At 71.6% G+C, this 55,739-nt stretch carries 53 protein-coding genes and 3 pseudogenes (2 of these 56 running past the window's edge); 35 read left to right on the forward strand and 21 right to left on the reverse strand.

Annotation, left to right across the window (positions count from 1 at the left end; all coding sequences use genetic code 11):
- Positions 1–534, forward strand: the 3' portion of a protein-coding gene (locus ACQ86L_RS09955) for a PspA/IM30 family protein (protein ID WP_434318739.1). Its footprint begins 222 nt before the window's first position; only the last 534 of its 756 coding nucleotides appear in the window; its start codon lies off the left edge, out of view; its stop codon occupies positions 532–534.
- Here the strand turns inward: ACQ86L_RS09955 and ACQ86L_RS09960 are convergent.
- Positions 531–1,145: a hypothetical protein gene (locus ACQ86L_RS09960; RefSeq protein WP_434318740.1), complete on the reverse strand. Its 615-nt coding sequence runs from the start codon at positions 1,143–1,145 to the stop codon at positions 531–533. The genes ACQ86L_RS09955 and ACQ86L_RS09960 overlap by 4 nt on opposite strands.
- A gap of 5 nt (positions 1,146–1,150) precedes the next feature.
- Complete coding sequence (locus tag ACQ86L_RS09965) at positions 1,151–1,729, reverse strand: helix-turn-helix domain-containing protein (RefSeq protein ID WP_434318741.1); 579 nt, start codon at positions 1,727–1,729, stop codon at positions 1,151–1,153.
- Positions 1,730–1,877: 148 nt separating this feature from the next.
- Here ACQ86L_RS09965 and speB point away from each other — a divergent pair.
- From speB to ACQ86L_RS09985, 4 genes and pseudogenes are all read left to right on the forward strand, one after another.
- A pseudogene (gene speB / locus ACQ86L_RS09970) lies at positions 1,878–2,813 on the forward strand (agmatinase); the annotation flags it as partial.
- Between the two features lie 198 nt (positions 2,814–3,011).
- Positions 3,012–4,520 (forward strand): annotated as a pseudogene (locus ACQ86L_RS09975) (purine-cytosine permease family protein); the annotation flags it as partial.
- Positions 4,517–4,903 (forward strand): nuclear transport factor 2 family protein, encoded by a 387-nt coding sequence (locus ACQ86L_RS09980; protein WP_434318742.1) that lies wholly within the window; start codon positions 4,517–4,519, stop codon positions 4,901–4,903. The pseudogene ACQ86L_RS09975 and the gene ACQ86L_RS09980, both read left to right, overlap by 4 nt.
- The gene (locus ACQ86L_RS09985; RefSeq protein ID WP_434318743.1) at positions 4,904–5,554 is read left to right on the forward strand and encodes a cyclase family protein; all 651 of its coding nucleotides are present in this window, start codon (positions 4,904–4,906) and stop codon (positions 5,552–5,554) included.
- A 68-nt stretch (positions 5,555–5,622) separates the two neighbouring features.
- On the opposite strand, the gene ACQ86L_RS09990 is transcribed toward ACQ86L_RS09985, so the two are convergent.
- From ACQ86L_RS09990 to ACQ86L_RS10010, 5 genes are all read right to left on the reverse strand, one after another.
- Complete coding sequence (locus tag ACQ86L_RS09990; protein WP_434318744.1) at positions 5,623–6,291, reverse strand: phosphatase PAP2 family protein; 669 nt, start codon at positions 6,289–6,291, stop codon at positions 5,623–5,625.
- Between the two features lie 91 nt (positions 6,292–6,382).
- On the reverse strand, positions 6,383–6,871 hold the full coding sequence (locus ACQ86L_RS09995) for a hypothetical protein (RefSeq protein ID WP_434318745.1): 489 nt from the start codon (positions 6,869–6,871) through the stop codon (positions 6,383–6,385).
- Positions 6,872–6,973: 102 nt separating this feature from the next.
- Entirely contained in the window at positions 6,974–7,390 is a 417-nt protein-coding gene (locus ACQ86L_RS10000) for a hypothetical protein (protein ID WP_434318746.1), read from the reverse strand.
- 219 nt (positions 7,391–7,609) lie between these two features.
- Positions 7,610–8,077: a zinc-binding dehydrogenase gene (locus ACQ86L_RS10005; RefSeq protein WP_434318747.1), complete on the reverse strand. Its 468-nt coding sequence runs from the start codon at positions 8,075–8,077 to the stop codon at positions 7,610–7,612.
- Entirely contained in the window at positions 8,017–8,586 is a 570-nt protein-coding gene (locus ACQ86L_RS10010; RefSeq protein ID WP_434318748.1) for an alcohol dehydrogenase catalytic domain-containing protein, read from the reverse strand. Before ACQ86L_RS10010 ends, ACQ86L_RS10005 begins: the two co-directional genes overlap by 61 nt.
- 115 nt (positions 8,587–8,701) lie before the next feature.
- Here ACQ86L_RS10010 and ACQ86L_RS10015 point away from each other — a divergent pair, with 115 nt between their 5' ends.
- On the forward strand, positions 8,702–9,442 hold the full coding sequence (locus tag ACQ86L_RS10015) for an MgtC/SapB family protein (protein WP_434318749.1): 741 nt from the start codon (positions 8,702–8,704) through the stop codon (positions 9,440–9,442).
- A gap of 7 nt (positions 9,443–9,449) precedes the next feature.
- On the opposite strand, the gene ACQ86L_RS10020 is transcribed toward ACQ86L_RS10015, so the two are convergent.
- Both ACQ86L_RS10020 and ACQ86L_RS10025 read right to left on the reverse strand, forming a co-directional pair.
- On the reverse strand, positions 9,450–10,457 hold the full coding sequence (locus tag ACQ86L_RS10020) for a LacI family DNA-binding transcriptional regulator (protein WP_434318750.1): 1,008 nt from the start codon (positions 10,455–10,457) through the stop codon (positions 9,450–9,452).
- 43 nt (positions 10,458–10,500) lie between these two features.
- Positions 10,501–11,577: a glycerophosphodiester phosphodiesterase family protein gene (locus ACQ86L_RS10025; RefSeq protein WP_434318751.1), complete on the reverse strand. Its 1,077-nt coding sequence runs from the start codon at positions 11,575–11,577 to the stop codon at positions 10,501–10,503.
- Positions 11,578–11,770: 193 nt separating this feature from the next.
- On the opposite strand from ACQ86L_RS10025, the gene ACQ86L_RS10030 reads away from it, so the two are divergent.
- The 6 genes from ACQ86L_RS10030 (at position 11,771) to ACQ86L_RS10055 (ending at position 17,432) form a co-directional block, all read left to right on the forward strand.
- Positions 11,771–12,679, forward strand: coding sequence for a carbohydrate ABC transporter permease (locus ACQ86L_RS10030; RefSeq protein ID WP_434318752.1), 909 nt, complete (start codon positions 11,771–11,773; stop codon positions 12,677–12,679).
- Positions 12,676–13,569, forward strand: a complete 894-nt coding sequence (locus tag ACQ86L_RS10035; protein WP_434318753.1) for a carbohydrate ABC transporter permease — start codon at positions 12,676–12,678, stop codon at positions 13,567–13,569. The genes ACQ86L_RS10030 and ACQ86L_RS10035 overlap by 4 nt, the downstream gene beginning before the upstream one ends.
- Before the next feature lie 34 nt (positions 13,570–13,603).
- On the forward strand, positions 13,604–14,020 hold the full coding sequence (locus tag ACQ86L_RS10040; protein WP_434318754.1) for a hypothetical protein: 417 nt from the start codon (positions 13,604–13,606) through the stop codon (positions 14,018–14,020).
- Positions 13,993–14,982, forward strand: a complete 990-nt coding sequence (locus ACQ86L_RS10045) for an extracellular solute-binding protein (RefSeq protein WP_434318755.1) — start codon at positions 13,993–13,995, stop codon at positions 14,980–14,982. Before ACQ86L_RS10040 ends, ACQ86L_RS10045 begins: the two co-directional genes overlap by 28 nt.
- A 154-nt stretch (positions 14,983–15,136) precedes the next feature.
- Positions 15,137–17,071: a hypothetical protein gene (locus tag ACQ86L_RS10050; RefSeq protein ID WP_434318756.1), complete on the forward strand. Its 1,935-nt coding sequence runs from the start codon at positions 15,137–15,139 to the stop codon at positions 17,069–17,071.
- Between the two features lie 4 nt (positions 17,072–17,075).
- A complete protein-coding gene (locus ACQ86L_RS10055; protein ID WP_434318757.1) occupies positions 17,076–17,432 on the forward strand; it encodes a hypothetical protein in 357 nt (118 codons plus the stop codon).
- A 167-nt stretch (positions 17,433–17,599) separates the two neighbouring features.
- On the opposite strand, the gene ACQ86L_RS10060 is transcribed toward ACQ86L_RS10055, so the two are convergent.
- Positions 17,600–17,989, reverse strand: coding sequence for a MarR family winged helix-turn-helix transcriptional regulator (locus ACQ86L_RS10060; protein ID WP_434318758.1), 390 nt, complete (start codon positions 17,987–17,989; stop codon positions 17,600–17,602).
- A gap of 89 nt (positions 17,990–18,078) precedes the next feature.
- Between ACQ86L_RS10060 and ACQ86L_RS10065 the strand changes: the two genes are divergently transcribed.
- Positions 18,079–19,539, forward strand: a complete 1,461-nt coding sequence (locus ACQ86L_RS10065) for an MFS transporter (RefSeq protein WP_434318759.1) — start codon at positions 18,079–18,081, stop codon at positions 19,537–19,539.
- Between the two features lie 98 nt (positions 19,540–19,637).
- Here the strand turns inward: ACQ86L_RS10065 and ACQ86L_RS10070 are convergent, their stop codons facing one another.
- Together ACQ86L_RS10070 and ACQ86L_RS10075 are read right to left on the reverse strand one after the other, a co-directional pair.
- A complete protein-coding gene (locus ACQ86L_RS10070) occupies positions 19,638–21,029 on the reverse strand; it encodes an APC family permease (protein WP_434318760.1) in 1,392 nt (463 codons plus the stop codon).
- Positions 21,030–21,082: 53 nt separating this feature from the next.
- Entirely contained in the window at positions 21,083–22,771 is a 1,689-nt protein-coding gene (locus ACQ86L_RS10075) for an amidohydrolase (RefSeq protein ID WP_434318761.1), read from the reverse strand.
- A gap of 123 nt (positions 22,772–22,894) precedes the next feature.
- Here ACQ86L_RS10075 and ACQ86L_RS10080 point away from each other — a divergent pair, with 123 nt between their 5' ends.
- The gene (locus ACQ86L_RS10080) at positions 22,895–23,515 is read left to right on the forward strand and encodes a TetR/AcrR family transcriptional regulator (RefSeq protein WP_434318762.1); all 621 of its coding nucleotides are present in this window, start codon (positions 22,895–22,897) and stop codon (positions 23,513–23,515) included.
- A gap of 60 nt (positions 23,516–23,575) precedes the next feature.
- On the opposite strand, the gene ACQ86L_RS10085 is transcribed toward ACQ86L_RS10080, so the two are convergent.
- Positions 23,576–24,574 (reverse strand): LacI family DNA-binding transcriptional regulator, encoded by a 999-nt coding sequence (locus tag ACQ86L_RS10085; protein ID WP_434318763.1) that lies wholly within the window; start codon positions 24,572–24,574, stop codon positions 23,576–23,578.
- A 235-nt stretch (positions 24,575–24,809) separates the two neighbouring features.
- Here ACQ86L_RS10085 and ACQ86L_RS10090 point away from each other — a divergent pair, with 235 nt between their 5' ends.
- The 8 genes from ACQ86L_RS10090 to ACQ86L_RS10125 all read left to right on the forward strand — a co-directional run bounded on the left by ACQ86L_RS10090 (position 24,810) and on the right by ACQ86L_RS10125 (position 33,789).
- Positions 24,810–26,102 carry an ABC transporter substrate-binding protein gene (locus tag ACQ86L_RS10090; protein ID WP_434318764.1) on the forward strand — a complete coding sequence of 431 codons (1,293 nt, stop codon included), beginning with the start codon at positions 24,810–24,812 and terminating at the stop codon, positions 26,100–26,102.
- A gap of 11 nt (positions 26,103–26,113) precedes the next feature.
- On the forward strand, positions 26,114–27,184 hold the full coding sequence (locus ACQ86L_RS10095) for a carbohydrate ABC transporter permease (RefSeq protein ID WP_434318765.1): 1,071 nt from the start codon (positions 26,114–26,116) through the stop codon (positions 27,182–27,184).
- The gene (locus tag ACQ86L_RS10100) at positions 27,184–28,053 is read left to right on the forward strand and encodes a carbohydrate ABC transporter permease (protein WP_434318766.1); all 870 of its coding nucleotides are present in this window, start codon (positions 27,184–27,186) and stop codon (positions 28,051–28,053) included. The genes ACQ86L_RS10095 and ACQ86L_RS10100 overlap by 1 nt, the downstream gene beginning before the upstream one ends.
- Before the next feature lie 60 nt (positions 28,054–28,113).
- Entirely contained in the window at positions 28,114–30,429 is a 2,316-nt protein-coding gene (locus ACQ86L_RS10105) for a beta-glucosidase (RefSeq protein WP_434318767.1), read from the forward strand.
- 119 nt (positions 30,430–30,548) lie between these two features.
- Complete coding sequence (locus tag ACQ86L_RS10110) at positions 30,549–30,986, forward strand: VOC family protein (protein ID WP_434318768.1); 438 nt, start codon at positions 30,549–30,551, stop codon at positions 30,984–30,986.
- An 87-nt stretch (positions 30,987–31,073) separates the two neighbouring features.
- On the forward strand, positions 31,074–31,820 hold the full coding sequence (locus ACQ86L_RS10115; RefSeq protein WP_434318769.1) for a 3-hydroxybutyrate dehydrogenase: 747 nt from the start codon (positions 31,074–31,076) through the stop codon (positions 31,818–31,820).
- Positions 31,817–32,728: an alpha/beta hydrolase gene (locus tag ACQ86L_RS10120; protein WP_434318770.1), complete on the forward strand. Its 912-nt coding sequence runs from the start codon at positions 31,817–31,819 to the stop codon at positions 32,726–32,728. Before ACQ86L_RS10115 ends, ACQ86L_RS10120 begins: the two co-directional genes overlap by 4 nt.
- On the forward strand, positions 32,725–33,789 hold the full coding sequence (locus ACQ86L_RS10125; RefSeq protein ID WP_434318771.1) for an alpha/beta fold hydrolase: 1,065 nt from the start codon (positions 32,725–32,727) through the stop codon (positions 33,787–33,789). Before ACQ86L_RS10120 ends, ACQ86L_RS10125 begins: the two co-directional genes overlap by 4 nt.
- Positions 33,790–33,798: 9 nt before the next feature.
- Here ACQ86L_RS10125 and ACQ86L_RS10130 read toward each other — a convergent pair whose 3' ends face one another.
- From ACQ86L_RS10130 to ACQ86L_RS10140, 3 genes are read right to left on the reverse strand one after another with little or no spacing between them, the layout of a single operon-like run.
- The gene (locus ACQ86L_RS10130) at positions 33,799–34,311 is read right to left on the reverse strand and encodes a GNAT family N-acetyltransferase (protein ID WP_434318772.1); all 513 of its coding nucleotides are present in this window, start codon (positions 34,309–34,311) and stop codon (positions 33,799–33,801) included.
- A 6-nt stretch (positions 34,312–34,317) separates the two neighbouring features.
- Positions 34,318–34,587, reverse strand: a complete 270-nt coding sequence (locus ACQ86L_RS10135; protein WP_345833659.1) for a DUF1778 domain-containing protein — start codon at positions 34,585–34,587, stop codon at positions 34,318–34,320.
- Between the two features lie 37 nt (positions 34,588–34,624).
- Positions 34,625–35,233 (reverse strand): TetR/AcrR family transcriptional regulator, encoded by a 609-nt coding sequence (locus ACQ86L_RS10140; protein ID WP_434318773.1) that lies wholly within the window; start codon positions 35,231–35,233, stop codon positions 34,625–34,627.
- 58 nt (positions 35,234–35,291) lie between these two features.
- Here ACQ86L_RS10140 and ACQ86L_RS10145 point away from each other — a divergent pair, with 58 nt between their 5' ends.
- Positions 35,292–36,341, forward strand: coding sequence for an agmatine deiminase family protein (locus ACQ86L_RS10145; protein WP_434318774.1), 1,050 nt, complete (start codon positions 35,292–35,294; stop codon positions 36,339–36,341).
- Positions 36,338–38,041 (forward strand): amidase, encoded by a 1,704-nt coding sequence (locus tag ACQ86L_RS10150; protein WP_434318775.1) that lies wholly within the window; start codon positions 36,338–36,340, stop codon positions 38,039–38,041. Before ACQ86L_RS10145 ends, ACQ86L_RS10150 begins: the two co-directional genes overlap by 4 nt.
- 77 nt (positions 38,042–38,118) lie before the next feature.
- Here the strand turns inward: ACQ86L_RS10150 and ACQ86L_RS10155 are convergent, their stop codons facing one another.
- Positions 38,119–38,736, reverse strand: coding sequence for an NAD(P)-dependent oxidoreductase (locus tag ACQ86L_RS10155; protein WP_434318776.1), 618 nt, complete (start codon positions 38,734–38,736; stop codon positions 38,119–38,121).
- A 59-nt stretch (positions 38,737–38,795) separates the two neighbouring features.
- On the opposite strand from ACQ86L_RS10155, the gene ACQ86L_RS10160 reads away from it, so the two are divergent.
- The 3 genes and pseudogenes from ACQ86L_RS10160 (at position 38,796) to ACQ86L_RS10170 (ending at position 41,255) form a co-directional block, all read left to right on the forward strand.
- Positions 38,796–39,284 carry a MarR family winged helix-turn-helix transcriptional regulator gene (locus ACQ86L_RS10160; protein WP_434318777.1) on the forward strand — a complete coding sequence of 163 codons (489 nt, stop codon included), beginning with the start codon at positions 38,796–38,798 and terminating at the stop codon, positions 39,282–39,284.
- 42 nt (positions 39,285–39,326) lie between these two features.
- A pseudogene (argG, locus tag ACQ86L_RS10165) lies at positions 39,327–40,762 on the forward strand (argininosuccinate synthase).
- Between the two features lie 7 nt (positions 40,763–40,769).
- On the forward strand, positions 40,770–41,255 hold the full coding sequence (locus tag ACQ86L_RS10170; protein ID WP_434318778.1) for a MarR family winged helix-turn-helix transcriptional regulator: 486 nt from the start codon (positions 40,770–40,772) through the stop codon (positions 41,253–41,255).
- 16 nt (positions 41,256–41,271) lie between these two features.
- Here ACQ86L_RS10170 and ACQ86L_RS10175 read toward each other — a convergent pair whose 3' ends face one another.
- Entirely contained in the window at positions 41,272–43,929 is a 2,658-nt protein-coding gene (locus ACQ86L_RS10175) for a LuxR C-terminal-related transcriptional regulator (protein ID WP_434318779.1), read from the reverse strand.
- A gap of 589 nt (positions 43,930–44,518) precedes the next feature.
- On the opposite strand from ACQ86L_RS10175, the gene ACQ86L_RS10180 reads away from it, so the two are divergent.
- On the forward strand, positions 44,519–45,832 hold the full coding sequence (locus ACQ86L_RS10180; RefSeq protein WP_434318780.1) for a UDP-glucose dehydrogenase family protein: 1,314 nt from the start codon (positions 44,519–44,521) through the stop codon (positions 45,830–45,832).
- A 10-nt stretch (positions 45,833–45,842) separates the two neighbouring features.
- Here the strand turns inward: ACQ86L_RS10180 and ACQ86L_RS10185 are convergent, their stop codons facing one another.
- Complete coding sequence (locus ACQ86L_RS10185; RefSeq protein ID WP_434318781.1) at positions 45,843–47,129, reverse strand: serine/threonine-protein kinase; 1,287 nt, start codon at positions 47,127–47,129, stop codon at positions 45,843–45,845.
- Positions 47,130–47,226: 97 nt separating this feature from the next.
- Here ACQ86L_RS10185 and ACQ86L_RS10190 point away from each other — a divergent pair, with 97 nt between their 5' ends.
- From ACQ86L_RS10190 to ACQ86L_RS10200, 3 genes are all read left to right on the forward strand, one after another.
- Positions 47,227–47,718 (forward strand): MarR family winged helix-turn-helix transcriptional regulator, encoded by a 492-nt coding sequence (locus tag ACQ86L_RS10190; protein WP_434318782.1) that lies wholly within the window; start codon positions 47,227–47,229, stop codon positions 47,716–47,718.
- A gap of 70 nt (positions 47,719–47,788) precedes the next feature.
- Entirely contained in the window at positions 47,789–47,953 is a 165-nt protein-coding gene (locus ACQ86L_RS10195; RefSeq protein WP_285115337.1) for a hypothetical protein, read from the forward strand.
- An 11-nt stretch (positions 47,954–47,964) separates the two neighbouring features.
- Complete coding sequence (locus ACQ86L_RS10200) at positions 47,965–48,216, forward strand: DUF6458 family protein (protein WP_345833647.1); 252 nt, start codon at positions 47,965–47,967, stop codon at positions 48,214–48,216.
- A 66-nt stretch (positions 48,217–48,282) separates the two neighbouring features.
- Here the strand turns inward: ACQ86L_RS10200 and ACQ86L_RS10205 are convergent, their stop codons facing one another.
- Positions 48,283–49,671 (reverse strand): pyridoxal phosphate-dependent decarboxylase family protein, encoded by a 1,389-nt coding sequence (locus ACQ86L_RS10205; protein ID WP_434318783.1) that lies wholly within the window; start codon positions 49,669–49,671, stop codon positions 48,283–48,285.
- 144 nt (positions 49,672–49,815) lie between these two features.
- On the opposite strand from ACQ86L_RS10205, the gene ACQ86L_RS10210 reads away from it, so the two are divergent.
- Entirely contained in the window at positions 49,816–50,598 is a 783-nt protein-coding gene (locus tag ACQ86L_RS10210) for a class I SAM-dependent methyltransferase (RefSeq protein ID WP_434318873.1), read from the forward strand.
- A gap of 9 nt (positions 50,599–50,607) precedes the next feature.
- Positions 50,608–51,492, forward strand: a complete 885-nt coding sequence (locus ACQ86L_RS10215; protein WP_434318784.1) for an aminoglycoside phosphotransferase family protein — start codon at positions 50,608–50,610, stop codon at positions 51,490–51,492.
- Between the two features lie 114 nt (positions 51,493–51,606).
- On the opposite strand, the gene ACQ86L_RS10220 is transcribed toward ACQ86L_RS10215, so the two are convergent.
- The gene (locus ACQ86L_RS10220; RefSeq protein WP_434318785.1) at positions 51,607–53,712 is read right to left on the reverse strand and encodes a DEAD/DEAH box helicase; all 2,106 of its coding nucleotides are present in this window, start codon (positions 53,710–53,712) and stop codon (positions 51,607–51,609) included.
- A gap of 275 nt (positions 53,713–53,987) precedes the next feature.
- Here ACQ86L_RS10220 and ACQ86L_RS10225 point away from each other — a divergent pair, with 275 nt between their 5' ends.
- Positions 53,988–55,514 carry a phytoene desaturase family protein gene (locus tag ACQ86L_RS10225; RefSeq protein ID WP_434318786.1) on the forward strand — a complete coding sequence of 509 codons (1,527 nt, stop codon included), beginning with the start codon at positions 53,988–53,990 and terminating at the stop codon, positions 55,512–55,514.
- On the forward strand, positions 55,514–55,739 hold the start of the coding sequence (locus ACQ86L_RS10230) for an SRPBCC family protein (RefSeq protein ID WP_434318787.1). Its footprint extends 233 nt past the window's final position; 226 of the gene's 459 nt are visible here — the first part of the coding sequence; it begins with the start codon at positions 55,514–55,516; its stop codon lies beyond the right edge, outside the window. Before ACQ86L_RS10225 ends, ACQ86L_RS10230 begins: the two co-directional genes overlap by 1 nt.

The following is a 55,739-nucleotide window of genomic DNA, read 5'->3' on the forward strand; positions in this document are numbered from 1 at the left end:
CACGCTCAGGAGGCCCTGAACCAGGGGCGCGAAGACCTCGCCCGCACCGCGCTGGAGCGCCGCGCGCTGCTGGAGAACCGGGTGACGACGCTCCGCGACCAGCACGCCGCCCTGCAGAAGCAGCAATCGCAGCTGGAGGACAACGAGCGGCGCCTCGCGGAACGGATCGAGAGCTTCCGCGTCGAGAAGGAGACGATGAAGGCCACCTACACCGCCTCGCGGGCGCAGGCGCGCGCCAACGAGGTCGCGGCGGGCATCAGCACGCAGCTGAACGACGCCGGGGCAAGCCTCAACCGGGCGAAGGACAAGATCGCGCAGATGCAGGCCCGCGCGGCGGCCACCGAGGAGCTGATCGCCACCGGCGCCCTGCACGACCAGTCGGCGCCGGCGGACTCCGACCTCGAACGTCAGCTCTCGGCCGGCATGACCCGGGCGGACATCGAGCGGCAGCTGAAGTCGATGAAGGACGCGGACGCGACCGCGCACGACTCGGTGGCCCGGGACGAGGACGCCTGGCTCAGCATCGGCAGCTAGAGCGCCCCCGCATCCACCTGCACCGGATACCCGCCCCGCAGCACCGCGAGCGTGGACGGCGGCGTCAGCACCGTCGCCGTCCCGCGCCGCGGACGCACCAGCCGCTCCCCGTACCCCTCGCTCCCCCACACGCTGAGATGGTCGCCGACCACCACCGCCGACCGCCCCTCCACGACCGCGAACGCGCCGTCCGGCAGTGACGACCACGCCGCCTCGTGGAGACGCCGCCGGTGAGTGCGCGGAAAGAGGCGTTCGGCGTGCAGCACGCGATTCATCTCGCCCGCGGAGGGCAGCGCGGCGCCGGTCTCCGACGCCCAGGCCGCCTGGTACTGCTTGTACGCCGCCCAGCGGCACTCGGCGCACGGGCGGTGTCCTGCCGCGAACGCGACCGCCTCGTCGTGGAAGAACAGGAACGTGTAGCGTCCCGGCCGCCAGAGCTCGTGCTGACGGTCGCGGAACTCCAGGGCGCACGTGATCCAGAGGTTCCCGCCGTGGAACCGGACGACCTCCTCGCCCTCGTGCAGGCGGCCGCGGTTGCCGGTCCACGCTCCCCGCAGCGGGATTGCGACGATCTCGCCGGTGGGGGCGACCCGGTTCCGGTACGGTGACACGGCGGTCAGGCGCTCCAGAGCGCCGGGACGAGCACCCAGAGCACCTCGGCGCCGTCGTCGGTGAGCACGCGCCAGCTGTGCGGCTCGTGGCCGCTGAACGTCAGGCTGTCGCCGGGGCCGAGCTGCCACTCGCGGTCGGAGAAGCGGACCTCGATCTCTCCGCGGAGGACGTGCAGCACGTCGACGTCCGCGGCCACCGCGTAGAGCTCCTCGCCGCCATGCCCGCCGGTTTGGATGACGGACCGGATGACCTGGACCCGCGACTCCGTGCGCGGCGAGAGCAGGCGCTCCTCCGTGTCCACGCCGCCGAGGTTGACCTTGGCGCCGGTGCCGGCCGGGACGAGCTGGACGTCCGGCTCTTCGAACAGCGAGCCGACCGGGATGGAGAGGACGTCGCACAGGCTGATCAGTGACGAGACGCTCGGGGAGGTCATGTCGCGTTCGACCCGGGAGAGGAAGCCCTTGGTCAGCCCGGTGATCTGCGCGACCTCGTCGATCGTCAGCTGTTGCGCCCGGCGCGCCGCGCGCAGCCGCGGGCCGATGGCCACGCGGCGGTCGGCGGGTTCGAGGGGCATCGGGCGCATGGGACAACGGTAACCGGTCGGCGCGGTTCCGCCGCCGAATCGGGTGAGCGCGTTGACGTCGACGGGATCGCGTTGTAGCCTCTCATGCAACAAAGGTTCCGTGACAGGCAACCCGCATCACAGCAACGCACAGCACCGAGGAGGCTGCATGCCGCACAACGTCGGCCCCATCGACTCGTCGCGCACGCCCCGCTACGCCGGTCGCGATGGCTTCGCCCGGCTGCCCCGGCTCGACCAGGTGGGCCGGGCCGACATCGTCGTGGCGGGCGTCCCGTTCGACACCGGCGTCTCCTACCGCCCTGGCGCGCGCTTCGGCCCGAACCACATCCGGGAGGCCTCCCGCCTGCTCCGCCCGTACAACCCGGCGCTCGACGTCTCGCCGTTCGAGCTGACGCAGGTCGCCGACGCGGGCGACATCGCGGTCAACCCGTTCGACATCGCGGAGGCGATCGAGACCATCCAGTCGGCGGCCTACGACCTCACCGACGACGGGACGCGCCTGGTCACGCTCGGCGGCGACCACACCATCTCCCTCCCGCTGCTGCGGGCCGCCGCCGAGCGTCACGGCCCGGTCGCCCTCCTGCACTTCGACGCGCACCTCGACACCTGGGACACCTACTTCGGCGCCGAGTTCACGCACGGCACGCCGTTCCGCCGGGCGTTCGAGGAGGGCATCCTCGACACCGAGGCGCTCAGCCACGTCGGCACCCGCGGCCCGCTCTACGGCAAGAAGGACCTCGACGACGACCACCGCTTCGGCTTCGGCATCGTCACGAGCGCCGACGTCTACCGGCAGGGCGTGGACGAGGTCGTCGCGAAGCTCCGCGACCGGATCGGGGACCGCCCGCTCTACCTCTCCATCGACATCGACGTGCTCGACCCGGCGCACGCGCCGGGAACCGGCACCCCGGAGGCCGGCGGCGTCACCAGCCGCGAGCTGCTGGAGATCATCCGCGGCTTCGTCGGCCTCAACCTGATCGGCGCGGACGTCGTGGAGGTCGCCCCGGCCTACGACCACGCCGAGCTCACCGGGGTGGCGGCCTCCCACCTCGCCTACGACCTGGTGTCGCTGCTCGCGCTGCGGCATCGGGACACCGCCGCTCCCGCCACTGAGCCGGCGGCGCACCTCCTCGCTCCCCCACTGAAAGACGCCATCTCCCTCACCCCACCCCTCCCGAAGAAAGGGATCCCCGCAATGTCCGACGACGACGTCACCGCTGCACTGAACCCGCGCCCCAAGATCACCGAGGTGGAGGCCCACGGGATCGACACCATCCCGGACGCCGACCGCACCTCGAACTGGCTCGACCTGGCCCGCATCCAGTTCGGCGGCGTGAACACGTTCGCCACCATCCTGCTCGGCACCTTCCCCATCGCGCTCGGGCTGTCGTTCTGGCAGGCCGTCGCCGCGACCGTTCTCGGCGTCGCCGTCGGCATCGCGTTCCTGGCGCCGATGGCGCTGTTCGGGCCGAAGACCGGGACGAACAACGCTGTCTCCTCCGGCGCGCTGTTCGGCGTCCGCGGCCGGATCGTCGGCTCGTTCCTCTCGCTGCTGACCGCGATCGCGTTCTACTCGATCTCGGTGTGGGTGTCCGGCGACGCGATCGTCGGCGCGCTCACCCGGCTCGCGGGGGTGCCCGACTCGATCGGGCTGCGGCTCGGCATCTACGCGATCATCGGCCTGATCGTGATCGTCGTGGTGATCTACGGCTACCAGTTCATGCTGCTGGTCAACAAGGTCGCGGTCTTCGCGAACACCGCCCTGATCCTCCTCGCCGTGGTCGCCTACTCCGGGGTGTTCGACGCCGGCTACGACCCGGGCACGAAGGCGCTGGCCATCGGAGGCGCGTTCTGGCCGACCTTCATCGCCGCCGCGCTCATCGTCATGGCCAACCCCATCTCCTTCGGCGCGTTCCTCGGAGACTGGTCGCGCTACATCCCGCGGGCGACCAAGCCGCGCAAGCTCATCGGCGCGACCATCCTCGGCCAGGGCCTCGGGCTCATCCCGCTGCTGTTCGGTGTCGCCACCGCCACGCTCGTGGTCGGCAAGGCGGACTACGTGGTCTCGCTCATCCACGTCTCGCCGCTCTGGTACGCGCTGCTGCTGCTGGTGGTCGCGTTCATCGGCGGCCTGTCGACCGGCACGACCTCCCTCTACGGCACCGGCCTGGACTTCTCGTCCGTCGTGCCGCGGTTCAGCCGGGTGCAGGCCACGATCTTCATCGGCACCATCGCGTTCCTCTTCATCCTGGTCGGCCGGCTCGTGTTCGACCTGCTCGGGACGGTGAACGCGTTCGTGGGCGCCATCGTCGTCACGACGACCCCGTGGATGGTCATCATGACGATCGGCTACGTCGTGCGGCGCGGATTCTACGACCCGTCCGACCTCCAGGTGTTCAACCGCGGCGAGACCGGCGGCCGGTACTGGTTCGCGGCCGGCGTGAACTGGCGCGGGATGACAGCGTGGATCGTCGCCGCCGTCGTCGGCCTGCTGTTCGCCGACTATCCGCCGATCATCGTCGGGCCGTTCAGCGGCCTCGCCGGCGGCATCGACCTGAGCCTGCTGTCGAGCGTGGTCGTGGCCGGCGTCCTGTACGGGGCGCTGCTCGCGGTCTTCCCGGAGCCGCGCTACGTGTTCGGCCCGGAGGGTCCCCGCGGCGTGCGCGCGGCCGACGCGGCCGTGCCGCCCATCCACCTGGACGAGCGGTCGGCGGCGGCCCGTGCGCACGCGCGCCGGGCGAACAGCCGGCCGCTGGACGGGAACACGTTCGAGCAGGAGGTCGGCGCATGAGTGAGCGGGACGTCCTCGCCGCGGTCGACCGGATCGTCGACGACTTCGCCAACCACCGCCGCGACGCGTACTTCTCGGGCTTCGCCGACGACGCCAGCTTCGTCCTGCACACCCACCCTGTGCGGCTGGAGTCGCGCGCCGAGTACGAGGCGGCCTGGGACGCCTGGGAGCGCGACGGCTTCCAGGTGCTCGGCTGCCGCTCGACGGGACGGCGTGTGCAGTTCGCGGGCGACGACGTCGCGATCTTCACGCACGATGTGGAGACCGAACTCGCCGACGGCGACGCTCGCACGACCGTGCGGGAGCGCGAGACCATCGTCATGCAGCGCCGCGACGGCTCGTGGACGTGCGTCCACGAGCACCTGTCACCCCGGGAGGACTAGTTGTCGGTCATCGACCTCAGCCACCCGATCCGCACCGGGATGACGGTCTTCCCCGGCGACCCGGAGGTGCGCGTGGAACCGGCCCTGTCCATCGCCGAGGCCGGGGTGAGCGTGCTGAGCGTGGAGCTCGGCAGCCACACCGGCACGCACATCGACGCGCCCTCCCACACGGTCGAGGGCGGTGCGACGATCGACGCCGTCGACCTCGGCCGGCTGATCGGGCCGGCGCGCGTGGTCGACGTGAGCGGCCTCCCGCCGCGCACGCGGATCAGCGTGGACGACGTGCGCGAGGCGCTGAGGGAGGTCGGGCCGGGCGACATCGTGCTGTTCCGCACGGGCTGGTCGGCGCGGTTCGACGAGCCCGGCTACGCCGACCACCCGTTCCTGGACGCCGGGATCGCCTCCGCCCTGCTCGACGCCGGCGTGACCGTGGTCGGCGTCGACGCGCTCAACCCGGACGAGACCGTGGCGGACGACCCGGCCCCTGCCCTGCCGTTCCACGACGTGTTCCTCGGCGCGGGCGGCCTCATCATCGAGAACCTGACCGGGCTCGACCGGGTCACGGCACGGGCGCCGCGGTTCGTGGGGCTGCCGCTGCCGATCGCGGGAGGCGACGGTGCCCCGCTCCGGGCCGTGATCATCGAAGACTGAGCGACGATTCGTGCCGAATGTCGCGTCTCACGCGCGCATTCGCGACATTCGTCACGAATGTCGCGGCGTCAGGCGGCGGCGCGGCGGGCGTTGCCGGCGAAGAGGCGCGCGGCGACGAGGTTCCAGAGCCCCGCGAACAGCAGCACTCCGGCGACGCCGTTGAGCACGCCGCCGATCACGTCGGTCCCGTAGTGGACGCCGACGTACAGCCGCGACCACATCACGATGGCGACGAAGACCGCGCCGACCACGATGACGATCGTGCGGGCGAGCGCTCCGCGGCACACCATCGCGAGCGCCGTCACCAGCGCGGCGGCGAACACGACGTGCCCGCTCGGATAGCTGAGCGTCGCCGGGTTCACGTGCAGCAGGTGGGTCAGCCCGGCGGTCGTCGGGCGCGGCTGGGCGACGACGGTCTTCACGACCAGCGTGGTGAGCCAGCCGAGGCCGGTGACGACGACGGCGCCGAGGGCGAGCCTCCAGCCCTTCACGAACAGCAGGATCACGAAGGTGATCACGAGGATGACCGCGACGATCGTCGGCCTGTCGAGCTGGTCCAGCAGCAGGGCGAGCTTGTCGAGGAGGGGCGAGTTCACCTTGTTGACCGCGGCGTCGAGCGAGTCGAAGCGCAGTGCCACGATCCACTTGGCGGCGAAGCCGAGCGCGAAGGTCAGGACGAACAGGACGACGGTCCAGACGATCCAGTGTCGGGGGATGCGGAGCTGGGCAGGCTTCACGAGACGGGGTCTCCTTTCGGGCGGACGTCTCAGTCAAGCACTGTTCGGCTCAGCAAGCTCTAAGAGAGCACGGAGAAACGTTGCGCGTCTCTCAGGCCGCGTTCCTGGAGACGCTCGCCGGGCGCGTGTTGACGACCTCCACACGGGAGTCGACGAACGTGTGCGCGCTCTCGCTGATGTGGTACTGCGTGTGCGACAGGCGCGCGTCGTGCGAGCGCACCAGATCGCGCGCGGCCGCGCGGCGGGAGCGGACGCCCACCAGCGCGACCCCCGCGCAGATCATCACGGCCACTGCGACCGCGATCGCCACCGCGTCCGCGAGCAGCAGCCAGCCGGCCGGGAGGTGCGCCCCGGCCGCGAAGGCCGCGGCGACGGCGACCGCCGCCAGCAGTGAGCCGGAGACCAGGATGGTGCGGCGGGCGGCCGCCCAGGGGCTCGATGCGAGCAGCGCGGAGGCCGCGGCGATCTCCTTCTCCTGCTGGCGGCGGCGTTCCTTGGCCCAGTGCAGGTCGCGTTCGTGGCGGCGTGCGAGCCGTTGCGCGTCGTCGTGGGCGCGGTCGTACGAGGTGTGCTGGTTCACAGACGTGTCCTTCGGGTAGACGTGACTGTCCCGGGTGGGAGGGCGCGCGGGCGCGGGCGCGGAGGCGCCGTGGGATGCGGAGGGCGCCGGGGCGCCCGGGGCTCAGTGGGTCGGCGTGCTGACGACGGTCGGCGTGCTGGAGGTCGCCGGGAAGGACGACACCGAGCCGAGAGTCGGCGCCGGGCCGAACGCAGGGGCGGAGACGACGGGTGCGGGAACGGGCGCGGGCGGCGGCGTCAGCGCGACGACCGGGGCGAGCGCGGGGGTCGAGGGCGTGGCCGGGGCTGCCGGGGAGGCAGGGGCGGCGTCGGCGTCGGCGGCGCGGCGGCCGCTCGGGCTGGGCAGCGACTCGGGAGCGCGCAGGCCGATGTCGGCGAGGGTGCTCTCGGTCCAGCCGGCCCGCTGGGCGAGCTGCCAGCCGGCGATGTACTCGGCGATGGCGGTGTCGAGGTCGTTCAGCCGCTTGGCGAGGTCGCGGACCGCGTCGAGGCGGGCGGTGATCTCGGACTCGAGGAGCACGTGAGCGCGCTCCGCGGCCTTTTCGGGGTCAACAGTGGTACCGAATGTCGGGTTCATGGTACGTCCTTCAGCTTGCGTCGGGTCGGTGCGAAAGGCTGTAGCTGTGACGCTTCGGTGCGTCATCGCCGAGCATAGCCAGAAAGACCGTTCTGTGGGTCATTTGGAGGACACGAATCTGTCCCCCAAATCGGGCGACACGGAGACGGCGTGTCGCGCGTCTCAGGGGCGCAGCAGCACCTTGCCGACGCGGCCGGAGCGGCTGGCGACCTCCACGGCCTCCCGTACCTGGTCGAACCCGAACACGGCCTCCACCGGCAGCGTGATCGCCCCCGTCGCCGCCGCGCGGATCAGTTCGCCGAAGAGCTCGGCGCGCTTGCCGGGCTCCATCGAGGAGCTCACCTTGCTGCCCCAGAAGCCCTTGACCAGGACCTGCCGGAAGATCAGGTCGCCGGACGACAGCCGCATCGGCTCGCCCGCGGTGGAGCCGAACGACACGAGCGTGCCGCCGTCGGAGACGAGGGCGAGCAGGTCGCCGCTCGCCTCACCGCCGACCGAGTCGACCGCGACCGCGATCGGCGCGCCGTCCGCGAGGGCGTGGACCCGGTCGCGCCAGCCGTCCGCGCCGGTCACGACCAGGTTCGGGATGCCCTGCGCCGCCAGCGCGTCGGCGTCGCGCTGCCGGCGCACCAGCCCGATGACCTTCTCGTCGCGGGTCGCCGCGAACTGCGCGAGCAGCCGCCCGACCGCGCCGTTCGCCGCGTTCTGCAGGATGACCTCCCCGGCTTCACGTCGAGGTAGTCGAGCAGGCTGAGCGCGCTGAACGGCATGGCGACGAGCTGGGAGGCGTCCTCGTCGCTCAGTCCGTCCGGCACCGGGACGAGCGCCCCGGCCGACGCGACGAAGGCCTCCGCCCAGACGCCGAAGGTGCCGCCGGTGACGACGCGCTGCCCGACGGTGAGCGCCGTGACGCCCTCGCCGACCGCGTCCACGACGCCGACCGCCTCCGTCCCCGAACCGGCCGGGAGGGCGGGCTTGAAGCCGTACGTGCCGCGGATGGTCCACAGGTCGTGGTTGTGGATGGGCGAGAGGACGGTGCGCACGCGCACCTGTCCCGCCCCCGGTTCGGGGAGCGGCCGCTCCTCCACCTTGAGGACCCGTGCCGGGTCGCCGAACTCGTCCTGGACGATCGCGCGCATGGGGTCCATGCTAGGCGGCTCGCGGTCCGCCCCGCCAGGAGCGATCCGGTCGGGCTATACTGACCGGGAACGTTCCCGGCTGTGCACGGGAGCGCCATCGACCGAAGGAGCCGACATGGACGATCCCGCGCTGATCCTCGGGCTCGCCGTCCGCGTCCTGGTCGCGATCGCGCTCGGCGCGGCCATCGGGCTGGAGCGGCAGTGGCGACTCCGGACGGCCGGGATCCGCACCAACGCCCTCGTCGCCGCGGGTGCCGCGCTGTTCGTCATCGTCGGCTCCGTGGGCCTGACCGGCCCGGACGCCGACCCGACCCGCGTGGCGGCGCAGGTGGTCTCGGGCATCGGCTTCCTCGGCGCCGGCGTGATCCTCCGCGACGGCTTCAACATCCGCGGGCTGACCACCGCCGCGACGCTCTGGTGCGCCGCCGCAGTCGGCTCGCTCGCCGGCGCGGGCAGCCTGCTCATGGCCGTGGTCGGCGCGGCCGGCATCGTCGGGACGAACATCCTGCTGCGTCCGGTCAGCTCCTTCGTCAACCGCCGCACCCGGCGCTGGGCCGAGGATCCGGGGGACGCCGAGGACGCCGAGCAGCTCGGCGACTTCACGCTGGAGGCCGAGACGACCGAGAAGAGCGAGTCCCGCGTGCGGGCGCTCGTCCTCCACGCCGTCGACCGGCCCGACCTCGTCCTGCACTCGGTGGACAGCGCCCCAGGCCCGCACTCGCACGTGACGGTCATCGCCCGGGTCAGCTCGGCCGATCCCGGGGTGCCCGGCGTCCTCGAACGCGCGGTGCAGCGGCTCAGCCTCGATCCGAAGGTGGTCGGCAGCCGCTGGTGGCCGACCGAGTCGGAGGACTAGAGCGTGCTCAGCGCACGGCGGCGACCGTCCCGCCCGGCACGAGCTCCCCGCGCATCAGGAGCTGGCCCGGCTCGCCCGCGCCCTCCTCGATCGCGTCGATCATCAGCTCCACCGCGGCCCGGCCGATGTCCTCGATGGGCTGGCGGAAGGTCGTCAACTCCAGCAGGGAGGTCGTGAGCGGGCCGATCCCGTCGAACCCGGTCACCGAGAGCCGGCCGGGCACCTCGACACCCGCCGCCCGGCAGTACTCCATGACGGCGACCTGCGTGCGGTCGTTCGGACACATGATCGCGGTGAGGTCCGGGAGGCCGACGAGGTCCGGCAGCACGTCCCGCACGTCGGCGTTGGTGGCGACCTCCCGCACGATCACGGTCGCGCCGGCGTCGCGGAGCCGGGCGATCATGGCCACCCCGCGCAGGTGCTGGCTGTACGAGTAGGCGCCGTCCACGAGGATGACCGCGACCGTGCGGTGGCCGAGACCCAGGAGGTGGTCGGCGAGCCGTTCGCCGCCGTCGCGATCGTCGACGCAGACGCTGGAGAGCGCGGTCTCGCGGCGGCCGGCGGCGACCACCGGGAGGCGGTCCACGAACGGCAGCACCTGCTCGGACGGGAATCGTGCGGAGCAGACCAGGAGGCCGTCGACCTGCAGCGAGATCAGCGTCCGCAGCGCCGTGAGCGCGTTGTCGAGGGTCAGGTCGCCCGGGTTGGTCGCGGTGACGACGGCGTAGCCGAGCTCGGTCGCGCGGGTCTGCATGGCCACGTGCAAGTAGCCCGCGAACGGGTCGGTCACATCGTGCAGGACGACTCCGAGGGTCCTGGTGCGCTCCGAGACGAGGCCGCGCGCCATCGCGTTGGCGACGTAGCCCAGCTGGTCGGCCGCCTCGATGACACGCTGCCGCACGCTCTCGCTCACCTCGCCCTGGCCGAGCAGGGCACGGGAGACCGCGGACTTGGAGACGCCCGCCGCCTTCGCCACGTCGATGATCGTGGGTGGTCTGGTGCGCTCGCGTGGCACATGGGCTCCCTGGGCGGCGAGGAGGGACGGGATAGGCGCCAGCCTATTCGCCGAGCGCCGCCTCCCGCACGCTCGCCGCGAGGTCGGGATGGTCGGCGAAGACCGCGGCGACCCCGCTGCGCATGACCGGCTCGAACAGACGCCGCCAGTCGCCGGGCGCCCCAGGCGCCGAGCCGAGGCGGGCGGACGGGGGCAGGAACTCGTTCTCGGGGCGCAGCGTCCAGCAATACGTCTGCAGCCCTGCCGCCGCGGCCCGGTCCGCGATGTCGGTCGTGGCCAGCGCGCCCTCCCCGGTCGTCCGGAGCATCCGGGACAGGTCGACGCTGACCCCGGTGAGCCCGGCGCCGGCCAGCTGCACGAGGCCCGCGTCGGTCACGTCCTCGTCGTAGGTGCTCGCCGCCGACCCGGACCGGGCCACCCGGTCGGCCGGAGCGCCGTGCGCCTCCACGAGGTAGACCAGGTCGGCGTCGAGGCCGTGCGCGGCGAGCGAGAGCAGGACGTCCTGCTCGAAGCTCTCGACGGCCAGCGGCGCGCCCCGGTCCCAGCCGGCCGCGGCCAGCTCGGCCAGGAACAGCTCGTCCAGCGGCAGCCCGAGCGACTCGAAGTAGGTGGCGTGCTTGAGCTCGGCGACGATCCCGAGCGCGCGGCCGTACCGTTCGGACGCGGCCGAGACCACGCCGAGCAGGTCGCCCAGGCGCAGGATGCCGTGGCGTCCGTCGAACGTGGCGCTGAGCGGCCGGAGCGCGTCCAGCCGTTCCACGCAGCGCAGCGTGGCGAGCTGCCGCCACGTGAAGTCCTCGGTGAACCAGCCGTCGAGCACGGCGCCTTCGATCTCCTTCGTGGTGCGCAGCGCGGCGAACTCCGGCCGGGAGGCGACGTCGGTGGTGGTCGAGATCTCGGCGTCGTGGCGGAGGACGAGGACGCCGTCGCGGGTGGCGACGATGTCCGGCTCCACGGCGTCCGCGCCGAGGGCGAAGGCCAGGTCGTAGGCGGCGGTCGTGTGCTCGGGCCGGTAGCCGCTGGCGCCGCGGTGGCCGATGATCGCGGGGATCGGTCCACCCGGCGGCGCAATGCGGGGACGCGCGATCGACGCCGGAGTTCCACTCGCCTCGGCCTGCATCCACACACTCCCTGATCGCACGATGTGTTCACCCAGGCGTTACCCTGCGTCACCGGGAACGTTCCCGAATGCTCTGTAGGTTAGCAAACACCACCAGGGTCGCGCCGACGGCCTCCGCGTTGCGGAGCCTCGTCCGCTCTGGTACTTTCCATCGAACCGGGAACGTTCCCGTAATGATGCGGGCAGGAGTGAGATGACACAGACGACAGCACCGGGGCGCCGCACCAGCAGCGGCATCCGGGCCGGCATCGGCCCGTGGATGCTGCTCCCCGCGGCGGCGCTCATCGCCGTCTTCCTCTACGGCCCGCTGGTCACCGGCGTGCGGCTCAGCCTGTTCGGCACCGACCTGTTCGGCGACCCGACCCGCTTCGTCGGGCTCCAGAACTACGCGAGGCTCCTCGGCCAGCCGTCGTTCTGGCAGGTCGTCGGCACCACGATCCTGATCGCCGGCCTGTCGATGACCATGTCCGTCGGCGTCGCGCTCTCCGCGGTCATCCTGCTGCGCAAGTGGATCCCGGGCCGCGGCGTCTTCCGCGTGGTCTTCTCGCTCCCGTTCGCGTTCTCCGCGGCGTCCGCGTCGGCGATCTTCTCGGGGATGTTCGCCCCGGCGGCCGGCGTGGTCAACCAGATCCTCGCGCACGTCGGGATCGGCGCGGTCCCCTGGCTGCAGCAACCGGGCTGGGCCATCTTCACCATCGCCCTGACCACGGCCTGGTACGAGCTCGGCTTCGCCTTCCTGGTCCTCGCCGCCGCCATGCGCACCCTCCCGCCGGAGGTCATCGAGGCCGCAGAGCTCGACGGAGCCTCCGGGATGCGGTTCGTGCGCTCGATGCTCATCCCGCTGCTCAGCCCGAGCCTGTTCTTCCTGCTCGTCACCCAGACCATCTCCGGTCTGCAGACGTTCACCCAGGTGCGCATCCTCACGGGTGGCGGCCCCGCGGGCGGCACCACGACGCTCGTCTACCAGCTCTACATGTACGCATTCGGCCAGGGCACGCCCGACTACGGCCGGGCCTCCGTGGTCGCCGTCATCCTCGTGCTGATCGTCGCGCTGATCACCTGGCTCCAGTTCCGCTTCATCAACAGGAGGGTCACCGCATGAGCGCCACCGGCTCCGTCACCCGCACCGCACGAACGCGGCTGCGCACCGCCGGCCTCCCGCGTCCGCGCCGCCCGCGCCTGCGCGCCGCCGACCTCCCGCGCCTGCTCGTCCTGCTCGTGCTCGCCGTGCTGATCGCGTTCCCGGTCTACCTGACGTTCGTGAGCGGCTTCTTCCGCACCGGCTCGTTCGTCCGCAGCGGGCTCTTCCCGCCGCTCAGCGACTTCACGCTGGACAACTTCGCCGCGGCCCTCACCGCGATCCCGCTCGGGCAGCAGTACCTGACCAGCATCGTCGTGATGGTGCTGCAGACGCTGGGGCAGCTCGTCACCTCCGCTCTCGCGGCCTACGCGCTGGTGTTCCCGAAGTGGCGGGGACGCGGGATCGCCTTCGCGCTCGTGATCGCGACGCTCGCCATCCCCGGCGAGAGCCTGGTGGTGCCGAACTACCAGCTCGTCAGCAGCCTGGGCCTGCGGGACACTGTGTTCGGCATCATCATCCCGTACCTCGCGTTCGGCTACCCGATCTTCCTGCTCCGCCAGGCGTTCGCCTCGCTGCCGCGGGAGATCTGGGAGGCCAGCAGGCTGGACGGCTGCGGCGACCTCCGCACGCTGCTCCTGGTCGTCCTGCCCGCCTGCCGCAGCCAGGTCACCACCGCGATCATGTGGAGTGCGCTGTTCGCCTGGAACGGCTTCTTCTGGCCGCTGCTCATCACCGACAGCCCGGTCAACCGCACCGTGCAGGTCGGGCTCTCCCAGCTCGTGTCCTCGGAGTCCACGGCGCCGGCGGCCATCTTCGCCGGCACCGCGCTCGTGCTCCTGCCGACCGTCATCCTCGTCATCGTCAGCCAGAGGTTCCTCCTCTCCGGCATGTCGCGTGGCGTCCTCCGCTGAACCCACCACCCCCAGAGAAAGTGAAGGCACCGCAATGAAGAGATCCGTCACCCTGGGAGCCGCCGCGCTCCTCCTGCTCTCGCTGGCCGGATGCAGCGCCGGCGCCGACGCGCCCGCCACGCCGTCGGCCTCCGGCGCGCCCGGCCCGTCCGCCCTGGCGAACGCCAAGGGCGTCACCGAGATCAGCTTCTGGCACGGCCTCGGCGGCATCAACGCCCAGGCCCTCCAGTCGCTCATCGACGAGTTCAACACCGAGAACGCCGGCAAGATCAAGGTCGACACCAGTGCGCAGGGCTCCTACGCCGACCTCCTGGCCAAGTACACGGCGTCGCTGCGCGACAAGTCGACCCCGACCGTCACCCTCAGCAACGACATCTCCTCCGGCTTCCTCTACGACGTCAAGCGCAGCGTCTCCCCGAGGCGATGGCCGCGGCCAACCCGGGCGACCTGAAACTCACTCAGCTCGCGCCCGCCGGCAAGCGCTACTACAGCGTGGACGGCAAGCTGGCCGCCGTCCCGATGAACATGTCCACCCCGCTGCTGTTCGTCAACACCGAGCTGCTGCAGAAGGCCGGCGTGGAGACCTCCTCGCTGAAGACGCTCGACGGCCTCGCCGCCGCCGCGACGAAGATCAAGGACGCGACCGGCGTCCCCGGCATCGCGGAGGCGTTCGACGACTGGTGGTTCGAGCAGCTCACCGCCACCAGCGGCAACCTGTACTGCACGCCGGAGAACGGGCGCGGGACGAAGAGCGCGGACAAGGTCAGCTTCCAGCAGCCGTCGCAGGTGAAGGCGTTCAGCACGATGGCCGGCATCTACAAGGCGGGCGCAGGACTCGACGTCGGCACGGACAACAACAACGCCGTCACCGCGTTCGCGGCCGGCAAGACCGCGATGATGTTCAACTCGTCCGCCGTCGCCGCCTCGGTCGCGAACAGCACCTCGTTCCCGTACGTCGCCCTGCCGTTCCCGCTGTCCGCGCCCACCTCGAAGGCGGGCACCGTCGTCGGCGGCTCGGCCATGTGGCTGAGCAACCAGGCCAGCCCGGCGCAGCAGGTCGCCGGCTGGAAGCTGATCTCGTTCCTCGCCTCCCCGGCCTCGCAGGCGAAGTTCAGCGAGGCGACGGGCTACGTCCCCGCCAACACCGCACTGGAGGACTCGGCCGCCCGCAAGGACTACCTGGCCTCCCACCCGGTCGCCCAGGTCGCGATCGACGAGGTCAAGAACGTCTCCGACGTCCCGGCCAGCCACGGCTGCTTCACCGGAGCCTTCAGCGCCATCCGCGCCGCGATGATCCCGCAGATGCAGGCCGCGTTCTCGGGCTCGAAGAGCATGGAGCAGGCGCTCACCGACGCGACGACGGCGGCGAATCAGGCGATCTCCGACTACAAGACGCAGCTCGCGGGGGACTGACGGGGCAGTGCGTTGACGGGGGGTGGGGCGTGGCTCGAATGGGCCGCGCTCCACCTCCTCTCAATAAACATCTTACATTTACATTTCTATACCTACATGCTAGGTCTGTGACAGTTGTAACCACTGTGGTAATGGATCGTGAGGGCGCGGACCGGTGAGGGTGGTGGAGTTTTCTGCTGATGCGTGGCAGGCGTCAGCGCCGGGGCTGCAGGCAGGGCTTGCTGACCGGATGGAGGCGGTGAGCCAACTCGCGGAGGGGTTGGAGCAGCTGGCGGCGTCGGGGAACATCACCGGTCACGGCGCTGATGCGATGCGGGCGTACATCCGCGAGGTGCATATCCCGATCCTGCAGTGCCTGCTGATCGGGCTGACGACGTTCCAGACCGCGGTCGGCGTGTATTGGAACGGGTACGCCCAGGTGGATACGGGCGGGAACTTCCGGCTCGTGAAAGACGAGTACGACACCCATCTCACCCAGCTGGAGTCCGGGATAGGGCAGTTGCGTGGTTTCGCCGCCCGGTTGCGGCAGATCACCGCGGACGCCTCGCACCTTGTCTCCCTGGATGGCGCCGGAGCGAAAGCTGCCGAGCAGACCGCGGACGATCTGGAGGGGATGCATTCGATCGCGAAGGGGCAGAAGGAGACCTGGGAAGCATACGAGGCATCCGACCCCGGGTTCGGGCAGGTGCAGGACCTGATCGCCCAGCTGCACAGCATCATGAGCAACGTCGGCACCCTCACGGTCGGACGCGGCCGCAACTATCAGGCGGGAAGTTTCACCCTCACGCTGCAGCAACTCGGTGAGCTCACCACGGGGATGCTGGAGTACTGCCAGGACAACCAGAAGGCCGCGGCCACCGGCTGGAAGACCCTTCTCACCCAATACGCGGAAGATGTCGACACCGCCAAGCGGGAGCAGGCCGGCTGGGACTTGCTTTGGGACGGGTTGCAAATCCTTGCCGGCGCGGTCATCACCGCCATCGGCGCCGGCCTGACACCGTTCACCGCCGGGTTCTCCCTCGGCCTGACCGTGCTCGGCGGCTCGCTCGTGATCGGAGGGGTCAACAGCGCCATCAACCACGCCACCATCGCCACCACCGGCAACGAGTTGAACCTGATCGGGATGGCCGCCGAAAACGTCAGCCACTGGTACGACGCGAACATCGCCACACCCGCCGCCGACTCAGGGGTCGCGGGGTTCCAGTTCCTCGCCGGTGCCGGCGCAGCACTGGGCGACCTCGTCGCCGGCGGCCTGCAAGTGAATGTCAAAGAGATCGGCGAGGGCATCTACACACTCGCCACCGACCAGAGCGCACGTTCCGAACTCTGGAACCAACTCACCACCACCGTCGGAAGGGTCATCAACGGCGACGCCTACGCCACAGGCTACGCAACCACCACCATCGCCAGCATGCTCATCCCCGCCGCCGCCGCCGCCAAGTTCACCAAACCCGGCACCCTGCTGACCGGGGCCGGGAAACTCCCCGGGGCGAGTACAGCGGTAAAGATCACCACCGCGAACACTGCGACCAGCGCGCTCGACTGGATCAAAGACCGGGTTGGCGCAGGCAGCCCGACACTCGCGAGGGACTTCACCCCGACGGTGAAATCCGCCGACAACGTCATCCCAATGGCCGCAACCGAGGCGCTGAGCGCCATCCGAGGCGTGTCGGTAGCCGGCGATAAAGTCCTCATCAACGGCATCGAGAAGATGACCATCGCCGAATGGGACGCCGTCCGCTCCGCGAGCATGCACAACACCTCTTCACCAGAAGTCACCCTCGGCAAATGGGAAGGCTCGGGGAGCAAGAACAGCTACACCAACCAGGCCATCAAGTCAGGCAATCAATACTTCGACCTCGGCGAGAACTGGCCAACGATCCGTGCACAAAACGGACTCAGCGAGGAGGACATGTTCAACCTCTTCAACCGCCCCTTCCTCGACGACATCATTCGTGATGGCAAAGCCGTGAACTTCACGCATGATCCTGTAGGGGATCTGGGCGCATTGGGCGATGAGCTGAACTACCTCAAGAAGAATGGGTATGTCTTTGACCCGGAAGCGATGATCGCAAGAAAGAAATGGTGAAGATATGAGTTCGATTGACTTCCAAAGGCTACCGAGACTGATACACGAGCACTACGGAAGCAAGGTCGATGTTGTATCAGCAAACGATGCGACCGGTGAGGTCGCATTCGTCCTGTACGAGTCGTTCCTGTTCAAGTGTGGGATTGACCCGCGACATGGACGTTTTGGACTGGTCATGCTGCTGGATGGGATTGCAGTCCGGACCTTCTTTGGAAAGCGCGTCACCATGGAGAACGACGAAGCATCAATCCGCGCCAGTCTGAATGACATCGAACGTTTTTGCCGTTTGCGACTTCCGGACGCGTTCCTCGGTGAATTCGACGCGGCGACCAGAAATAGCGAAGTGACGAAGATCGACTGATCGCATGGGTCGACCAGCTCGCCCGGGCACATACGCTTGAAGCCGCGGACGCGGAACCGTGGGGATTTCTCTGGTGGTTCGCCCTCACTCCCGAAGGTGAGAGAGTCGCAGAAGCGAGTCTCGCTCCCTGAGCGATCCGCCGGGGGCGCCTCGCTTGACCGAGACGCCTAAGCGCCGGCCGCCGCCCCCGCGAACGCCCGCTCCAGCAGCCCGTCGTACTCCCGCTTCGCGTCGTCGTGCACGCGCGCGCCGTCCGCGGTGATGCCGACGAACAAGGCCCGCCGGTCGTAGTCGCAGGTGCTGCGCTCGACCAGTCCGGCCTTGACCAGGCGGTCCACGATCCGGGAGAGCGCGCTCTGGGTCATCGGGGTGAGGTCGACCAGGTTGCGCATGGTGCACGACTCGTTCGCGTAGCCGGCGACGAGGTCGAGCACCTCGTACTCGCTGAGGCCGAGCTGGTGGCTCTGCTGGAGGGTGCGCTCGAGTTCCGCGGCGGTGTTCAAGTAGAGGCCCTGCAGCTCGCGCCAGCGGGCCGAGACGTCGACCGGTTCGTTCACGGAGGCAATGATACGCTCGGTTTCTTGCGAACTACATGAATGTGCATACTTTGCTGACACAATCTATTCCGTGTCATAGACTTGCGCTCGTGCTGAACTCCGACACCGCCTCCCGCCCCGCCGTCCGGCCCACGTCGCCCTCGGGGTCCGCCGCCTCCTTCCACTGGAGCCGGGCCCGTTGGCTGCTGCTCTTCGCCACCTGCATCGTCATCGCCCTCGACGGCCTCGACGTCTCGATGGTGGGCGTCGCCCTCCCCTCGATCGGCAAGGAGCTCGGCCTCCAGCCGGGCGCCCTGCAGTGGATCGTGTCGGGCTACGTGCTCGGCTACGGCAGCCTCCTGCTGCTCGGCGGGCGCCTGGCCGACCTCCTCGGCCGCCGCACGGTGCTGCTCGTCGCGCTGAGCGTGTTCACCGTCGCCTCCCTCGCCGGCGGCCTCTCGATGGACGCGGGCCTCCTGATCGCCAGCCGGTTCGTCAAGGGCGTCGCGGCCGCCTTCACCGCGCCCGCCGCGTTCTCGCTGATCACGACCAACTTCGAGGAGGGGCCGCAGCGCAACAAGGCCATCTCGATCTTCACGACGTTCGCGGCGAGCGGCTTCTCGCTCGGCCTGATCATGAGCGGCCTGATGACGTCGCTGAGCTGGCGCTGGACCTTCCTCTTCTCCGTCCCGCTCGCCGTCCTCGCGCTGGTGCTCGGCTTCCTCTTCGTCCCCAAGGACGCCCGCGAGAAGGGCGCAGGTCACGACGTGGTCGGCGCGATCCTGCTGGCGGCCGGGATGCTGCTCCTCGTCTACACGGTGGTCTCCGCTCCCGGCGCCGGCTGGGGGTCGCTGCCGACCGTGCTCGGCTTCGTCATCGCCGGGGCGCTGCTCGCCGCGTTCGTGATCCTGGAGCTGCGGGTGCGGCATCCGCTCATCCGGTTCGGGATCTTCCGGGTCGCGTCGGTGCTGCGGGCCAACCTCACCGCGATCACCCTGTTCGGCTCGTACGTGTCGTTCCAGTTCGTGCTCACGCTCTACCTGCAGGACGTCCTCGGCTGGTCGCCGCTCGGCATGGCGCTCGCGCTGCTGCCGACCGGCCTGGTGGTGGTCGCGAGCGCGCCGTTCACCGACCGCCTGATCGACCGGTTCGGGCCGACCGTGCTGATCATCGTCGGCCTGGGTTCGCTCTCCGCCGGCTACCTGCTGTTCCTCCGGCTGGGCACCGCCCCGGTCTACTGGCTGGACGTGCTGCCGCCGGTCGTGCTGCTCGGCGTCGGCTTCGGGATCGGCTTCCCGTCGATCCAGGTTCAGGCGACGACGGGCGTCCACGACGACGAGCAGGGCCTCGCGGCCGGACTAGTGCAGACCAGCGCCCAGGTCGGCGGCGCGCTCGCGCTGGCGGTCACGACCGCGCTGATCGCGGGAGGCTCTGCGCCGGCGACGGGAGGGCAGGCCGGCCTGGCCGAGCAGCTCGCGCACTACCGGCCCGGGCTCTACCTGAGCGCGGGGCTCGCGCTCGCCGGCCTCCTCATCGCTGCGCTCCCGCGGCGCCGCCGCCCCCAGCCCTGACCCCGAGAACTCCCACACGCACAAACTCCACACACGAGGGGCACGTCGTTGTCGCTTTCGGCCCTCCGAAACGACAACGACGTGCCCTTCGATGGTGGTCAGGGCTGGTCGACGGGGCCGGAGAGCGCCGGCGGCGCGACCCGGAACAGCCGCGTCCGCCACAGCAGGTAGCCCAGCCCGAGCGCGACCCACACCCCGCCGACGACCATCGCGCTCGGCTCCAGGCTGAACCACAGCGCGACGTTGACCGCCACGCCCAGGGCCGGCAGCACGACGAACCCGAGCGCCTGCCGCCAGCCGCGCCGCTTCACGAACCGCACGTAGGTGAAGATCACCGACAGGTTGACGAAGATGAACGCCACGAACGCGCCGAAGTTGATGAGGGAGGCCGCGCGGCTGAGGTCGAGGAACACCGCCGAGCACGCGAGCGCAGCGATGAGCAGCACGTTGCCGGCCGGGACGCCCGCCTTGTTGAGCCGCCCGAAGAACCGTCCCGGCAGCGCGCCGTCGCGGCCCATCGCGAACAGGAGGCGCGCCGCGCTCATCTGCTGCGTGATCCCGCAGCCCAGCACGGCCACCATGTAGCCGCCGATGAACAGAGCCTGGAACGCCGCGCCGCCGATGTACTTCGCGATCTCCGGCGATGCGCCCACGATGTTCCCGACCGTCGACACGTCCGGGAACAGCACCTGCATCACGTAGGTGACGCTCACGAAGAACAGCCCGGCGACCCCGACGATGATCAGGATGGCGCGCGGGATGTCCCGCCGCGGGTGCTCGGCCTCCTCGGCGAGCGTGCTGACGGCGTCGAAGCCGAGGAACGACAGCGCCAGGATCGCAGCACCCGACGCGATGGCGCCCGCGTCGATCCCCGGCGAGAAGAACGGCGCGACCGAGAAGTGGGCGCCGTTCGCGCCCTCCACGATGTTCTTGATCGTGAGCCCGACGAAGGCGACGGCGACCACTACCTGGATGACGACCAGGATCACGTTGACCTTCGCCGCGATCCGCACACCGATCAGGTTCAGCGCGGTGCAGACGACGATGGTGGAGAGGATCCACACCCACGACGGCACCTCCGGGAACGCCGCCGTCATGTAGATGGCGGAGAGCAGCGCGTTGATCATCGGCAGCAGGAGGTAGTCGAGCGTCGCCGCCCAGCCGACCAGGAACCCGAGGTGCGGGTTGATCGCCTCCCGGGTGTACGTGTACGCCGAGCCGGCGCGGGGGTAGAAGCGGACCATCTTGGCGTAGCTGAGCGCGGTGATGAGCACGGCGACGAGCACCAGGAGGTACGACAGCGGGACGTGCCCATGGGTGAGGTCGGCGACGATCCCGAAGGTGTCGAAGACCGCGAGCGGCGCCATGTAGGCCAGGCCGAGGAAGACGATGTGGCGGAGGGTGAGGCTGCGGCGAAGGCCGGCGGCCTGGAGGTCGTCGGCGGTCTCGGCGGAGCGGGCGGGGGAGATGGCGGGGTCGAGCTGGGACATCGGGTGGATCCTTTCGCTGCGATGGGAGAGGAACGGGATGAAGCGTGAAGGGCCTAGTGCCCCGCCGCCGAGCAGTGCGCGAGCGCCCCGAACTGCTCAGGAGCCGGTGCGTCCCGGTCGACGTCGTGCACGACCTCGCCCCCGACGACCGTCAGCGCCGCCCGCTGGTCGAGCAGCGCGGCCGGGTCGCCCTCGTGCTCGTAGAGGTCGGCCGACCACGCGACGACGTCGGCGCGCGCCCCCACGCGCAGGACGCCGAGGTCGCCCTCGGCGTGCCACGCCCACGCCCCCTCGCGGGTGTAGCCGCGGATCGCGTCGTCCAGGCCGATCCGCTCGGCGGGCGTCCAGGCGTCGCGGCCGTCGAGCCCCGCGCGGGTGAGGGCCGAGTAGAACCCCACGAGCGGGTCCATCTCCCCCACCTGCCAGTCGCTGGACAGCGCCACGTGCGCGCCCGACTCCATGAGGGAGCGCAGCCGCCAGGCGCGGTCCCAGCGCTGCTCGCCGACGTTCTCCATCCAGGTGCCCGCGACGAGGTCGGGCGAGCAGTGCCGCGGCTGCATCGCGGCCGTCACGCCGAGCGCGGCGAAGCGGGGGAGGTCGTCCGGGTGCAGGCACTCGACGTGCACGATCCCGTGCCGGCGGTCGCGCGTGCCGTTGGTCCGCGTTGCGGCCTCGATCGCGTCGAGGGCGAGGCGGATGCCGCCGTCCCCGGTCGCGTGCGTGTGGGTCTGGAAGCCGAGCCGGTCGAGCTCGGTGACGATGCGGGTCAGCTCTCCGACCGGGGCGGACGGGTGGCCGCGGTGGCCGGGGCGGTTCGCGTAGTCGTCGAGCATCCACGCGGTGTGCGGCTCGATCACGTCGTCGGCGTAGAGCTTCACCGGGCCGAAGCGCAGCCGCTCGTCGGTCGTCCCGTCGTCCACGGCCTCCCGCAGCTCGCGGCGGAACGCGGCGTCCGCGTCGATCGGGTGGAACAGCGCCGCGATCACCCGCGAACTGAGCAGCCCGCGCTCGCGCGCCCGGTCGAGGAGGCCGACCTCCGCAAGCGGGACCTGCGGTTCGACCACGGTCGTGATCCCGGACGCGGTGGCGAGCGCGAGGCTGCCGAGCAGGCGGCGGTAGCGGCGCTCGGGCGAGTACAGCGGGATGTCGCGCTGCAGGCCGGCGAGCCCCGCGGTCGTCATGGCGCTCGTGTAGAAGTCGGTCACCCAGCCGGTCGGCCTGCCGTCGTCGTCCCGCTCCGGACGGCCCCAGGGGATGTCGCCGCCGCCCGCGATGCCGAGCGCGCGCAAGGCCGCGTCGTTGAGCCAGACCGAGTGCTGGTCGTAGGTGGTGACGAACACCGGGCGGTCGGTGAGCCCCGCCAGGTCGGCGGCGTTCGGTCGGCGGCCCGGCACGATCGAGTAGACGGCGTTCTCGGCGCAGATCCAGTCGAGGTCGGGACGGCGCTCGGCGAGCTCGCGGATGCGGCGGCGCACCTCGTCGAGCGTCTCGGCGCCCTCCAGGCTCACCGCGTCGGGATCGAAGCCGAGCAGGAGGTGGTTGTGGCTGTCGATGATGCCGGGCGTGACGAGGGCGCCGCCCAGCTCGCGGGTCTCGCGGGCGGCGGGAGCCTCGGCAGCCGGCCCGACGTAGCTGATCCGGCCGTCCGTCACGCCGACGGCCTCGGCCCACGGCTGCGCGTCGTCGAAGGTCCTGACCCGGGCTCCGGTGAGGAGGAGGTCGGCGGTCTGAAGTGCGGTCACGGCGGTCCCATCGACGGTGAGGAGAATTCTTTGACACTTGCGTCAAAGAATTCCCCGAGTGTGCCACGCCTCCGCGAAAGGTGTCAAGCGGGCCGGGCCGCCGCGCGCCGGTAGGGTCGACTCATGGCCCGCCCGAAGAAGCAGGATGAGCGCCGCGCCGACCTCATCGAGGCGGCGCTCAGCGCGGTCGGCGAGCGCGGCCTCCGCTCGCTCTCGCTGGCCGACGTGGCGGCGAAGGCGGGACTCACGCGCGGCGCGATCCTGTACTACTACGAGGACCTCGACCAGCTGCTGGTGGAGGCCCACCGCGCGGGCCTGGAACGATTCTGCGACCACCGGGACGCCGTGGTCGCCGGCATCCCCGAGCCGCAGCTGCAGCTCGCCGCCGCCATCCGGGAGGGCCTGCCGAGCGGCCCGGACGACGCCCTGATGCGCCTGCTCTACGAGTTCGACGTGCTCGCCGGCACCTCCGCGCTGCACGACGAGCTGGTCGAGCGGATGTACCTCCGGCAGCTCGCGACCTACACCGGCATCCTCGAGCGCGGAGCAGCGGCGGGAGTCTTCGCGCCGGCGCTCCCCGTCGAGACGCTGGCCATGAACCTGGTCGCCCTGGAGGACGCCTACGGCCTCCACATCGTCGCGGGCAACAGCCTGATCACGGTCGCAAGCGCCGAGACCGCCCTGCGCGCCGCTGCCGCCGCCTTCGGCGCCCCCACCACCCTCCACCCGCCGAGGGGCACGTAAACGCCCCTAAAACCGCGTTTTAGGGGCGTTTACGCGCCCTTCGGCGACAGGGTGATGGGGTCACGCCGGTGGCGCCGTGCTCGCGCGCCGGATGAGCCGCGTCGGGAGGCGGATGTGGGTCGGGTCCGGCTCCTCCCCGGCCATCAGCGCCACCACCAGCTCGGCCGCCGCGGCCCCCAGCCGCCCCATCGGCTGCCGGATCGTCGTCAGCGGGGTGGAGAACCGCGACGCCTCCGGGATGTCGTCGAAGCCGACCACCGACAGGTCGCGCGGCACCTCCAGACCGAGCTCGTGCGCCACCTCGATGACCACGATCGCGGAGAGGTCGTTGGCGGCGAAGATCGCGCTGGGCCGCTCGGGCGCGGCGAGCAGGCGGCGGGCGGCCTCCCGTGCGCTCTCCTGCTCGTAGTTGCCGACGCCCACGATCGACGGGTCGAACGGGATGCCGGCCTCCGTCAGCGCGCGCCGGTAGCCCGCGTCGCGCGCGGCCGACGAGCGCAGGTCGGCGCGGCCGGCGACGAAGCCGATGCGGCGGTGGCCCAGCCCGATGAGGAAGTCCACGGCGCTCCGCGCTCCACCGAAGCTGTCCGACTCCACCGTCGGGAGGTCGGCGCGGCCGGTGTGCGGGTCGACGGCGACGATCGGGACGTCCGCGTTCACGTTGACCACGGTCGGCGTCACCATGATGACGCCGTCGATGAGGGTGCCGCTCAGCCGGCTGAGCGAGCGCCGCTCCCAGCCTTCCGAGGCGCCGTGCCGCGAGCCGCTGTAGGCGAGGAGGTCGTACCCGGAGTCCGACAGGGCCGCGCCGACGCCCTTAAGCACCTCCGCGCTGAACGGCTCGAAGTCGGCCACCAGCACGCCGATCACGCCGGTCTGCCGCGAGCGCATGCTCGACGCGACGAGGCTCGACTCGTAGCCGAGCTCCTCCACGACCTGGAGGACGCGCTCGGCGGTGTGGGACGCGACGCCGTAGCGGCCGTTGACGGCTTTGGACACCGTCGCCGCAGACACTCCGGCGGCTTCTGCCACATCATTGATGGTTGGACGACGTCCCATGACCGAGCAGCATAGCAATCCCGAAAAGGATTTCGAAAAGGATTTCGAAAACGTTTGACACTTCTTCCGAGGCCTTGCGACACTGACGTGGTCCGGTCAGCCTCCCGGACCCGACGAGTTCGAGATCCGGCCACAGGTGAGAGGCTTCGCCCCGGTCGACACCACAACGAACTCATGTCACGGGCATCGACGGAACCGTGGATGCCGCTCAACGAAGAGAACAGGTTGGAATCACATGAAAGCCAAGAAGCTCCTCATGGGAGCAGCTGTCCTGGCAGCCGGCACGATCGCCCTGAGCGCGTGCAGCGGAACGTCGGACAGCTCGAACAGCAGCAGCAAAGTCAGCATGACGCTGTGGCAGAACTCCACCACGGGCCCCGGCCAGCAGTACTGGAAGGACGCGATCGCGGCCTTCGAGAAGGCCAACCCGAACGTCACCATCAAGATGCAGTCGATCCAGAACGAGGACCTCGACGGCAAGCTGCAGACGGCGCTCAACTCCGGTGACGCGCCCGACATCTTCCTGCAGCGCGGCGGCGGCAAGATGGCCGCGATGGTGCAGGCGGGCCAGGTCATGGACCTCACCGACAAGATCTCCTCCGACACCAAGAAGGTCATCTCCTCTGGCTCTTTCAAGGCCGAGACCTACCAGAATAAGGTCTACGCCATGCCGCTCTCGGTCCTCCCGGGCGGCCTGTTCTACAGCCAGGACCTCTTCAAGGCGGCAGGGATCACCGAAGCTCCCAAGACCATCGACGACCTCAGCGCCGACGTCCAGAAGCTGAAGGCCACGGGCGTCTCCCCGATCGCCCTCGGCGCCAAGGACGCCTGGCCGGCCGCGCACTGGTTCTACTGGTTCGCGCTCCGCGAGTGCTCCGGCTCCACCATGGAGAAGACGGCCGACTCGAAGAGCTTCAGCGACTCCTGCTGGACCAAGGCCGCTGAGGACCTGCAGAACTTCGCCGGCCAGAAGCCGTTCAACGACGGCTTCCTGACCACCTCGGCCCAGCAGGGCGCCGGCTCCTCCGCCGGCCTGGTCGCGAACCACAAGGCCGCGATGGAGCTCATGGGCGCGTGGGACCCGGGCGTGATCGCCTCCCTCACCCCCGACCAGAAGCCCCTGGCCGACCTCGGCTTCTACCCGTTCCCCGAGCTCTCCAGCGCGGGCAAGGGTGAGCCCGGCTCGATCATGGGTGGCGTCGACGGCTACTCCTGCTCGGTGAAGGCACCGAAGCAGTGCGCCGACTTCCTCAACTTCATCGCGTCGACCCCGCAGCAGATCGCCTACTACAAGGCGTTCAACTCGCCGCCGGTCAACACCGACGCGCAGAAGGAGGTCACCGAGCCCTACCTGAAGGACGTCCTCGCCGCCTACAACAAGGCCCCGTACGTCTCGCAGTGGCTCGACACGGTCCTCGGCCAGAACATCGGCAACGCGCTGAACGTGGCAGTGGTCGACATGCTGGCGGGCAAGACCGACGCCAAGGGCATGATCCAGGCCGCGAACGACGCCGCCAAGAAGGGCTGAGAGGCCTCACCGTGAGCAACACCCGCGAGTCAACCTCGACCGAGCACGTGTCGACGGCGGATCTCGCGCAGCACGACGGGAGCGGCGCAGCCGCGTCGCTCCCGTCGCAGCCGCGCCGCCGCCGCGGCGCGGGCTGGGCCCTCCGTGCCGAGATCGCCCTCCTGGCCGGCCCCGCCGTCATCGTCTTCCTGGCCTTCGTGATCTTCCCGGTCGTGATGGCCGCCTACTACGGCTTCTTCCGCTGGGCGGGCTACGGACCGCCCACCGACTTCGTCGGCCTCCAGAACTACGTCGTCATCCTGACCGACCCCGCGTTCCTGGCGGCCCTCGGGCACAACGCCTTCATCGTGGTCGCGTCCATCGTCATCCAGGGCCCGATCGCCATCCTGCTCGCCCTCCTCCTCAACAGGAAGATGAAGGGCCAGTCGATCATCCGCGTGCTGATCTTCGTGCCGTACGTGATCTCCGAGGTCGTGGTCGGCACCGGCTGGAGCCTGATGCTCGCCACCAACGGCGCGCTCAACGGCTTCCTGCACAACGTCGGCCTCGGCTCCTGGGCGCACGACTGGCTGTCCGACCCGAACATCGCCATCTGGACCCTGATGGGCATCCTGACCTGGAAGTACGTCGGCTTCGCCGTCATCCTCTTCCTCGCCGGCCTGCAGGGCATCCCCGAGGAGCTCTACGAGGCGGCCGCGCTCGACGGCGCGTCGTTCTGGCAGATCCAGCGCAGGATCACCCTCCCGCTGCTCGGCCCGACGCTGCGGATCTGGGCGTTCCTCTCGATCATCGGCGCCCTCCAGCTCTTCGACCTCGTCTACATCATCTGGGGCCAGTACGTGGCGTCCACCGCCGGCACCTCGACGATGGCGACGTACATGGTCGCCAACGGCCGCAACGCCGGCAACTACGGCTACGGCAACGCGGTGGCCGTCGTGATCTTCCTCATCTCCATGATCGTCGCCCTGATCTACCAGCGCTTCGTCCTCCGCCGCGACACCGCAGGCGCCGTGACCACCGCGAAGAAGTCGGGTCGCACGAAGGGCCGCCGTGGCGCGGCCGCGACAGAAAGGACGGCATGATGACCGCCCTCACCGTCTCCTCCCGCTCCTCGCGCCGCGCGGCGCGGAAGAGCCTGCCCTGGGGCTCCCCCGCGGTCTACTTCATCGCGCTGATCGTGATCGCGCTGATGATCGTGCCGATCGCGTACATCATCATCGGCGGCTTCCGCACCAACTCCCAGATCACGGTCGACCCCGCGGGCTTCCCGAACCCCTGGAACCCGGCGAACTACCTGGAGGTGCTCACCGGCGGCGTCTTCTGGGGCCAGGTGCTCAACTCGACGGTCACCGCCCTGGTGACGACGGTCGGCGCCGTCGGGCTCGGGCTGATGGCCAGCTACGTGCTCGCGCGCTACCCGTTCCGCGGGAGCGGCGCCCTCTACGCGCTGTTCGCTGCCGGCCTGATGTTCCCGATCACCGTCGCGATCACGCCGCTCTACATCGTCGTGCGCAACCTCGGCCTGATGAACTCGCTCGCGGGCGTCATCATCCCGCAGATCGCGTTCGCCCTGCCGACGACGATCATCATCCTGGTGCCGTTCCTGCGGGCGATCCCCGACGAGATCCAGGAGGCCGCCTTCATCGACGGCTGCAGCCGGATCGGCTTCTTCTTCCGGATGGTGCTGAGGCTCTCGCTGCCCGGCGTCATCACCGTCGGCATCCTGGCCTTCATCGGAAGCTGGAACAGCTACCTCCTGCCGCTGTTCATCCTCAACGACCAGGCGACGTTCACCCTGCCGCTCGGCGTGCAGGCGTTCTCGTCGCAGTACGCGACGGACACCTCCAAGGTGCTCGCCTTCACGTCGCTGTCGATGATCCCCGCGCTGATCTTCTTCAGCCTGTTCGAGCGCCGCATCGTCGGCGGTCTGACCGGTGCGGTCAAGGGCTGAGCCCGTCCTCTCCCGGCGTTCCCGACACGTTCCCGTACGACCCGTATGCAGGAAAGAAGCATGACAACCACTGACAACCTCCCCACCGTCTCCGAGCGTGTGCGCGACCTGCACGCCCGGATGACCCTCGACGAGAAGCTCGCGCAGATCGTCGGCTACTGGGTCGACAAGGGCGACGACAACGTCGCCCCGCTCGACGGGGAGATGACCACCGGACAGAGCTACGACGACGCCACCGCGCAGGGCATCGGCCACCTCACCCGCGTCTACGGCACCCGGCCCGTCGACCCCGTGGAACGCGCCTCCTGGCTGTGGTCGGAGCAGCGCAGGCTGCGCGAGCAGACCCGCCTCGGCATCCCCGCGCTGGTGCACGAGGAGTGCCTGACCGGGCTGGCGGCGTGGAAGGCCGCGACCTTCCCGACGCCGCTCGCCTGGGGCGCGGCGTTCGACCCGGAGCTGGTGCAGGAGATGGGAGCCGCGATCGGAGCCTCGATGCGCGAGCTCGGCATCCACCAGGGCCTCGCGCCGGTGCTCGACGTCATCCGCGACCCGCGCTGGGGCCGGGTGGACGAGTGCATCGCCGAGGACCCGTACGTGGTCGGGACGATCGGCACCGCATATGTGCGCGGCCTCCAGTCGTCCGGCGTGCACGCCACGCTCAAGCACTTCGTCGGCTACTCGGCGTCGCAGGCGGGGCGCAACCACGCCCCGGTGCACGCCGGGACGCGCGAGATCCGGGACGTGCTGCTGCCTCCGTTCGAGATGGCGGTCCGCGACGGCGGCGTGCGCTCGGTGATGAACTCCTACGCGGAGATCGACGGCGTTCCCGTCGCCGCGAACCCGGAGTACCTCACCGGCGTGCTGCGCGACGAGTGGGGCTTCGACGGGACGGTCGTGGCCGACTACTTCGCTGTGGCCTTCCTGCACACCATGCACCGCGTCGCGGCCGACCGTGGCGAGGCGGCCGAGCTGGCCCTCGCCGCCGGCATCGACGTCGAACTGCCGACGGGCGACGCGTTCCTCGCGCCGCTCGCCGAGCGCATCCGCGCCGGGCTCGCCGACGAGGCGCTGGTCGACCGCGCCGTGCTGCGCCTGCTCGCGCAGAAGGAGGAGCTCGGCCTGCTGGACGAGACCTTCGACACGCCGCCGGCCTCCGTCGACCTCGACTCCCCCGAGCACCGCGCGCTCGCGCTGCGGCTGGCCGAGGAGTCGCTGGTGCTGCTGACCAACGACGGCGCCCTCCCGCTGGAGGGCGACCGCGCCGCCGCCCGCATCGCCGTCGTCGGCCCCAACTCCGACGCCGCCGAGGCGCTGATGGGCTGCTACTCGTTCGCCAACCACGTGCTCGCCCACCACCCGGAGGTGCCGCTCGGCTTCGAGCTCCCCTCGGTGCTGGAGGCGCTGCGCGAGGAGTTCCCGGCCGCCGAGCTCGTGCACGCCCGCGGCTGCGACGTGGAGGGCGACGACCGCTCCGGCATCGTCACCGCGGTGAGCGCCGCGGCCGACGCCGACGTGGCCGTGGTCGTCGTCGGCGACCGCGCTGGCCTGTTCGGCCGCGGCACGGTCGGCGAGGGCAACGACGTCGAGAGCCTGGAGCTGCCCGGGGTGCAGCGCGAGCTGGTGGAAGCCGTCGTCCGCACCGGGACGCCGACCGTCGTCATCGTGCTCTCCGGCCGCCCGTATGCGATCGACTGGGCCATCAGCGGACCGGACGCCCCCGCCGCGGTGCTGCAGGCCTTCTTCCCGGGTGAGGAGGGCGGCCGCGCCATCGCCGCGGTGCTGTCCGGCCGCGTCGCCCCCACCGGCCACCTCCCGGTGTCGCTGCCGCGGTCGGCCGGCGCGCAGCCGTTCTCGTACCTGCACCCGCTGCTCGGCGGCCCCTCGGACGTGACCAGCGCCGACAGCACGCCGATCCTCCCGTTCGGCCACGGTCTCAGCTACACGACCTTCGAGCGCACGGGCCTGGAGGCCGACGCGGCCGTGGCCGCCGGCGGCGACTTCGAGGTGCGCGTGACGGTCCGCAACAGCGGCGAGCGCGCGGGCGCCGACCTGGTGCAGCTCTACGCGCGCGACGTGTTCGCGAGCGTCACGCGCCCGGTCGCGCAGCTGCTCGGCTACGCCCGCGTGGCGCTGGAGCCGGGCGAGGAGGCCGAGGTCACCTTCCAGGTGCCCACCGCGCGGCTGGCCTTCACCGGCCGCGACGGCATCCGCATCGTGGAGCCCGGCACTGTCGAGCTCTGGGTCGGCCCCTCCTGCGCCGACCGCGAAACAGAGGCAGCCATCGAGCTCACCGGCCCCGAGCACGCGGTCACCCCGGCGGACGCCCGCCTCGTCCGCACCGCCCTCACCACCCCCGCCCCCGCCCCTCTCCCCTGACCCCCCACCATCAATTCCGGAGTTGTGTACGTTCGCGTGCGGCGTGTCGCGTGCACAACTCCGGAACGGATGGTCGCGCGCGGGAGGGCGCGGGTAGGCTCGGCGCCGGGAGGCCCATCATGTCCAATCTCGTCGTCCATTTCGAAATCCACGCCGTCGAGCCGCAGCGCCTGATGGACTACTACACCGGACTGCTCGGCTGGACCTTCACCCGGTTCGGCGAGATGCCCTACTGGGCGATCGACACCGGCGAGGGGGCCATCGCGATGGGTGCGGCCGGCAACGGGATCAACGGCGGCCTCACCCAGCGGATGGGCCCGGCGCCCGCCCTGGACGCACCGATCTCCGGCGCGAACATCGTGATCGGGATCGACGGCAACGTGGACGAGCTGTACCAACGCGGGCTCGACCTCGGCGGCACGGAGGCGCTGCCTCCCGACGACATGCCCTCGATCGGCCGCGTCGCGTACCTGCGCGACCCCGAGGGCAACGTGTTCGGGATGATCTCGCCGGTGCTCTCCGACGGCACCGACGTCACCTCCTTCATCGCGAGCTGACGCCCGCCGCCGACTCCTTCCGCCGGGCTGCGGGCCGCGGGTAGGGTGCCGAATGTGGGCGGGGCGCGCCCGGGGAAGGAAGCGACGATGGCGGACCTCTCGGGGCGCAGGGCGCTCATCACCGGAGGCGCGAGCGGCATCGGCCTGGCGTGCGCGGAGGCGTTCGCCGCGGCCGGCGCCCACGTCACCATCGCGGACGTGAACGGCGACGCCGCCCGCGCGACGGCCGACCGGCTGGGCGGTGAGGCGTGGGAGGTCGATCTCTCCGACACCGCGGCGCTCGGCGACCTGACGCTCGACACCGACATCCTCGTCAACAACGCCGGCCTCCAGCACGTCCGCCCGATCCCCGAGTTCGAGCCGGAGAGTTTCGCCCTCATCCTGCGGGTGATGCTGGAGGCGCCGTTCCTCCTGATCCGCGCCGCGCTGCCCGGGATGTACGAGCGCGGCTTCGGGCGCGTCATCAACATCTCCAGCGTGCACGGCCTGCGCGCGTCCGAGTTCAAGTCGGCCTACGTCGCCGCCAAGCACGGCCTGGAGGGCCTGTCCAAGGTGACCGCGCTGGAGGGCGCTGCGCACGGTGTGACCTCCAACTGCATCGAGCCGAGCTACGTCCGGACGCCGCTGGTCGAGAAGCAGATCGCCGACCAGGCGCGGCTGCACGGCATCCCGGAGGACGAAGTGGTGGAGAGGATCATGCTCACCGAGCCCGCGATCAAGAGCCTGGTGGAGCCCGAGGAGGTCGCCGGGCTCGCGCTCTGGCTGGCCGGGGAGGGGTCACGGATGGTCACCGGAGCGAGCTACACGATCGACGGCGGCTGGAGCGCGAAATGACGGCGTTCACCCCGGCCACGCCGTTCCGCGTCCCGGTGGACGGCGGCGAGCTCGCGGGCGGTCAATGGCACGAAGACGCCGGCGGGATGCCGCTGGTCGGCATCCACGGGATCACCGCCAACCACGTCTCGTGGGGCATGGTCGCCGCCGCGCTGCCCGGCGTGCGGCTGATCGCGCCCGACCTGCGCGGCCGCGGCGGCAGCGGCGCCCTCCCCGGGCCGTACGGGATGGCCGGCCACGCGGACGACGTCGCCCGGATGCTCGACGGCCTCGGCGTCGAGCGCGCGGTGGTCGCCGGTCACTCGATGGGCGCGTTCGTCGCGGTGTGGCTCGCGGAGCGGCACCCCGACCGGGTCGAGCGGCTGGTGCTGATCGACGGCGGCCTCCCGGTGACCCGCACCGCCGACCTCGGCCCCGCCCGCGACCGGCTGCGGATGACGTTCGCGAGCGAGGACGACTATCTCGCATTCTGGCGCCGGCATCCCGCACTCGGCCCGTGGTGGAACGACGCCGTCGAGGCGTACGCGCTCTACGACCTGGTCGGCACGCCGCCCGAGCTGCGGTCGAGCGTGTCCGAGGAGGCCATGTCGGTCAACGCGACCGAGATGGACGGCAGCAGCGGCTATGCGGAGGCCCTCGCCGGGCTGACGCTGCCGATCGCGTTCGTGCGTGCGCCGCGCGGCCTCCTGAACACCGACCCGCTCTACCGGGCGGAGGAGCCCGCCGAGTGGCGCGGCCGGCTGCCCTGGTTCGAGGCGTTCGAGGCCGACGACGTGAACCACTACACGATCGTGATGACGGAGGCCGGCGTGCGGCAGCTCACCCCGCACCTGCCCGGCGCGTACCCTGCCCACCCGCACTACCACTCCGATCCCTCACCCCGCCCTCACCCGAAGGAGACACCGTGACCGGAACCCTGCTCCCGGGCATCGTCGCCCGCAGCATCCCGACCTCCCGCTACACCGCGAACGTCCTGGCGCGCACAACCGACCCCACCGTCGCCGCCGACGCCACCCGGACGATCGTGTTCGTGCACGGAAACGTCTCGTCGTCGCTGTTCTGGCAGCCGCTGATGCTGTCGCTCCCCGAGGGCACGCGCGCGATCGCGATCGACCTCCGCGGATTCGGGGACAGCGAGACTCTGCCCGTCGACGCCACCCGCGGGGTCGGCGACTTCTCGGAGGACGTCGCGGCGGTGCTCGACGCGCTGGACAGCGGCCCGGTGCACCTGGTCGGCTGGAGCATGGGCGGCGGCGTGGTGATGCAGCTGCTGCTCGACCGCCCCGACCTGGTGCGCAGCCTCACCCTGGTGTCCACGGTCTCCCCGTACGGCTTCGGCGGCACGGCGCTGGACGGCAGCCTCCTCAACGCTCACGCCTCCGGCACCGGCGGCGGCGGAGCGAACCCGGACTTCGTGGAGCGACTGGCCGCCGGCGACACCGGCGAGGAGTCGCCGACCTCGCCGCGCGCGGTCTACCGCTCGGCGTACGTGGCGCCGGGCTTCACCACCGAGTACGAGGACCTGTGGGTGCACTCCATGCTCACGACGGCCACCGGCGTCGACAACTACCCGGGCGACGCGACGGCCACCGACGAGTGGCCGGGCTTCGCCCCCGGTCCGAACGGCGTCCTCAACACGATGGCGCCGACCTACTTCGACACCACCGACATCATCGACCTCCCCGTCAAGCCGCCGATCCTCTGGATCCACGGCGCCCTCGACGCGATCGTCAACGACGCCTCCTTCTTCGACCTCAACCAGCTCGGCGCCGCGGGCGTCATCCCCGGCTGGCCCGGCGAGGAGGTCGCCCCGCCGCAGCCGATGCTGAAGCAGATCCGCGCGGTGCGGGAGAGCTACCGGGCGGAGGGCGGGGTGACCCGGGAGGTGGTGTTCGAGGACTGCGGCCACTCGCCCCACATCGAGAAGCCGGAGGAGTTCCTGGCCGAGCTGATGGCGTGGGTCAGCTGAGGACTCGGGTCAGCTCAGGCTTGCGGCGGTCTTCAAGGCGTCCGCGATCCTCAGATAGAGGATGCGCCGCGAACCCGGGAACCGCCGGAAACCGAACCGCTCGTAGAACGGGACGACCCCTTCGTCGATGGCGTCCACCACAAGGGCACGGATGCCGAGCGTCTCGGATGCCTGGATCGCGCGCAGCGCGGCGTCCTGAAGCAGGGACGCTCCGAGTCCGACGCCCGCGTGCCTGCGATCGACGGCGAGCCGGCCGAGGAGGGCGACCGGGATCGGATCGGGCATGTTCCTCGACAGAGCGCCGGGGGCGTCCGCTCGCGCGATCGAACTCGCCGAGAGGCAGTAGTAGCCCGCGACGTGGGTCGTGTCGTCGGTGACGGAGACATAACTGCGGGCGCCGCCCGCCGCCTCGTTGTGGCGTGCCCACCCCTTCAGCCAACGGTCGAGGACCTCGACGCCGCAGTCGAACTCAGAGGCGATGTCCCCCGCTTTGATGGGACGAGGCCGGTGGTACTGAGCCATGCCGCGTCAGTCGATGAACACCGAACGGCGACGGAACAGCTCGGCGAGCCCCTCGACGTTCTGGGCCGGTGCGTCGAGTGCCGCTGCGAACGCCGCGAAGGTCTCCTCCTCGACGCGCAGTTCGCGCTCGTGACGGATCACCTCTTCCGCACGCGTGGTGAGCGTGGTGGCGGTGAAGTCGGAGACGGTGCGCCCTTCGAGGATCGCCGCACGCTCGATCAGCTCGCGCTGAACGCTGGTCACGCGCACTTCGATTCGGCGGTCTTTGGTGGGCATGCTCCAAGTGTACGGCAAATCGCCGTACATGCAATGCCTATCCCACCAGCACCCCGCGCTCGACCCCAAGCATCCCCTCCACCGCGTGCGCGAGCAGCGACCCCCGGTCGGCTGCGCCTCCCCAGCGGACCAGCGCCTGTGCGTTGAGCCCGTCGAGCATGCCGAGCAGCTGCCAGGCCACAGCGCGGGGGTCCTCCACCCGGAACGACCCCGCCGCGACGCCGTCCACGATCACGCCCTCGACGACGTCGCTCCAGGCGTCCATCTGGTCGCGCACCGCCGCGCCCAACACGGTGTTGCGGCGGCCGAGCGCCCAGGCCTCCACCCACACCACGGTGACGTCGTCGCGCGTGCCGTCCAGGAGGGTGCGCAGCAGGGTCGCGAGCCCGGCGGCGGCCGACGGGGCCGCGGCCAGCAGCGAGCGCAGCTCAGCGATCTCGGCGCCGACGATGCTCGTGAACGTCTCGGCCACCAGGCCGTCCATCGACTCGTGGTAGTGCGCGACCAGCGCGGGCGTCACCCCGGCGCGGGCGGCGACGGCGCGCAGCGTGACCGCGGCGAGGCCCTCCTCCAGCGCGAGGGCACGGGCGGAGGCGGCCAGTTCGGCGCGGCGCTCGGCGGGCGGTTTGCGGGCTGCTCTTGACATCGTGGGTCCAGTATAGGTATCTATTGATCATCCGATCAATAGAGCCCGGAGGTTCACGATGACCTGGCGCATGCCCGCCGAGACCGCACCGCACGAGCGCACCTGGATGGCCTTCCCGCGCGCCGGCATCACCCTCGGCGACGACGCCGCGTCCGCCGAGGAGGCCTACGCCGCCTGGACCGCCGTCGCCCATGCCGTCGCCGAGTTCGAGCCGGTCACTATGGTGGTCGACCCCTCCGAGCGCGAGCGCGCCGCCCGCATGCTCGGCTCGCACGTCGAGCAGGTGGAGGCGCCGCTCGACGAGTTCTGGATGCGCGACTTCGGCCCGACCTTCGTGGTGGACGACGAGCGCCCCGGCGTGCTCGGCGCCGTCGACTGGACCTTCAACGGCTGGGGCGACCCGGCGTGGTCCGAGTGGCGCAAGTCCGCAGAGATCGCCCGCTTCGTCGCCGAGCGCACCGGCGCAGAGCTGGTCAGCTCCGTGCTCGTGAACGAGGGCGGCGGCATCCACGTCGACGGCGCCGGCACCGTGCTGCTCACCGAGACCGTCCAGCTCGACCCGCGCCGCAACAAGTACGCCGACAAGGCCAGGGTGGAGGCCGAGCTCGCCCGCACGATCGGCACGACGCACGCCGTCTGGCTCCCCCGCGGCCTCACCCGCGACTACGACGACTTCGGCACGAACGGCCACGTCGACATCGTCGCCACCATCCCGTCTCCCGGCCGTCTGCTCCTGCACACGCAGCGCAATCCGGAGCACCCCGACTTCGAGGTGTCGCGCGAGCTGCGCGCCTTCCTCTCCGGCACGACCGACGCCGCCGGCCGCGCGTGGGACATCGTGGACCTCCCGGCACCCGCGACCATCCGCGACGAGGAGGGCTTCGTGGACTGGAGCTACGTGAACCACCTCGTCGTCAACGACGGCGTGATCGCGTGCGGCTTCGGCGAGGAGGCGGCCGACGCAGAGGCGACCGAGATCCTGGAGGCCGCCTACCCCGGCCGCCGGGTCAGCATGGTGGACTCGCGCCCGATCTTCGCCCGCGGCGGCGGCATCCACTGCATCACGCAGCAGCAGCCGGCGGTTCCCGGAAAGGTGAGCGCGGCATGAGCGGCTTCGACGTCGTGGAGGCCGGCATCGCCGACCTCCGGAAAGCCCTGGAGTCCGGCAAGACCACCAGCGCCGAGCTGGTCGACGCCTACCTCGCCCGCATCGACGCCTACGACACCGCCGGCCCGCGCCTCAACGCCGTGATCGTCCGCAACCCGGACGCCCGCGAGGAGGCCCGCGCGGCAGACGAGCGACGCGCGCGCGGCGAGACCCTCGGCCCGCTGGACGGCATCCCGTACACCGCCAAGGACAGTTACCTCGCCCGCGGCCTCACCGCCGCGGCCGGCTCCCCGGCGTTCGAGCACCTGGTCGCCCAGCGCGACGCCTTCACGATCGAGCGGTTGCGCGCGGGCGGGGCGATCCTGCTCGGCCTCACCAACATGCCGCCGATGGCGAACGGCGGGATGCAGCGCGGCGTCTACGGCCGCGCCGAGAGCCCGTACAACGGCGACTTCCTCACGGCCGCGTTCGGCTCGGGCTCGTCCAACGGCTCCGGCACCGCGACCGCCGCGAGCTTCGCCGCGTTCGGGCTCGGGGAGGAGACCTGGTCGTCCGGCCGGGCCCCGGCCTCCAACAACGCACTGTGCGCCTACACCCCGTCGCGCGGCGTCATCTCGGTGCGCGGCAACTGGCCGCTGGTGCCGACGATGGACGTCGTCGTTCCCCACACGCGCACGATGGCCGACCTCCTGGAGGTCCTGGACGTCATCGTCGCCGACGACGCCGAGACGCGTGGCGACTTCTGGCGCGCGCAGCCGTGGGTGCCCATCCCGCCGGCGTCCGAGCTGCGGCCCGCGTCGTATCCCGCGCTGGCCGCTGAGGCGAGCCTGGCCGGCCGCCGCATCGCCGTCCCGCGGATGTACATCAACGCGGACGAGGAGGCCGGCACCGGCGAGCACATCGGCATCGGCGGCCCGACCGGGCAGCGCATCCGCACCCGCGACTCGGTCATCGCGCTGTGGGAAGCCGCCCGCCGCGACCTGGAGGCCGCGGGCGCCGAGGTGGTCGAGACCGACTTCCCCGTGGTCTCGAACTACGAGGGCGACCGGCCGGGCGCGCCGACCATCGCCACCCGCGGACTCATCTCTCCCGCCTACCTGCGCCGCGAGATCATCGACCTCTCGGCCTGGGGCTGGGACGACTTCCTCGCCGCCAACGGCGACCCCGCGCTGAACACGCTGGCCGACGTCGACGGCGCCCGCATCTTCCCGCAGCCGGAGGGCGCGCTGCCCGACCGCTACACCGGCTTCGACGACGACATCGCCGAGTACCCGGCCTGGGTGCGCGAACACCCCGGAACGACGCTCGAGGGCATCCCGGAGCTGGCGGACGGCCTCCGCGGCCTGGAGGAGACCCGCCGCGTCGACCTGGAGCAGTGGATGGCCGGCCTCGGCGTCGACGCCGTCGTCTTCCCCGCGGTCGCCGATGTCGCGCCCGCCGACATGGATGTGAACCCGGCCTCCGCCGACCTCGGTTGGCGCAACGGCGTCTGGGTCGCCAACGGCAACCTCGTGCCGCGGCACCTCGGCATCCCCACGGTCACGGTCCCGATGGGGACGATGGAGGATACCGGGATGCCGGTCGGCCTGACCTTCGCGGGCCGCGCCTACGACGACGCGGCGCTGCTGGCCCTGGCCGCGGCGTTCGAGGCCACCGGGAGGCGGCGCACGGAGCCGCCGCGCACGCCTCGGCTCCCCTAACGCTGCCCCTGATTCGTGCCGAATGGCGCCTTTGGCGAGCCCAAAGGCGCCATTCGGCACGAAAGTGCGGAGGCGGTTCAGCCGGCGACGCCGACGGCGGTGCGCTCGGTGTCGGGGCGCCGTAGGGAGTTCAGCATCGCGGCGGCGAGGTCGGCCCGCGACACCAGGAAGCTGCGCGGCACGCTGGAGCCGACGCGGGTCCGGTAGCGCCCCGTCGCCTTCCCGTTGGTGAGCCGCGGAGGCCGGAAGGCCGTCCACGCGCTGTCCGACGCGGCGAGCGCCGCCTCCATCTCGCGGAGGTCGTCGTAGATCGGTCGCAGCGCGCGCTCCACGAGCGGGATCGCGATCCGGCGGCTGATGAAGCTGTCGTCGCGTGGAGGCGGGGCGACCGGCGCTGCGCTGATGACGACGATGCGCGACGGGTGGGCGGCCAGGATCGCGCGCGTGGCGGGGGCCGCGACCGGCGCGTCCTTGCCGGACCGCGGCCCGATGGCGGAGAGCACCGCGTCGGCGCCGTCGATCGCCTCCCGCAGCGCCGCCGTGTCCGCGAAGTCGGGCACCACGCGGACGATCACGCGCGGATCGAAGGACGCCGGCCGTCGCACGACGACCGTCACGTCGTCGCCCCGTTCCAGCGCCTGCCGGACGAGCTCCGCGCCGGTGCGCCCACTGGCGCCGAAGATGGTGAGTCTCATGTCGGCATAGTAGGTGATAATCACAGTCATGTGCAATCACTGATTGGTACGATATTTGGATGGCGGCACCAGACGACCCCCGCGAGTTCACCGCGCTCGAGACCCGCGCGAGCTTCCTCCTCTCGCAGCTCGGCCTCCAGAGCGCCCAGCGCTTCACCGCGGCGCTCGCCCCGCTCGGCATCACCCCCAACCGCTTCGGCGTGCTCGCGCAGCTCGCCCGCCAGGAGGGCCGCACCCAGCAGGAGCTGGCCACCGCGCTCGGCCTGCACCGCAACTCGATGGTCGGCCTGATCGACGACCTCGAATCCCGCGGCCTGGTCGAGCGCCGCCGCCACCCGGACGACCGCCGCGCCTACGCCATCCACCTCACCCCCGCCGCCCGCGATGTCCTCGCCACGGGCGAGCGCATCGCCGACGAACTGGAGGAGACGATGCTCGGGCCGCTCAGCCCGGAGGAGCGCGCCGGCCTGGTGGCGACGCTCACCCGCCTGGTCGCCGCGGCAGGCTACCGCGCCGGGGTGCATCCCGGGCTGAACGAAGGGCACTGAGCAGGGAATCGCCACCCGGCCCCCCGCACTAAGCTGGAAAGCGTGTCCAAAGTCTTGAGCAGTCTTCCGGTCGGTGAGCGAGTCGGCATCGCGTTCTCGGGGGTCTCGACACCTCCTGCGCGGTCGCCTGGATGCGCGAGAAGGGTGCGATCCCCTGCACCTACACCGCGGACATCGGTCAGTACGACGAGCCGAACATCGACGAGGTGCCCGGCCGCGCCACGGACTACGGCGCTGAGGTCGCCCGGCTGGTCGACGCCAAGCGCGCGCTGGTCGAGGAGGGCCTGATCGCGCTCCAGTGCGGCGCCTTCCACATCCGCTCCGGCGGCAAGACCTACTTCAACACCACGCCGCTCGGCCGCGCGGTCACCGGCGTCATGCTGGTGCGCGCCATGATGGACGACGACGTGGAGATCTGGGGCGACGGCTCCACCTACAAGGGCAACGACATCGAGCGGTTCTACCGCTACGGCCTCATCGCCAACCCCCGCCTGCGCATCTACAAGCCGTGGCTGGACGCCGCGTTCGTGGAGGAGCTCGGCGGCCGCAAGGAGATGAGCGAGTGGCTCGTGGCCCGCGGCTTCCCGTACCGCGACGCCACGGAGAAGGCCTACTCCACCGACGCCAACATCTGGGGCGCCACCCACGAGGCCAAGCGCCTCGAAGAACTGGACGCCGGGCTCGACATCGTCGACCCGATCATGGGCGTCGCCGCCTGGCGCGAAGACGTGGAGGTCACCCCCGAGACCGTCACCGTGCGGTTCGAGGCGGGCCGCCCGGTCGCGCTCAACGGCGCGGAGTTCACCGACCCGGTCGCGCTCGTGCTGGAGGCCAACGCGATCGGCGGCCGCCACGGCCTCGGCGCGTCCGACCAGATCGAGAACCGCATCATCGAGGCCAAGAGCCGCGGCATCTACGAGGCTCCGGGCATGGCGCTCCTCTACATCGCCTACGAGCGCCTGCTCAACGCGATCCACAACGAGGACACCGTCGCCAACTACCACAACGAGGGCCGGCGCCTCGGCCGCCTCATGTACGAGGGACGCTGGCTCGACCCGCAGTCGCTCATGCTGCGCGAGTCCCTGCAGCGCTGGGTCGGCTCCGCGATCACCGGCGAGGTGACCCTGCGCCTGCGCCGAGGCGACGACTACACGATCCTCGACACGACGGGCCCGTCGCTCAGCTACCACCCCGACAAGCTCTCGATGGAGCGCGTCGGCAACGCCGCCTTCGGCCCGTCCGACCGCATCGGCCAGCTCACCATGCGCAACCTCGACATCGCCGACTCCCGTTCCCGGCTCGAGCAGTACGCGGCCTCCGGCCTCATCGGCGGTCCGACCGGCGAGCTCGTCGGCGAGCTGGAGGAGGGCAGCGCCCGCTCGATCCTGGAACTCGACGTGAGCGGTTCCGACGACGCGCTCTCGCGGGAGATCGATGCGTCCTCCGAGGGCGCCGCGTTCGACGCCGGGACCGACTGAGGCCACGGTGCCCGGGGAGGCGACGCCAGGCGAGCCTGATCGGGCCGACCGGGCGCGCAACCACGAGCGCGGCGATCACGAGCCGGACAAGTGGCCGCTCGGCCGCCTGCTCGGCGCCGCCTCCCGTGCCGTCGAGCGCGCCTGGTACGAGGCTCTGGAGGCCCGCGGTCTGACGCACGCCGGCCTCATCGCGCTCCACTTCCTCGAGCTCGGCTTCGACTCCCAGACCGACCTCGCCCGCTTCGCGCAGGTGGAGGCGCAGACCATGTCCCGCACGGTCGACCGGCTGGAGCGCGAGGGCCTGGTCATCCGGCTCCCCGACCCGGCCGACCGGCGCAGGCACATCGTCTCCATCACCGAGCGCGGTCACGCCGCCTTCGAGGCCGTGCGCGGCCTGGAGGACGAGGTCTTCCCGACGGTCGACGACCCGGACGCGCTGAGGGCCGCGCTGATCCAGATCGTCAGCGCGGCCCCGCCGCGTCCGCAGCGCTGACGCTCCGCTCGCCCGGTCAGGCGATCCTGTCGTCGCCCTCGAAGCGGTTGCGCCCGATCGGCAGCCGCGGGCGCAGCAGCCCCAGGTCGTACGCGACCCGGACGGCCTCCTCGCGGGAGTTGGCGCCGAGCTTGCGGTAGATGCTGCGGGTCTGCGTCTTCACCGTGTTGATCGAGACCACCAGCGAGCGGGCGATGTATTCGAGACTGGCCGTCGACTGGAGCCGGTCGAGCACGATCCGCTCCCGCTGGGTGAGCTGCGCCGCCATCGCCGTCTCCGGGAAGAGCGGCTTGATCCGCGACAGCGCCGCGTCGACGCCCTCGCAGTCCGCGGCGGCGGAGGGCAGCGGCGACACCTGGCCCTCGATCGTGAGCACGAACGGGGTGAGGAGGCCGTTCGCCTCCGCGAGCTGCCGCGCGTTCAGCCGGATCGTCGCCGCCCGCGCGCTCTTCAGCCGGGCCAGCGCCTCGGCCTGGACGAGCAGCATCTCCACCCGGGTCCGCGGCCCCGGACTCTCCGCCAGCACCGTCTCCGCCAGGAGCTGCGCGCTCCGGTACTCGCGGAACATCAGCAGCAGCCGCGCCGCGACCGGGCGCAGCGCGTTCGTGCCGTCCGGGAAGGCCTTGATGAGCTTCTGCGCGGCGACCAGGTTGCCCTGCGACATCAGCAGGTCGGCGCTCAGGGCGACGAAGCGGGCGCTCTCGGTGTTGCTCGGCGTGTGCGCGCCCTTGCTGAGCAACTCGCCGTCGATGACCTGCTGGGCCTCCTCCAGCTCACCGGCCGCGAGCGCGTGAAGGGCGGCCGCGTAGGCGGCGTAGCTGTGCAGCTCACCGGCGTCGACGGCCGCGCTGGGCGGCCACGACGAGACCTCGCCGGCAGCGGCTTCCCCGTCGGCGCCGGTGTGGCCGTACGCCGGCAGCTCGGTCGCGATGAGCTGCCGCGCGATCGCCAGCGGGGCGAACGCGCGCGGCGCGAGCGGCCGGTCGCCGCAGCGGTGCGAGCCCAGGCGTTCGGCGACGGCCTTCGCCCGGTCCAGCTCGCCGTGCAGGGCGTGCGCCAACGCGGCGGCCCCCGACGCGAAGACGTGCAGGTCAGGGTCGTCCGAGACGCTGATCGCCGCGCGCTCGAAGGAGGTCACGGCCTCCAGTTCGCGGCCGAGCCGGAGCTGGGTGAGGCCCATCTCCAGCCACGCGAGCGGCGGGACGGAGACGCCGGGGTCCGGCGTCGACAGCGGGCCGAGGAAGTCCTCGGCGTTCGCGAGCCGGCCCACCTTGCGGAGGGCGATCATGCAGGCGAGGTCCGTCCAGTACTGCCGTACCGGCTCCAGCCGCCTGCCACGCAACACCTGCGGCTCCGCGGCGGCCTGGTAGTAGTCGAACGCGCCCGTCGCGTCGCGCCCGGCGATCTCGCGGAGCAGTCCGGTGACGGTCAGGAGGATGGCCGATGACCGGATCGCGGCGAGGTCCACCCCGCCGAGCACGTCGAGGTAGTCCGTGGCGTCCTCCGTGAACGAGGAGGTCCAGTTGCGGGCGATGATGGTCTCGGCCGCGGCGAGGTCGTTCGCCCGCAGCGCCTGACGGAGCGCGGCGAGGGAGTCCCCGTTCGCCTCCAGCACGTCGAGGAGCTCGGCGGCGAGCCGTTCGCCCTCGCCCGGCGATGCCGCGTCCAGCTGCGAGCGCAGCGCCACGCGCACCGGGTCGAGCAGCTCGAAGACCAGACGGCCCTGACCCCGCGCGTACGTCCAGACGCCGAGGCCCGCGGTCTCCGCGTCGCCGAGGGCGTCGCCCGCCTCACCGGCGCCGATGCGCTCGACGATGTGCGGCGACAGGTAGGGGGCGACGGCCGCGCGCTGGAGGCCGAGCCGGCCCTCGTCGCCGACCGGCGCCGCAGCCAGCAGCTCGGCGACCACCGTCGCGCCGATGTCTTCGAGCGCGCGCACGGCGACGGGCTCGGCGAGCGCGGAGCGCGGATCGTCGAAGATCCGGACCATCGCGCGGGCGGCCAGCGGCCAGCCGCGGCTCTGCCCGAGCACGTGGTCGAGGATGCGCCGCTCGACGTCGAGGCCGAGCGCGCGCACGACGTCGTCGAGCTCCTCCCGGTCGAAGGCGAGGTCGTCGTTCTGCACGACCACCAGGTCGAGGACCGCCGCCAGGCCCGGAGCCTCGAAGGAGGTCAACGCGCGGGTGAGCACCATGAGGTGCAGGTTCGGAGTCCGGCGGAGCACCTGGACCAGCTCGCCGGACAGCAGGCCGTCCCAGCTCCGGGTGTACCCGTCGAGGACGAGCACGACGGTGCCGGGATACCCGGCGATGGTGTCCTGCGCCGCGGCGACCGGGTCGGTGACCCACCGGTCGCGGGCCCCCTGGGGGTCGAACTCGGTGCGGACGGCGTCCCAGAAGTCCCCGACCTCGCCGGTCACGAGCTCGAGGTCGATCCAGCCGGCTGCGGCCCGTGACGCGCCGCCCGGGCTCTCCAGCCACTTGCGGACGAGGGACGTCTTGCCGTATCCGGCCGGAGCGCGCACCACCGTGGCCTGCTCCCGCAGCGCACGATCGAGGCGGGCGGCCAGCGCCGGCCGGTCGATCGTGTAGCGCGAGAGCCGTGGCAGCCGTGGCGACTCACCCTCGAGGCGGCCGTCCACGAACGACGCGTCGGATGTGGTCGTGATCGTCATACCTGACTCCTTTGGCTCGATGTGATTGAGAGCGAGCCGGTTGACTGCCGGATCGTGATGCGCGGCGTGTTCGAATTCACCTTCGTCGTGCCCATCGGTTCCCCCCGAGATCGTCATGAAACCCCCTTGTCCCCGGTGTGCGCCCCCGGCGGAGCGCCACAGGCGATGCTGGCAGCACCTTCACGTCGGATACCGCTGAGCGGAAGGCCAGTCCGCAGAGGATCGCACGCACGTCATCAGTCCCTTCATCTCGTGATTCACCTGACATCTGCAGGTAACATGATAGAGGCCACACGCCGCGTGTGTCATTTTCACCCCGATCGAGACCGGGGTCACGGGGGATCGGGGAGGCGAGACGAGGGTGAGATTCAGCGGGCGAACAGGTGAAATCCTTACGCCGGACTTGCCACGACTCCTCCTGAAGCACAGAATTTCAGACAGCGCGACGCCCCATCGGAAACGGAGCGCAGGCCCGCTGCCCATCCCCTCCGGCGGCGAATGAGGCGCGGGCGCCGTCCCCTGACATCGAGCGGCGCCCGCGCCGGCCGCACGCACGCAGCCGCGCCGGCCCAGCAAGGAGTACGACCTGGTGAGACTTTCCGTTGTCGGTTGCGGCTACCTCGGAGCGGTCCACGCGGCCGCGATGGCCGAGCTCGGTCACGACGTCGTCGGCGTCGACGTCGACGCGGCCAAAGTCGCGCGGCTCTCCCGAGGCGAGGCGCCCTTCTTCGAGCCGGGGCTGCAGGAGCTCCTGCTGTCCGGGCTGCGCAGCGGACGCCTCCGGTTCAGCACCGACCCCACGGCGCTGAGCTCGGCGGACCTCCACTTCATCGCCGTCGGCACGCCGCAGCTCTCCGGCGGGGCCGGCGCCGACCTCTCGTACGTGGACGCCGCGTTCGCCCAGGTGCTCGCGCACGGCAAGGACGGCGACATCGTCGTCGGCAAGTCGACGGTCCCGGTCGGCACCGTCGAGCGGCTCTCGGCAACCGTCGGCGACGACGATCCGCGCGTGACCCTCGCCTGGAACCCGGAGTTCCTCCGGGAGGGGCACGCGGTCGCCGACTCGCTGACCCCGGACCGGCTGGTGTTCGGGGTGGCGGGCGGAGCACAGGGCGACCCTGCGGCCGCCGCGCTCGGGCAGGTGTACGAGAAGCCGCTGCACGACGGCGTCCCCCTCATCGTGACCGACTGGGCGACGGCGGAGCTGGTGAAGGTCGCGGCGAACGCGTTCCTGGCCACGAAGATCTCGTTCATCAACGCGATGGCCGAGATCGCGGAGGCCACCGGCGCCGACGTGACGCAGCTCGCGGACGCGATCGGTCACGACGCCCGGATCGGGCGGCGCTTCCTCAACGCGGGCGTCGGCTTCGGCGGCGGCTGCCTGCCCAAGGACATCCGCGCGTTCCAGGCGCGCGCCGTCGAGCTCGGGCTGGCCGAGACGGTGGCGTTCCTGGACGAGGTGGACAAGATCAACCTGCGCCGCCGCGCCCGGGTCGTGGAACTGGCCGAGGAGCTGCTCGGCTCCGCACCGGCCGGCCGCCGCGTCGCCGTGCTGGGGCTGGCCTTCAAGCCGGACTCGGACGACGTCCGCGACTCCCCCGCGCTCGACGTCGCGTGCGCCCTGCGTGCGGCGGGAGCGGAGGTCGTTGCCGCGGACCCGCACGCGGCGGCCAACGCCCGCGCCCGCGACCCGGAGCTCGTGACGGTCGACTCCGCGGACGAGGCGCTCGCGGGCGCCGAACTGGTGATCGTGCTCACCGAGTGGCGCGAGTTCACGGAGCTGGACCCCGCGCGGACGGCCGCGCTCGTGTCCGGCCGCCGCATCATCGACGCGCGGAACGTGCTCGATCCGGAGGCGTGGCGCGGCGCGGGGTGGGAGTACCGGGGGCTCGGGCGGCGCTAGGGCGCTGCGCTCAGCCGCCGCCCTTTCCGTGGCCGTTGCCGTGCCCGTTCCCGTTGCCGTTGCCGCTGTTGCCGGTGCTCTGGTTCGGGGCGGGGGCCGGCGGCGCGGGGGCCGGGGCGGGGGCCGCGGGCTGCGGGGTCGTCGTCGCCACGGGCGCGATGGTCTGCGCCGGGCTTGTGACGGTCGGACTCGGCCGGGGTGTGTTCCCCGTCCCGGCCGGGGTGGGCTCCGTGAAGGCCGGGGCGAGCATACTGCCCAGGGACAATGCCAGAGCGACGATCGCGATGCTCCCGCCTGCGATCGCGCCGACGAGGATCCGGCGTCGCCGCGACCCGCTCTCGGCGGCCCGGGCCGAGCGCCGGGGCGAGGACTCCGCGGCGCCAGCCGGCGCCCCTCCACCGAGTTCGGCCACGGGCATCGCGGCGGTCGGCTCGAGCTCGCCCGGCACGTCCGCGACCGGGAGCGTCCACCCGGCGAGCTGCGGGGCGAGCTCCCGCGCCATGACCGCCACTTCGAGCGCCGTCGGGCGGACCCGCGGGTCCCGCGCGGTCATCGCGCCGAGCAGGCCGCGCCAGTCCTCCGGCAGCGACGCCGGGATGCGCGGGTCGCGGGCGAGGCGCGCCGTCACGGCCTCCAGCGGGGTCCCCGGGTACTCGGTCACGCCGGTGAGGGCCTCCAGCGCCACGAGGCCGAGCGCGTAGACGTCGGCCGCCGGGCCCGGCTCCGCGATATCCGCCTGCTCCGGGCTGAGGTAGCCGGCGGTGCCGATGATCGTGCCCGCCGTGGTCAGCCGCTCCGTGCCGAGGAGGTGGGCGATCCCGAAGTCGGCGAGCTTCGCGTGCGGCATCCCGCCCGGGACACCGGAGTCGGCGAGCAGGATGTTCGCGGGCTTGAGGTCGCGGTGGACCATCCCCGCGCCGTGGACGACGACCAGGGCCTCCGCGATGCCTCCGGCGATCGCCGCGGCCTCCTCGGGCGCGACCGGTCCGCGGTCGAGTCGCGAGCGGAGGTCTTCGCCGTCGACCAGCTCCAGCACGAGGAAGCTCGGGGACGGGTCTCCCTCGGGCGAGAGGTGCGCGTCGAGGAGCGTGACGAGGTTCGGGTGCGAGACCCGGGCGAGGGCCGTGGCCTCCGCGCGCCGGCGGGCGTCGTCGCTGGCCTCCCCGGCGGCGAAGACCTTGACCGCGACGAACCGCTCCAGCTGGCGGTCGAACGCGCGGTACACGGTCCCCATCCCGCCGCGCCCGAGCCGATCGCGGAGCTCGTAGCGATCGAGGAGGAGCGGGTCGGGAAGCACTGCCCGAGCATACGCGCTCTCCGGCATGCCGTGAATCCGCCGAAAATCCTGCGGTCTCCCGTTGCGTGATCGCACAGGTGGGGGGTGACTGGCAAGAGTGACCGACCGATCCGAGGAGCCCCCGCCGGACACCGGCGTGCTCGAGGCGCTCCAGGTCTATCGCGCGGCCGAGACCGCGATGCGGCGGCGTACGGGGGCGGCCATGGGCATCGGCGAGAACGACTTCCTCGCGCTGCGCCTGATCCTCGACAACGCCGCGGCGGGCCGTCGCACGTCCGCCAAGGACGTCAGCGCCTACGTGGGGGTGTCCAGCGCCTCCACCACGGCGTTGATCGACCGCCTGGTCGCCGGAGGGTACATCGAGCGCCGCACGAATGAGGCCGACCGCCGGTCGGTGGACCTCGTGCCGACCCGCGCGGCGTTCGGCGAGACCGGCCCGCTGAAGATCGCGCAGGAGCAGATCGCCGCGGAGGCCGCCGAACTGAGCGAGGAGGAGGCCCGCACGGTGACCCGGTTCCTCACGAAGATGCGGCGGACCGTGGACGGAATCAGCGCGGAGCGACACGCGAATAGGCCGGAAAAGCCCTGACGTCAAGGGGATTGTTCGACAACCGAAACAGTTGTTCCGTGGAGCGCGTCAAGGAAAGGACAACCCCTCCATGAACATCCTGCTCATCATCGTCGCCATCATCGCGATCATCCTGCTGCTCACCGGCGGCTTCGTGTCGTCCTTGAACTTCCTGCTCTGGGTCGGCATCATCCTGCTCGTTCTGGCAGTGATCGTCTGGCTCGTGCGGCTGCTGACCGGCAGCCGACGCGTATAAGGGAGGACTCAATGAGTCTGGGCACCGGAATCGTACTGTTCGTGATCGGAGCGATCCTCGCGTTCGCCCTCAACATCCAGGTCGACTGGATCAATCTCCACCTGGTCGGGTACATCCTGATGATCGCCGGCGTCGTCGGCATCATCATCGGGATCATCCTGCTGACCCGTCGCCGCCGCACCATCGCGACGACGCGCACGGCCGTCGACCCGGTGACCGGCGACCGCGTCACCCGACGCGGCGTCGACGACGACATCGTCTGAGTCGAAACCACCGGACATGACGAAGCCCCGCCATCCGGCGGGGGCTTCGTCATGTCCGGTGGGGGTTCAGCCCTCCATCGAATCCAGGATCTCCACGAGGTCCTCGAACGTCGTCAGCGGGTTGAGGATCGCGAACCGCGTGTTCGTCCGGCCGGCGTGCGAGCTCGGCGTGACGAAGGCGCGCTGCTCGTCCAGGAGGCGGGCGGACCAGAGGGCGTAGTCCTCCTTGCTCCAGCCCTCGCGCTCGAAGACCACGACCGAGAGCTGGGGCTTGCGCACGAGGTGGAAGCCCTCCCGTCGGTCGATCTCGTCCGCGATGCGGCGGGCCAGCTGCAGGGAGGCCGTGACGGCGTCCCGGTAGGCGGCGGCGCCATGCGAGGCCAGCGAGAACCAGAACGGCAGCCCGCGGGCGCGGCGGGTGAGGTGCGCGGCGTAGTCCGACGGGCTCCACTCGGTCGCCTCGGTGAGCGTGTCGAGGTACTCGGCGTGCTGCGTGTGCGCGCGGCGGCCCTGCTCCGGGTCGCGGTAGAGCAGCGCGCAGGCGTCGAAGGGCGCGAACAGCCACTTGTGCGGGTCCACGATGAGCGAGTCGGCGCGCTCGACGCCCGCGAACCGCGGCCGGGCGAACGGCGACAGCATCCCGGCCAGGCCGTAGGCGCCGTCCACGTGCAGCCAGAAGTCGAACTCGTCCTTCAACGCGGCGATGGAGGCGATGTCATCGACGATCCCGAAGTTGGTGGAGCCGGCGGTCGCGACGACCGCGAAGACCGCGCCGCCGTGCTCGGCGAGCGCCGGACGGACCGCGTCACCGGTGAGGACGCCCGACTCGCCGGGCGAGACCGTCACGACCTCCACGTCCATGACGCGCGCGGCCGAGGCGACGGAGGAGTGCGCCTCCGCGCTGCACACGATGATCCAGCTCCCTGCCGGGTTGCCGCGCTCGCTGCGGGCGTGGTCGCGGGCGGCCACGAGCGCCGAGAGGTTGCCGAGGGTGCCGCCCTGCACGAAGACGCCGCCCGCGGTCGCCGGGAGGCCGAACTCGGCGGCCAGCCAGGCCAGCACCTGGTTCTCGGCGTAGACGGCGCCGGAGCCCTCCAGCCACGACCCGCCGTAGACCGCGCTCGCGGACACGACGAGGTCGAACGCCGTCGCCGCCTTGGTGGGCGCGGTCGGGATGAAGGACAGGTAGCGCGGGTGGTCGGTGGTGATGCACGCGGGCGCGAGGACGTGCTCGAACACGGCGAGCGCGCGCTCGGCGCCCATCCCCTTCTCGGAGACGGTGCGCCCGGCCAGGCGGCGCAGCTCGGACTCCGGCAGCGGCTTGTCCAGGGGCGTGTCCGTCGCCAGGATCCGGCGGCGGGAGTAGTCGAGCACGAGGTCGACGAGCTCGGTGGTGTCGTCGGTGACGCTGTGCATGCGCGCGGGGTCGGTCGTGCGGGCGGGGTCGGTAGTCATGGGGCCTCCGCACCAATGCTGACACACGAGTTCAGCACGATTTCGCGGCGCAACGCGGGTTTGCTGCGCATTTGGATATCAGTACGCAGCGACCATGCGTGGTCGCTACGACAGCCGCGGCGCTAGGGTGTGCGTGTGGCCGGGATGTGGGGGCGCGGGGACCCGTACGAGCAGTACGTGGGCCGCTGGAGCCGCCGCGTGGCGCCGCAGTTCCTCGAGTGGCTCGGCGCTGCGGAGGAGCTCGACTGGGTGGACGTCGGCTGCGGCACCGGTGCGCTGACGGCCGCCATCCTCGCCGGCTGCGCGCCCGCCTCGGTCGTCGGGGTGGACCCGGCCGACGGCTTCGTCGCGGCGGCGCGCGAGCGGCTGGGCGACCGCGCGAGGTTCCTCGTGGGGGACGCCGCCGGGCTCTCGCTCCCGGACGCCTCCGCGGACGCGGTCGTCTCCGCACTGGTGCTGAACTTCGTGCCGGAGCCCCGCGCGGCGATCGAGGAGGCCCTCCGCGTTGCGCGCCCCGGCGGGACCGTCGCGGCCTACGTCTGGGACTACGCCGGCCGCATGGACCTGATGCGCCGGTTCTGGGACGCGGCCGCGGCCCTCGACCCGGCGGCCGTGGGGCTCGACGAGGGCGGCCGCTTCCCGCTGGCCCGGCCGGATGCCCTCGCCACCCTGTTCGGCGCGGTGGGCTGCGCCGAGGTCGCGACGACGGCGATCGACATCCCGACCGTGTTCGCGGACTTCGACGACTACTGGACGCCGTTCCTGGGCGGCCAGGGTCCCGCGCCGGCGTACGCGATGTCGTTGGAGGCTACGGCCCGCGAAGCGCTGCGGGAGCGGCTGGAGGAGACGCTGCCGCGCGAGCCGGACGGGTCGATAGCCCTGATGGCGCGCGCGTGGGCGGTGCGTGGGGTCCGGCCGGGCGGCTAGGCTGCTCCGGTGCCACTGACCCCGCCCGCCGACATCCCCACCGACGCCGAGCTCGTCGCCGCTCTCGTGGCGGCGCAGCATCCCGATCTGGCCGGGCCGCTGCGGCTCGTGTCTGACGGGTGGGACAACCAGCTCTACCGGCTTGGCGACGCGTACGCCGTCCGCATCCCCCGGCGGGAGGTCGCCGCGCACCTGATCGAGCACGAGCAGCAGATGCTGCCCGGAATCGCCGCCCGCGTGCATGCGACGGTCTCCGCGCCGGTCCGGGTCGGGGTGCCGTCCGACCTGTTCCCCTGGCCGTGGAGCATCGTCGCGTGGATCGACGGCATCGACGGGGCGTCGGTCGGCGCGGACGAGCGGGCGGGTGTCGCCGAGTCGCTGGCGGAGTTCGTCGGCGAGCTCGCCGTGCCCGCTCCGGAGGCCCCGCACAACCCGGTGCGCGGGGTCCCGCTGGCGTCTCGCCGGGAGGTCGTGGCGACCCGGCTGCGGTCGCTGTCCGGCCGGATGGAGGTCGCGGCGCTGGAGCAGGCGTGGCGAGAGGCGCTCGCGGCGCCCGCGTGGGACGGGCCTCCGCTGCTGCTGCACGGCGACCTCCACCCGGGCAACCTGCTGCTCACCCCGGAGGGCGGCCTCGTGGCGGTCATCGACTTCGGCGACGTCACTTCGGGCGACCCGGCGACGGACCTGGCGACCGCGTGGCTCACCTTCGACGGCGACGCGCGCGAGCGGTTCCGCGCCGCGCTGCCTGTCGCTCCCGACCGCGCCACCTGGCTCCGCGCCCGCGGCTGGGCCGTCACCATGGCGAGCGCCCTGGCGACCTCCTCGGACGACAACCCCCGCATGGCCGCCCTCGCCCGCCACGCTCTGAACGAGCTCACCCACGAGTCCGACTAACGCGAGACGGCTCGAAGTGGGCACGAATCCACCGAGACGGCGGAGAATCAGCCGCCTCGGGGGACGACGAAGCCCCCGACCCGCGGCGTGAGCCACGGATGCGGGGGCTTCGGATCAGGCCTCGGCGGATGCGACCGCGAGGTCGGTGATCAGCTGGTCGCCCGGGATGGCCGGCACGAAGTCGGCCTCGATCTCGGCGCGCTCCAGGAGCTCGTTCATGCGGCGCTGGCGGTGGCGCGGGATGAGGGTCACGACCGTGCCCTGCTTGCCGGCGCGGCCGGTGCGGCCCGAGCGGTGCAGGTAGGTCTTGTACTCGTCCGGGGCGTCGGCCTGGATGACCAGGTCGATGTCGTCCACGTGGATGCCGCGGGCGGCGACGTCGGTCGCGACGAGCACGTTGACCCGGCCGCTGGTGAGCTGGTGCAGGTTGCGCGTGCGGCGCGACTGGTTCAGGTCGCCGTGCAGGCTGACGGCGGGGATCCCGGCGTCGTCCAGCTGGTCGGCCAGCATCTCCGCGAACGCACGGGTGCGCGAGAAGATCAGCGTCTTGCCGTCGCGGTCGGCGAGCTGCTCGATGATGGCGGCCTTGTCGCGGTGCTCGATCACGAGCACGCGGTGGTCGATGGTCGAGGACGCCTGGTCCTCGCCCGCCACCTCGTGCACGGACGGCTCCACCAGGAACTCGTCGACGAGCTGCGCCACCCCGGTGTCGAGGGTCGCGGAGAACAGCAGCTTCTGGCCGCCCTCGGAGGTGCGGCGCAGGATGCGCTGCACCGGCTCCAGGAAGCCGAGGTCGCACATGTGGTCGGCCTCGTCCAGGACGCTGATGACGACCTCGCTGAGGTCGAGACGGCCCTGCTCCACGAGGTCCTCGATGCGGCCGGGGGTGCCGATCACGATGTCGACGCCGCGCTGGAGGGCGCCGACCTGGCGGCCCTGCGGCACGCCGCCGTAGATCTGCGTGGTGAACAGGCCGACGCTCCGCGCGATGGGCTGCACGGTGCGGTCGATCTGGAGGGCGAGCTCGCGGGTCGGCGCGAGGATGAGCGCACGCGGCGCACGACCGAGCTGGCGCTTGCCGCCGGACTTGCCGGACTCCGCCCAGAGCTGCATGAGCCGCTCGACCAGCGGGGCGCCGAAGGCGATGGTCTTGCCGGAGCCGGTGCGGCCGCGGCCGAGCACGTCCTTGCCCGCGAGCACGTCGGGGGCGGTGGCGGCCTGGATCGGGAACGGCGTCTCGGCGCCGAGCTCGGCCAGGGCGCGGACGACGTTGCCGCCGAGGCCCAGGTCGGCGAAGGTCACGCCCTCGACGTCAGCGGCCTGGATGGCGTCGGCCTCCAGGCGCTCGAGCACCACGTCGTCCTGCGGCGTGAAGGCCTGCTTCTCGTCGCGCGACGGGTAGAAGGAGGAGTCACGGCGCGGGGCACGGTCGTCGCGGTCGAAGTCGCGACGGGGACGGTCGCCGAAGTCGCGGCGGGGGGCGCGGTCCTCGCGGTCGAAGTCGCGACGCGGGCGGTCGCCGAAGTCGCGGCGCGGGGCGCGGTCGTCGCGATCGAAGGTGCGGCGCGGACGGTCGTCGTTGTCACGACGCGGAGCGCGGTCGTCGCGGTCGAAGTCGCGACGGGGACGGTCGTCACGGTCGAAGGTGCGGCGCGGGCGGTCGTCGTTGTCACGACGCGGGGCACGGTCGTCGCGATCGAAGGTGCGGCGCGGACGGTCGTCGTTGTCACGACGCGGGGCACGGTCGTCCCGGCCGAAGTCGCGGCGCGGACGGTCGTCACGGTCGAAGGTGCGGCGCGGGCGGTCGTCGCTGTCACGACGCGGAGCGCGGTCGTCCCGGTCGTAGCTGCGACGCGGGCGGTCGTCCTGGTCGCGACGCGGCGCGCGGTCGTCGCGGTCGAAGCTGCGGCGCGGACGGTCGTCCTCGCGGCGGCCGGCGTTGGCGCGGCTGTCCCACTCGCGCTCGGTGCGGCGGGCGTCCTTGCCGCGCGGCTCCCAGTTCGGGCGCTCGCCACGGCCGGTGCGCTCGGCGCCACGGGCGTCACCGCGGCTGCCGTAGGTGTCGCGGCCGCGGGCGGCGCGGTCCTCGGCGGTCCAGCGGTTCTTCGCGCCCGGAGTCTCCTCGCGGTAGCCGCGGTGCTTCGGGCTGCGCGAGCCTGCGCCCTTCGGCGCGCCGGACTGCGACGGTCGTCGGTCGTTGTTCTTGTTGTACGGGGGCATGCGTGTTCTTCCTGGGTTTTTCTCTGAAATGCGCGGCGGCGCGCTGAAGCGCACCGGAGAATCCCCGGCAGACATCGCCTGGGGCCGTTCACATCGTGATGAATCCGCGAAACCGTCTGGTTGCGGAACCGGCCCGCTTGACTTACAAACCCATCCGCGCGACAAAAAGGCGCGGTGTCAAGAGCCGACCTGCCAACGATACAGGATCGCGCCTGGGAAGTCGCTGCCGATCCGCAACCCCTCCCGGGGCGCGGCGGCCGGGGTATACATGGGGCATGTCCTCCGTCGACGCGATCGTCATCGGGTCCGGCCCTAACGGGCTCGCGGCCGCCGTCACCCTCGCCCGTGCGGGGCTGAGCGTCCACGTCTACGAGCGCAACGCGACGCCGGGCGGCGGCGTGCGGACGGAGGAGATCACCCTTCCCGGCTTCCGGCACGACATCTGCTCCGCGGTGCACCCGCTGGCGTTCGCTTCGGGATTCTTCCGCCGGTTCGGGCTGACGGAGCGCGTTCCGTTCATCACGCCGTCGGCCTCCTACGGGCACCCGCTGCCCGGCGGGGAGGTCGCCGTCGCCTACCGCGACCTGGAGCGCACCGCCGACGCGCTCGGTCCGGACGGCCCCGCCTGGCGCGCCCTCCTCGGCCCGCTCGCGCGCAACGCGGACGCGGTCGCGCAGTTCACCGGGTCGTCGCTGCTGCAGCTGCCGCGCAACCCGGTCGTCGCCGCGCGCTTCGGGCTCGCGGCGCTGTCCCAGGGCGGCCCGTGGTGGGACCTGCCCTTCCGCACGCCGAAGCCGGGCGCCCTCCTCACCGGCGTGATCGCCCACGCGACGCTGCCGCTGCCGAGCCTGGCCGCCGCGGGCGCCGGCCTCGCCCTCGCGACCTACGCGCACGCGCGCGGCTGGCCCATCCCGGTCGGCGGCTCGCAGGCCATCGCGGACGCCATGGTCGACGACCTCCGCGCGCACGGCGGCGAGGTCATCACCGGCGCGGACATCACGTCGCTCGGCGAGCTGCCCGACGCGCGCGCCGTCCTGTTCGACACGCACGTCGCCATCGCCGCGCGGCTCGGCCAGGACCTCCTGCCGGCCGACTACCTCCGTCGCGTGGCCGGCTTCCGCGACGGCAACGGCGTCTTCAAGATCGACTTCGCCCTGTCCGGCCCGGTGCCGTGGACGAACCCGGAGCTGCTGGAGACCGCGACCGTCCACCTCGGCGGCGAGCGCGGCGCGATCGCCCGCTCCGAGCGTGTGGTGGCCGCCGGGCGGGAGAGCGACGACCCCTACGTGCTCGTCTCCCAGCCCACGCTGTTCGACCCGTCGCGGGCCCCGGCCGGCAAGCACGTGCTGTGGGCGTACACGCACGTCCCGCGCGGCTCCACCTCGGATCGCAGCGAGGCGGTCATCGCGCAGATCGAGCGGTTCGCGCCCGGCTTCCGCGACCTGATCCTCGCCACGACCACCCGCACGGCGCACGAGCTGGAGGGCTACAACCCCAGCTACATCGGCGGCGACATCTCCTCCGGGATGCCCGACCTCTCGCAGCTCGTGATGCGGCCGGTGCTGTCGGCCGACCCGTGGCGGATGCCGGGCCGCGGGCTCTACCTGGCCTCGTCCTCCGCCGTGCCGGGGCCGGGCGTGCACGGGCTGGCCGGCTACTACGCCGCCCGCAGCGCCCTGCGTCACGAGTTCGGGGTGACCCGGATGCCGTCGCTGGCTCCGGACGGCCCGGCCGCGGCGCCGAGCGCGCCCGCGAGCGGCTTCAACCAGACCACCGGCTTCATCGAAGAGGAGATCGCCTGATGTCCGTCAACGTCCGCCGTTTCGCCTGCACACCCGACGAGGTCTTCACCGCCCTCGCCGACCCGTGGGTCTTCCCGACCTGGGTGGTCGGCGCGTCCCGCCTGCGCGGCGCGGACGGCAGCTTCCCGTCGCCGGGCTCCCGGCTGCACCACTCCATCGGCGTCTGGCCGTTCGTGCTCAACGACGAGACCACGGTCGAGGAGTGGGACCCGCCCCGGCGGTTCG

It is taken from the genome of Leifsonia sp. P73 (assembly GCF_051059105.1).
Lineage (GTDB): Bacteria > Actinomycetota > Actinomycetes > Actinomycetales > Microbacteriaceae > Leifsonia.

Coding starts and splice junctions, on each gene's coding strand:
- ACQ86L_RS09965 (WP_434318741.1), bottom strand. CDS start 1,729: ATGCGCCCGATGCCCCTCGAACCCGCCGACCGCCGCGTGGCCATCGGC.
- ACQ86L_RS09980 (WP_434318742.1), top strand. CDS start 4,517: ATGAGTGAGCGGGACGTCCTCGCCGCGGTCGACCGGATCGTCGACGAC.
- ACQ86L_RS10010 (WP_434318748.1), bottom strand. CDS start 8,586: ATGCGCGCGATCGTCCAGGACGAGTTCGGCGACCCGGCACGGGTCCTC.
- ACQ86L_RS10015 (WP_434318749.1), top strand. CDS start 8,702: ATGGACGATCCCGCGCTGATCCTCGGGCTCGCCGTCCGCGTCCTGGTC.
- ACQ86L_RS10025 (WP_434318751.1), bottom strand. CDS start 11,577: ATGCAGGCCGAGGCGAGTGGAACTCCGGCGTCGATCGCGCGTCCCCGC.
- ACQ86L_RS10030 (WP_434318752.1), top strand. CDS start 11,771: ATGACACAGACGACAGCACCGGGGCGCCGCACCAGCAGCGGCATCCGG.
- ACQ86L_RS10035 (WP_434318753.1), top strand. CDS start 12,676: ATGAGCGCCACCGGCTCCGTCACCCGCACCGCACGAACGCGGCTGCGC.
- ACQ86L_RS10040 (WP_434318754.1), top strand. CDS start 13,604: ATGAAGAGATCCGTCACCCTGGGAGCCGCCGCGCTCCTCCTGCTCTCG.
- ACQ86L_RS10045 (WP_434318755.1), top strand. CDS start 13,993: ATGGCCGCGGCCAACCCGGGCGACCTGAAACTCACTCAGCTCGCGCCC.
- ACQ86L_RS10055 (WP_434318757.1), top strand. CDS start 17,076: ATGAGTTCGATTGACTTCCAAAGGCTACCGAGACTGATACACGAGCAC.
- ACQ86L_RS10070 (WP_434318760.1), bottom strand. CDS start 21,029: ATGTCCCAGCTCGACCCCGCCATCTCCCCCGCCCGCTCCGCCGAGACC.
- ACQ86L_RS10080 (WP_434318762.1), top strand. CDS start 22,895: ATGGCCCGCCCGAAGAAGCAGGATGAGCGCCGCGCCGACCTCATCGAG.
- ACQ86L_RS10085 (WP_434318763.1), bottom strand. CDS start 24,574: ATGGGACGTCGTCCAACCATCAATGATGTGGCAGAAGCCGCCGGAGTG.
- ACQ86L_RS10090 (WP_434318764.1), top strand. CDS start 24,810: ATGAAAGCCAAGAAGCTCCTCATGGGAGCAGCTGTCCTGGCAGCCGGC.
- ACQ86L_RS10100 (WP_434318766.1), top strand. CDS start 27,184: ATGACCGCCCTCACCGTCTCCTCCCGCTCCTCGCGCCGCGCGGCGCGG.
- ACQ86L_RS10105 (WP_434318767.1), top strand. CDS start 28,114: ATGACAACCACTGACAACCTCCCCACCGTCTCCGAGCGTGTGCGCGAC.
- ACQ86L_RS10110 (WP_434318768.1), top strand. CDS start 30,549: ATGTCCAATCTCGTCGTCCATTTCGAAATCCACGCCGTCGAGCCGCAG.
- ACQ86L_RS10115 (WP_434318769.1), top strand. CDS start 31,074: ATGGCGGACCTCTCGGGGCGCAGGGCGCTCATCACCGGAGGCGCGAGC.
- ACQ86L_RS10120 (WP_434318770.1), top strand. CDS start 31,817: ATGACGGCGTTCACCCCGGCCACGCCGTTCCGCGTCCCGGTGGACGGC.
- ACQ86L_RS10130 (WP_434318772.1), bottom strand. CDS start 34,311: ATGGCTCAGTACCACCGGCCTCGTCCCATCAAAGCGGGGGACATCGCC.
- ACQ86L_RS10135 (WP_345833659.1), bottom strand. CDS start 34,587: ATGCCCACCAAAGACCGCCGAATCGAAGTGCGCGTGACCAGCGTTCAG.
- ACQ86L_RS10140 (WP_434318773.1), bottom strand. CDS start 35,233: ATGTCAAGAGCAGCCCGCAAACCGCCCGCCGAGCGCCGCGCCGAACTG.
- ACQ86L_RS10145 (WP_434318774.1), top strand. CDS start 35,292: ATGACCTGGCGCATGCCCGCCGAGACCGCACCGCACGAGCGCACCTGG.
- ACQ86L_RS10150 (WP_434318775.1), top strand. CDS start 36,338: ATGAGCGGCTTCGACGTCGTGGAGGCCGGCATCGCCGACCTCCGGAAA.
- ACQ86L_RS10155 (WP_434318776.1), bottom strand. CDS start 38,736: ATGAGACTCACCATCTTCGGCGCCAGTGGGCGCACCGGCGCGGAGCTC.
- ACQ86L_RS10160 (WP_434318777.1), top strand. CDS start 38,796: ATGGCGGCACCAGACGACCCCCGCGAGTTCACCGCGCTCGAGACCCGC.
- ACQ86L_RS10175 (WP_434318779.1), bottom strand. CDS start 43,929: ATGACGATCACGACCACATCCGACGCGTCGTTCGTGGACGGCCGCCTC.
- ACQ86L_RS10195 (WP_285115337.1), top strand. CDS start 47,789: ATGAACATCCTGCTCATCATCGTCGCCATCATCGCGATCATCCTGCTG.
- ACQ86L_RS10200 (WP_345833647.1), top strand. CDS start 47,965: ATGAGTCTGGGCACCGGAATCGTACTGTTCGTGATCGGAGCGATCCTC.
- ACQ86L_RS10205 (WP_434318783.1), bottom strand. CDS start 49,671: ATGACTACCGACCCCGCCCGCACGACCGACCCCGCGCGCATGCACAGC.
- ACQ86L_RS10210 (WP_434318873.1), top strand. CDS start 49,816: ATGTGGGGGCGCGGGGACCCGTACGAGCAGTACGTGGGCCGCTGGAGC.
- ACQ86L_RS10220 (WP_434318785.1), bottom strand. CDS start 53,712: ATGCCCCCGTACAACAAGAACAACGACCGACGACCGTCGCAGTCCGGC.
- ACQ86L_RS10225 (WP_434318786.1), top strand. CDS start 53,988: ATGTCCTCCGTCGACGCGATCGTCATCGGGTCCGGCCCTAACGGGCTC.